General features: G+C 33.2%; 37 protein-coding genes (1 of these 37 running past the window's edge). 13 read left to right on the top strand and 24 right to left on the bottom strand.

Features of this window, described 5'->3' with window-relative positions; all coding sequences use genetic code 11:
• From ACVCXO_RS04745 to ACVCXO_RS04700, 10 genes are all read right to left on the bottom strand, one after another.
• On the bottom strand, positions 1 to 3,027 hold the 5' portion of the coding sequence (locus ACVCXO_RS04745; RefSeq protein WP_452228451.1) for a type I restriction endonuclease subunit R. Its footprint begins 186 nt before the window's first position; 3,027 of the gene's 3,213 nt are visible here — the first part of the coding sequence; its start codon is at positions 3,025 to 3,027; its stop codon lies off the left edge, out of view.
• On the bottom strand, positions 3,024 to 4,010 hold the full coding sequence (locus ACVCXO_RS04740; protein ID WP_452228450.1) for a type II toxin-antitoxin system HipA family toxin: 987 nt from the start codon (positions 4,008 to 4,010) through the stop codon (positions 3,024 to 3,026). Before ACVCXO_RS04740 ends, ACVCXO_RS04745 begins: the two co-directional genes overlap by 4 nt.
• Entirely contained in the window at positions 4,010 to 4,336 is a 327-nt protein-coding gene (locus tag ACVCXO_RS04735) for a HipA N-terminal domain-containing protein (protein ID WP_452228449.1), read from the bottom strand. Before ACVCXO_RS04735 ends, ACVCXO_RS04740 begins: the two co-directional genes overlap by 1 nt.
• The gene (locus ACVCXO_RS04730) at positions 4,336 to 4,545 is read right to left on the bottom strand and encodes a helix-turn-helix domain-containing protein (protein ID WP_452228448.1); all 210 of its coding nucleotides are present in this window, start codon (positions 4,543 to 4,545) and stop codon (positions 4,336 to 4,338) included. Before ACVCXO_RS04730 ends, ACVCXO_RS04735 begins: the two co-directional genes overlap by 1 nt.
• Before the next feature lie 212 nt (positions 4,546 to 4,757).
• The gene (locus ACVCXO_RS04725) at positions 4,758 to 5,978 is read right to left on the bottom strand and encodes a 5-methylcytosine restriction system specificity protein McrC (RefSeq protein WP_452228447.1); all 1,221 of its coding nucleotides are present in this window, start codon (positions 5,976 to 5,978) and stop codon (positions 4,758 to 4,760) included.
• A gap of 79 nt (positions 5,979 to 6,057) precedes the next feature.
• Complete coding sequence (locus tag ACVCXO_RS04720) at positions 6,058 to 8,109, bottom strand: McrB family protein (RefSeq protein ID WP_452228446.1); 2,052 nt, start codon at positions 8,107 to 8,109, stop codon at positions 6,058 to 6,060.
• 9 nt (positions 8,110 to 8,118) lie between these two features.
• Positions 8,119 to 8,982, bottom strand: a complete 864-nt coding sequence (locus ACVCXO_RS04715; protein ID WP_452228445.1) for an HNH endonuclease — start codon at positions 8,980 to 8,982, stop codon at positions 8,119 to 8,121.
• A gap of 22 nt (positions 8,983 to 9,004) precedes the next feature.
• On the bottom strand, positions 9,005 to 10,186 hold the full coding sequence (locus ACVCXO_RS04710) for a restriction endonuclease subunit S (RefSeq protein WP_452228444.1): 1,182 nt from the start codon (positions 10,184 to 10,186) through the stop codon (positions 9,005 to 9,007).
• Complete coding sequence (locus ACVCXO_RS04705; RefSeq protein WP_452228443.1) at positions 10,183 to 11,787, bottom strand: type I restriction-modification system subunit M; 1,605 nt, start codon at positions 11,785 to 11,787, stop codon at positions 10,183 to 10,185. The genes ACVCXO_RS04710 and ACVCXO_RS04705 overlap by 4 nt, the downstream gene beginning before the upstream one ends.
• Positions 11,788 to 11,943: 156 nt before the next feature.
• Entirely contained in the window at positions 11,944 to 12,303 is a 360-nt protein-coding gene (locus ACVCXO_RS04700) for a hypothetical protein (protein ID WP_452228442.1), read from the bottom strand.
• Positions 12,304 to 12,894: 591 nt separating this feature from the next.
• Between ACVCXO_RS04700 and ACVCXO_RS04695 the strand changes: the two genes are divergently transcribed.
• From ACVCXO_RS04695 to ACVCXO_RS04665, 7 genes are all read left to right on the top strand, one after another.
• Complete coding sequence (locus ACVCXO_RS04695; RefSeq protein WP_452228441.1) at positions 12,895 to 14,820, top strand: T9SS type A sorting domain-containing protein; 1,926 nt, start codon at positions 12,895 to 12,897, stop codon at positions 14,818 to 14,820.
• A gap of 358 nt (positions 14,821 to 15,178) precedes the next feature.
• The gene (locus ACVCXO_RS04690; RefSeq protein WP_452228440.1) at positions 15,179 to 19,147 is read left to right on the top strand and encodes a M14 family zinc carboxypeptidase; all 3,969 of its coding nucleotides are present in this window, start codon (positions 15,179 to 15,181) and stop codon (positions 19,145 to 19,147) included.
• Between the two features lie 220 nt (positions 19,148 to 19,367).
• On the top strand, positions 19,368 to 25,787 hold the full coding sequence (locus ACVCXO_RS04685) for a choice-of-anchor D domain-containing protein (protein WP_452228439.1): 6,420 nt from the start codon (positions 19,368 to 19,370) through the stop codon (positions 25,785 to 25,787).
• A gap of 229 nt (positions 25,788 to 26,016) precedes the next feature.
• Positions 26,017 to 27,675, top strand: a complete 1,659-nt coding sequence (locus ACVCXO_RS04680; protein ID WP_452228438.1) for a PQQ-dependent sugar dehydrogenase — start codon at positions 26,017 to 26,019, stop codon at positions 27,673 to 27,675.
• Positions 27,676 to 27,832: 157 nt separating this feature from the next.
• A complete protein-coding gene (locus ACVCXO_RS04675) occupies positions 27,833 to 32,815 on the top strand; it encodes a LamG-like jellyroll fold domain-containing protein (protein ID WP_452228437.1) in 4,983 nt (1,660 codons plus the stop codon).
• A gap of 358 nt (positions 32,816 to 33,173) precedes the next feature.
• Positions 33,174 to 34,016, top strand: a complete 843-nt coding sequence (locus tag ACVCXO_RS04670) for a T9SS type A sorting domain-containing protein (protein WP_452228436.1) — start codon at positions 33,174 to 33,176, stop codon at positions 34,014 to 34,016.
• Between the two features lie 291 nt (positions 34,017 to 34,307).
• Positions 34,308 to 35,126, top strand: coding sequence for a T9SS type A sorting domain-containing protein (locus tag ACVCXO_RS04665; RefSeq protein ID WP_452228435.1), 819 nt, complete (start codon positions 34,308 to 34,310; stop codon positions 35,124 to 35,126).
• Positions 35,127 to 35,209: 83 nt separating this feature from the next.
• Here ACVCXO_RS04665 and hisS read toward each other — a convergent pair whose 3' ends face one another.
• Positions 35,210 to 36,601, bottom strand: coding sequence for a histidine--tRNA ligase (hisS, locus tag ACVCXO_RS04660; protein ID WP_452228434.1), 1,392 nt, complete (start codon positions 36,599 to 36,601; stop codon positions 35,210 to 35,212).
• A gap of 310 nt (positions 36,602 to 36,911) precedes the next feature.
• Between hisS and ACVCXO_RS04655 the strand changes: the two genes are divergently transcribed.
• Positions 36,912 to 38,153 carry an ABC transporter permease gene (locus tag ACVCXO_RS04655; RefSeq protein ID WP_452228433.1) on the top strand — a complete coding sequence of 414 codons (1,242 nt, stop codon included), beginning with the start codon at positions 36,912 to 36,914 and terminating at the stop codon, positions 38,151 to 38,153.
• Between the two features lie 120 nt (positions 38,154 to 38,273).
• Here the strand turns inward: ACVCXO_RS04655 and ACVCXO_RS04650 are convergent, their stop codons facing one another.
• The 6 genes from ACVCXO_RS04650 to rpsF form a co-directional block, all read right to left on the bottom strand.
• Positions 38,274 to 38,741: a DUF6495 family protein gene (locus tag ACVCXO_RS04650; protein WP_452228432.1), complete on the bottom strand. Its 468-nt coding sequence runs from the start codon at positions 38,739 to 38,741 to the stop codon at positions 38,274 to 38,276.
• 121 nt (positions 38,742 to 38,862) lie between these two features.
• Complete coding sequence (locus ACVCXO_RS04645; RefSeq protein WP_452228431.1) at positions 38,863 to 39,804, bottom strand: glycerophosphodiester phosphodiesterase family protein; 942 nt, start codon at positions 39,802 to 39,804, stop codon at positions 38,863 to 38,865.
• Positions 39,805 to 39,888: 84 nt separating this feature from the next.
• Entirely contained in the window at positions 39,889 to 43,005 is a 3,117-nt protein-coding gene (locus tag ACVCXO_RS04640; RefSeq protein ID WP_452228430.1) for a TonB-dependent receptor, read from the bottom strand.
• A 134-nt stretch (positions 43,006 to 43,139) separates the two neighbouring features.
• Positions 43,140 to 43,583 (bottom strand): 50S ribosomal protein L9, encoded by a 444-nt coding sequence (gene rplI / locus ACVCXO_RS04635; RefSeq protein WP_452228429.1) that lies wholly within the window; start codon positions 43,581 to 43,583, stop codon positions 43,140 to 43,142.
• A gap of 13 nt (positions 43,584 to 43,596) precedes the next feature.
• Complete coding sequence (gene rpsR / locus ACVCXO_RS04630) at positions 43,597 to 43,896, bottom strand: 30S ribosomal protein S18 (RefSeq protein WP_055442298.1); 300 nt, start codon at positions 43,894 to 43,896, stop codon at positions 43,597 to 43,599.
• A gap of 2 nt (positions 43,897 to 43,898) precedes the next feature.
• A complete protein-coding gene (gene rpsF / locus ACVCXO_RS04625) occupies positions 43,899 to 44,237 on the bottom strand; it encodes a 30S ribosomal protein S6 (RefSeq protein ID WP_452228428.1) in 339 nt (112 codons plus the stop codon).
• A 208-nt stretch (positions 44,238 to 44,445) separates the two neighbouring features.
• Between rpsF and ACVCXO_RS04620 the strand changes: the two genes are divergently transcribed.
• Positions 44,446 to 45,141: a LytR/AlgR family response regulator transcription factor gene (locus ACVCXO_RS04620; RefSeq protein WP_055442300.1), complete on the top strand. Its 696-nt coding sequence runs from the start codon at positions 44,446 to 44,448 to the stop codon at positions 45,139 to 45,141.
• Positions 45,142 to 45,298: 157 nt separating this feature from the next.
• On the opposite strand, the gene priA is transcribed toward ACVCXO_RS04620, so the two are convergent.
• The 4 genes from priA to nadC form a co-directional block, all read right to left on the bottom strand.
• Positions 45,299 to 47,749: a replication restart helicase PriA gene (gene priA / locus ACVCXO_RS04615; RefSeq protein ID WP_452228427.1), complete on the bottom strand. Its 2,451-nt coding sequence runs from the start codon at positions 47,747 to 47,749 to the stop codon at positions 45,299 to 45,301.
• A 32-nt stretch (positions 47,750 to 47,781) separates the two neighbouring features.
• Positions 47,782 to 48,210, bottom strand: coding sequence for a DUF2147 domain-containing protein (locus ACVCXO_RS04610; RefSeq protein WP_452228426.1), 429 nt, complete (start codon positions 48,208 to 48,210; stop codon positions 47,782 to 47,784).
• A complete protein-coding gene (locus ACVCXO_RS04605; RefSeq protein WP_452228425.1) occupies positions 48,203 to 49,150 on the bottom strand; it encodes a YihY/virulence factor BrkB family protein in 948 nt (315 codons plus the stop codon). Before ACVCXO_RS04605 ends, ACVCXO_RS04610 begins: the two co-directional genes overlap by 8 nt.
• A 101-nt stretch (positions 49,151 to 49,251) precedes the next feature.
• Complete coding sequence (gene nadC, locus ACVCXO_RS04600; protein WP_452228424.1) at positions 49,252 to 50,112, bottom strand: carboxylating nicotinate-nucleotide diphosphorylase; 861 nt, start codon at positions 50,110 to 50,112, stop codon at positions 49,252 to 49,254.
• A gap of 91 nt (positions 50,113 to 50,203) precedes the next feature.
• Here nadC and rlmH point away from each other — a divergent pair, with 91 nt between their 5' ends.
• Positions 50,204 to 50,677, top strand: a complete 474-nt coding sequence (rlmH, locus tag ACVCXO_RS04595; protein WP_452228423.1) for a 23S rRNA (pseudouridine(1915)-N(3))-methyltransferase RlmH — start codon at positions 50,204 to 50,206, stop codon at positions 50,675 to 50,677.
• A gap of 19 nt (positions 50,678 to 50,696) precedes the next feature.
• Here the strand turns inward: rlmH and hpf are convergent, their stop codons facing one another.
• Positions 50,697 to 50,996 (bottom strand): ribosome hibernation-promoting factor, HPF/YfiA family, encoded by a 300-nt coding sequence (gene hpf, locus ACVCXO_RS04590; protein ID WP_452228422.1) that lies wholly within the window; start codon positions 50,994 to 50,996, stop codon positions 50,697 to 50,699.
• Between the two features lie 89 nt (positions 50,997 to 51,085).
• Positions 51,086 to 52,048 carry a DUF4421 family protein gene (locus tag ACVCXO_RS04585; protein ID WP_452228421.1) on the bottom strand — a complete coding sequence of 321 codons (963 nt, stop codon included), beginning with the start codon at positions 52,046 to 52,048 and terminating at the stop codon, positions 51,086 to 51,088.
• Positions 52,049 to 52,134: 86 nt separating this feature from the next.
• On the opposite strand from ACVCXO_RS04585, the gene ACVCXO_RS04580 reads away from it, so the two are divergent.
• Positions 52,135 to 52,713: a non-canonical purine NTP diphosphatase gene (locus ACVCXO_RS04580; protein WP_452228420.1), complete on the top strand. Its 579-nt coding sequence runs from the start codon at positions 52,135 to 52,137 to the stop codon at positions 52,711 to 52,713.
• Between the two features lie 3 nt (positions 52,714 to 52,716).
• Here the strand turns inward: ACVCXO_RS04580 and ACVCXO_RS04575 are convergent, their stop codons facing one another.
• Positions 52,717 to 53,760, bottom strand: coding sequence for a flavin-containing monooxygenase (locus tag ACVCXO_RS04575; protein ID WP_452228419.1), 1,044 nt, complete (start codon positions 53,758 to 53,760; stop codon positions 52,717 to 52,719).
• Between the two features lie 490 nt (positions 53,761 to 54,250).
• On the opposite strand from ACVCXO_RS04575, the gene ACVCXO_RS04570 reads away from it, so the two are divergent.
• Together ACVCXO_RS04570 and ACVCXO_RS04565 are read left to right on the top strand one after the other, a co-directional pair.
• A complete protein-coding gene (locus ACVCXO_RS04570) occupies positions 54,251 to 56,134 on the top strand; it encodes a DEAD/DEAH box helicase (protein WP_452228418.1) in 1,884 nt (627 codons plus the stop codon).
• 87 nt (positions 56,135 to 56,221) lie between these two features.
• Positions 56,222 to 57,004 carry a carboxypeptidase-like regulatory domain-containing protein gene (locus ACVCXO_RS04565; protein ID WP_452228417.1) on the top strand — a complete coding sequence of 261 codons (783 nt, stop codon included), beginning with the start codon at positions 56,222 to 56,224 and terminating at the stop codon, positions 57,002 to 57,004.
• Positions 57,005 to 57,671: the final 667 nt, after the last annotated feature.

Genomic DNA, 57,671 nt, shown 5'->3' with positions numbered 1-57,671 from the left:
TTCAACTTTAAGTTTTTCTGACTTTAAAATCTCTAAAGTTTTTGCAGCAACTTTTTTAACTTCTTTTAGCTCTTTAGTAGTTAATTCTTTTCCTTCTTTTAATAAATCAAAAATCGCTAGTGTTTCTTGATCTGGCAAGTTTTCACGAACGACTCGTTGCTCTTCAAAAGACAAATCTTTTATAAAATCATTTAAGTTATCAAAAGTTTTAATGGTGTCTTCTAAACTTTTTCCTTGGTTGTACTCGTCTATAATTTCTTTATAACGATCATAGAAATCTATCCGTAATGGGTTCTCTTTCATCATTTGCTCTAACTGCTGCTCAATGGCTTCTTGCAAATTAAAAACAATGGTATTTTTACGAGGCGCTTTTGCAAATGCTGCTCTCAATTTATCAAAATCTAAAGTCGATAAATCTACATAAACCTCTTCCTCTCCTTCATTTACGGCTGTATCTTTTATAACGATACTATCACTCACAATATCTTGCAGTTCCATGATAATTTGTGTTACATCTGCCGATTTTACATTTTGGTTTAAAGCAGTATAAATTGCTTCAATAGCATTGAAATCTTTAACGTGCTTTTTTAACACATCATTCGGGAATAAGGCTTTGTATTTTCTAAATACATTACGCGCCATCATTTCAAAAGTTGTTCTAGTAGTTTCGTTTAAACAAACAGAATCTGTGGCATCCTTAATCTTTGCAATTTTAGACATCGGTTTTGCATCCTTTAAGTCTTGTAAAGAAAAATTGAGTTCTTTCAAATAGGCTTTTACATCTTTAATGGCCTGCTTTAACTCTGGTTCTACATCTTCTAATGGCTCAACAGGACTTCCTCCTGGTTTACCTTTACCTCCAGACTTTCCTCCTTCTCCATAAATGGAATAGGCATGCTCTAATTGTTTATATACATTTCCATAATCTACAATTAAACCATTTTCCTTTTCATCATCATACACACGGTTGGCTCTTGCAATAGTTTGCATTAACGTATGCCCTTTTATAGGCTTGTCTAAATATACGGTTGACACACAAGGTGCATCAAAACCTGTAATCCACATGGCACAAACAATGGCTAAACGGAACGGATTTTCTTCATCCTTAAACTCCTTTTCTAGATTACGCTCCACCATTTTTCTACGATGCACTTCAATATCTAAATTCATTTTTTTGAATTTATCTACTTCATTCTGCTCACTACTAACAACTACACAAACTTCGGTCTCTTTTACCTTATTGTATTTTCGTTTTAGTTCTTGGGCTTCTTGTTCGTCTGCTGCATTTTTAATACGCTTTTCTAATTCTTTCAGGTATTCTGGCCAATAACCTTGAATGAGCTCATACATTCTTACCGCTGTAGGTTTGTCTAAAGCCACATACATAGCTTTACCTTGATAACCACGCTCATTAAAATGCCAAACTAAATCTTTTGCAATGGCTTCTAATCTTGGTTTTGCTGTTAGAATTGGATACGATCTATTAAATAAATATTCTAATTTTTTCTTTTGGTCATCGTCAAGGTCTTCGTTTTCAAATACCTCTGCCATTTTTTCATCAAGCTCAGGATTTGTTATATCTAATTTGTCACCTCTGTTTAAATAACGTAATGGCAAAGTGGCTTCATCTTCAATAGCACGTTTAAAATCGTATACCGAAACATATTCACCAAAAATATTTTTAGTTAACTCTTCTTCTTCTTTTATAATTGGTGTTCCCGTAAATCCTAGATACGATGCGTTGGGCAAACCATGAAAACGCATATTACGTGCGTAGGTTCCAGATTGTGTTCTGTGCGCTTCATCACTAATGACAATCACGTTTTTACGATCTGTAATTAATGGGTATTCGGTTTCTAGTTTTGGATCAATAGAAAACTTATGAATTAAGGTAAATACATAACGATGATTTTCGGATAGCAATTCTCGTAAATGCTCACGACCAGTAATCCCTTTCTTTTTTCCTGCAATACAGTTTTTATCACTTACTGCACCAACACCAGAAAAGGTATCGTACAACTGGTTTTCTAATTCTGTTCTATCTACAGCAATTAAAAAAGTGTAGGATCCTCCTAATTTTCTATGAATTTTCTCGCATAAAAACACCATAGAATAACTTTTCCCAGAACCTTGTGTATGCCAAAACACACCCAATTTTCCTTCTAAATCTTCTATGTTATTTACATTTTCTATTACTTTATTTACACCAATGTATTGGTGATTTTTTGCCATTAGCTTTACCACATCACCTTGCGAATCATCAAACAATAAATAATTTTCAAAAATATCCATTAAGCGATGCTTGTCACACGTACCACGTAACATGGTATCTAAACTCACTTCGCCTTCTTCATCTTCTTCGATACGTTTCCAATCTAAAAAATATTTATAAGGACTTGTAATGGTTCCTACTTTAGCATCTATACCATTACTTAAAATTATAAATGCGTTATTATGAAACACATGTGAAATCGTATCTTTATAATCCTTTAAATTATCATTATACGCATGACGCAAATCTTGATGATGTGCTTTCAACTCAAAAAACACTAACGGAATACCATTTACAAAACCAACCACATCTGGTCGTCTGTTGTAAAGCTCTCCAACAACTTCTAATTGCCGTACAGCAAGAAAATGATTGTCTTGATACTTACTAAAATTAAATACTTTTAGTTTTGTTTTTATAAGCTCTCCTTTATCATTGGTATAACTTACAGGAACCCCATTTTTAAGTAGATTACTTTTTTCTTTATTGATTACACCTAAGGTTTGATCTGCTATTTTTTGCGTAATTAATTCTACAGCTTGCGCATAGGCTAATTCTGGATGCTTAGGATTTAGTTTTTTAAGAGCTTGTAATAAATAACGCGTTAAAACCACCTCGCTTTTATCTTCTCTGCCTAATAAACCGTCTGCGCCAAAAGATTCTTTTTTCCATGCGGAAACGACGGTCCAACCTAATTCTTCTAAAACATCTTGTGTTGCTTGTTCTATTAACCCATCTTCTGAATATTCGTAGCTCATGGACGTACTAATTTATTTAATCGTGTTTGGTATGCTTGTGTGTAATTTCGTTTCAATTTTTCTTCTAAAAAAGAAGCTTCAATTAATTTTAATACGGTATCCTTTTTAGCTGTTAAAGACTTAAATACTTTATCTACTTGTTTTTTAGAAATGTTAGCTTGTTCTCCTAATACATAAAACTGTTCTGTAACTTTTCCTTGTGCTAAATTTGGCGGTAACAAACCCTCTTCTAAAGCAAAATCTTTATCGTCTATATGTAATCTACTGTTTAACAAATCGTAAGCAGGACTTAATTTAAAATCTCCTAAAGGTGTTTCTATCAGAGAGAAATTTTTAAAATGTGCATCGCCATTAGAAAACAAATAATTAAAAAGAATGAGCTTAAATAATTTTACAGATTCTACCGCATAGGCTGGCACGTACTTTTTTAAAATAGCAAACAGCTCTAAATAATTACCTACATACTTAAAATCTTCTCCATGTGTTTGTGGTGTGCGCTCTGCTAAAGACGCAAAATCTTCTTGTGCCCATTTACCTCCATCTGCTTTTACGTCAAAACGTTTTGTAATGTATGCAGGACTTCCGTTTTTAAAAAATATAAGCGCATTTTCGGCGGTTTCCATATCAAATACTTGTCTTGCAATTTGCATGGTTACATGCTCGTTTGCTGGCATTTGGTTGGCATTTTTACCAACGTTAGGTATTGGCTTTAAAATATATTGACCTTGCTCTCCTTCCTCTATTAAACGCAATTTGTTTTTTTCTAATAAGACCGAAAATTTTTCTTGCACTCCAGAAATAGACATACGTTTTCTATTTTCGGTAAACAAAGCATCTGCAATATCATTACTTGCTGGCGAATCGTAAGGCAAAAAAGGACTTACTTTTTTACCATTGAACACACGTCTTAAAGCGGTGTTGCTATAAGCATCATAACCTACTGCAAGTGTACTTGGACAAACTGTAATTTGTGGTACTGCCATTATCTGTCTACTTTTTTAATGGTTACAGCTCCAATAGTATCTTGTTTAGCTGTTGTTAATAAAATACCGAAATGATCTTTTGTATCTATACGATTCTGAAAACAAACCGTTTGTTTATTAGAGCCTTCTGGCAACATATTATAAAAAAAAGAGAATAGGTATTTAGACGTATATTCTTGCTGCGTCTTCGGCAAGGTTAAACTAATTGCGGGTTTATCGGCATCGTTAAACCAACTATCCTGATATGTAAATACAAAACTAGCATCGTCTAATTGTGTTAACACACCTGCCTTTTCCTTTTTATATAGAACGGCTGCTTGTCTCATTATTTAAGTTCTTTAACTGTAAATGTTAACTCCATACCTAATGCATTACCCAATTTTTGTAACGTTTCTAAAGTTGGATTCCCTTTACCGCTTTCAAAATGTTTAAGCGTACGCAAACCTACACCAGAAAGATCTGCAAGCATTTCTTGTGTTACATCTAAATTGTCTCTACGTGTTTTTATGGCTTCTATTAAATCTTTTGAGTGCATTATATGGCTCTTTTTATATAAATATATGCCTTTTTATAAATTAAACCTACAATAAGTGCTTTTTATTGCACTATTTATGTTTTTTTTGATTTTATTGTGATTAACTAGCATTAAAAGTGCTTTATATTGCACTAATTGAGTTGTGATTTTTTAAAATAGCATGTGTTACTTGTACTATTAAAGCGTGTTTTGAATATTTGTAGCTCATAATGTTAGGGTTTACTGATTATTGGGATTGCTACATCTAATGCGTAAATATTGAAATAATTTGTTAATTCTTGTTTTTTATTTAATGTTTCTTTATTCATATTTACATTTTTGCTATTAACTTTTGGATAAACAATAACTGCATCTAAAACATTTTTAGGTTTAAGTTTTAATTCTTTAAAGATAGGCTTCATCTTTGCGTAAGCGGCAACTTGTCTAATGTCTTCGATATCTATTGATTTTTCTGCATAAGGTTTATATTTTACATCAATTATGGCTTTGAAGTCAGCTCGATTGATAACGATATCTGGAATTCTGCCAGCATATTCTTTTTGAAAATAAACTCCCTCTTTAAATTCAGTACGAAGTAATCTTAAAACATGAATTTCAAATAGTTTACTCATATTTATCCAATATGGATAAGTAGCTACAGTTTTGTTTGTAGTATTAGTAATATTAAAAGAGTTTCTTTTTAATATCAAATTTGAAAGTTTTAAAGCATTTTCATATTGTGGGAAAAGTGGATTTTTTTTGATAACAATTTCGTTTCTCAATGTCAAATTTAATCTTACTTTTTGAAATGTACTTCTAATAAAACCCAATTTACTTTCTAAATTATTTATTAACTCTAATTTTTTAAATTGATTCAAATAATTTAAACAAAATTGAAATGTGTATTTTAGAAACTGATTTTCAGATGTGTTAATTCCAAATTCTTGATACCTACAATACGTTTTCGTATATTTTGCCTTTAGATGATTGTATTTGATGGTATTCTTTACTAAAATTTTTCCCTTTACTTTATTGTCTAGATTTTCTTCAATCCAGTAATATCCTTTTTGCAATCCAGCGTGACATATTTTATCCAAATAAGTAATAAATTGAATAATAAGAATTGGTGTAAGAAAATCATCTTGTTGATTAATTTCTATTGTTGGCTTTGAAAAGTCAACAAAATAGAGATCTGAAATATCTTCATTGCTTTTTACAAAAGGTAAACTTTTGAATAGAATATCATAAAAATTGACAGAGAAATCCTTTTTCTCATCCTCAAATTTTGGTTCAACAATAAAAGGAATATTATTTACCAAATAATCCATTCCTATTAAATATGAGGTTCTTAAATGTAATTCATTGCCATTTTTCCTTAATTCAATACAATTGATTTCTTCATTAATTTTATTGCACTTAATGTTAAATTCCGTTTTGCTTTCAACACAATTCATTAAATGAGTTTTCCACTTCGATTCATAATTAATGATCGAACCTAAACCATGTATGTTTGAAACAAAATTTTCTCTTATCCTAAGTATTGGCATCTTGATACTTTAATAAATCCTGAATTATTTTTTTTACATCTTCTGTATTATTAAGAATTCCATCTTTTACATATTCTTGCAAAATGGGAACAATCTCGTATTTTATCTGTAAACTAAAATCTACATTTTCTTTTCTAAAAAAATAACTGTGCCCTAACCAAATATCTTGAGGTCTGTCTTGGAATTCTAAACTCAAATGTTCCGAAGCTTCCAACTCATCGGTTGTTTCCTTTATTTCTTTTACAAACAATTGAGATACCTTTTTAAATTCTTCAGATTGAAAATTTTCTATGTCGAAGTTCTGAGGCAGAACATCATAAAAAGCAAACCTTCTTCGCAAAGCGTAATCTATATGCTCTACACTTCTGTCAGCTGTGTTCATTGTACCGATAATATACAAATTATTGGGAATAGTGATTTCATAAATCCCTTCTTTAGTTGCATACATCGACTTAAAAGGTTCGTTTCTGTATTCTAAACCATAAATCAACTCTCCTAAAACGGATGACAAATTAGCCCTATTAATTTCATCAATGATTAATATGTAAGGATTCTCGCTATCATTATTTGCTTTATTTACCATTTCTAAAAATAATTTATCTTTAGAAACATAATTTATTTTGTCTTCAATTGGCTCTGTAACAATTCCTCGTATAAAATCTTCGTAGGTATATGCAGGGTGAAACTGAATTAAATCAATCTGTTTAGAATCGGCAATGAGTTTTGCTTGTACTCTTTTATCATTACTTATGCTATCAAACACCATATATTCTGCAAGATTTTTAGAAGTGTAAGTTTTACCTGTTCCTGGTGCACCTTGAAGAATGATTTGTTTTTTATATTCTAATAATTCTTTTAAATCATTCATTTCTTTAAATTTAGTAATATCATCATTTTTTATTTCCTCAATAAACGTCCTATAAATATTAAGAATTTCATTATAATCAAAATTTTTAGAACCGGATAATTGATTCAGTTTTGGATTTTTAAGAGAAAGTAAACCATATCTAAAACTATTATTTTCGATAGAAAAAAATAATTGTTTGGCTGACTTTTGATTTTTGTGACTAGAATTATAGATTGCGAACCATATACGATTGAAGCCTTGGTTTTGTGCCCCATCAAAATGAACAATATTCTTTTTAGTAAAATCTTTTATTTTTAAATCCTTTCTGATTTTTTCAATAAAATCCTCAACGAATTTTACCACATTAGTTTTATATTTTTCATAATAAAATGGATATAAAACTCTAAAATAAGAACTCCAAGCATGGAATACATTCTTTTCAAACTTACTTCCAACTTCTACTTTTAATTCATCTACTTTCTGCTTTGTAAGCGGTTCTTTATTTTCAACAAGGTGTTTTATTATTATTTTTCTAAGTAAAACCACTGGTTGACTATCTACATTACCTTTGCTTCCATAATCATAAAACACTTTCAGCTTTTCAATTTGGCTTAACCCATTTACAACTTCGAATATTTTTAAATCATCGTTATACAATTCATCAAATTTTACTTGAAGATTTGTAATATCATCAATTTTCATTTCCAATTTTAACAGTTCATCGCTTCTTCTTGTTTTTAATTCTTCTATTTTTTTACCAAATACAGGCAATAAAATATATTCTTCAAGAATATTAAACTCATTAGATTTAACCTCATTACAAGTTGAATTATCACCTGGTAACCACCACTTTTCTCTCCCTTTGTGATGATTTTTATTTTGCTTTGCATTAAATAAAATAACAAATTCACGATCAACCCATTCTTGATCATAATGATTCTGAATTAAAGAGTATAAAGGTCTCTCGTCTTTGAACATTCCAATTAAGTCAACAGATTCGTTAGAACGACAAATAAAAATCAGATCACCTTTTTTAGCTGTTATAAAATTATCAAACTGAGATTGAGAAGATGTTCCTTTGGCAGCCGTATTAGGATGAACACTAGCCAAATTTTTATTAATCATTAATAAATGATCATCATAATTGAAAAAACCTGTTCCGTGCGATATTTTTAATATTTTAAAACTCATAATATTTAATCAAAATTCAGGATAATCACTTTCATTTTTTGGCAATTGTATTTCCTTACCATTATACTTCCAATATTCCGATTCTATTAAAGAAGAATGAACTTCAATCTTAAAGTCAGCAGAAATAGTAATCAATCTTTTTTCGTCTTTATACAGATCAAACAAATCGTGGATGTCTGAGCGTAATAATATCCCGTTTGTTACTATACTTGTGTGCGCTCCGTTATAAGGCTGAATATGCGCTGCTTCTAATATATCTAAAACTTCACATTCAGTTACAGCACAAGTATTATTGTAAGCCTTTAAAAGTTCTTTTCTAAACTTAGATTGGCCCAAACGTTTTTTTATTTTTTGATAAGTGTATTCTAGATCTTCTTCATTTTGATTATTGATGAGCTCTTGAACTACAATTTGATTCGTAGAAATATTTCCAAACAATTCATTCCAATCATTTTCATTTAAGTCTGAAGTGATAAGTATTTTTTTATGTATTGACCCATTTAAACTATTTGGATCTACTTTTCCTTTCTCTCTGATCTCGTCATTTGCATTAGACATAAATTTGGCTAAATCAATATTTCTAAAATTAAATTCAGTTTGATTTTCAAATTTTATCATTCGATAATTATTATCCGGATAATTGTTAGCCTTTGTTTTACTCGCTGCTATATAAATAGATACATTATGTGAATTATTTTTTTTAAGTTTACTTAAAATATCTCTGAATAATATTGTGTGATCAGGGTTTCTATTATTTCCTCCTCCAGATTCTATTAATAATCCCACCAGACCAGTAACTTTATCAAAACCATAATTTAAAGCTGCATCAAATTCTGTTTTAATTTCTTTCATTTTTTCTTTATTCTTTTTCATTTTCATTTTCATTTATTCTTTTTTACAAACTATCAACATCCACCAAACCACTCATTAAACGTGGTAACAAAATATCTCGCGCTTCTTTTAAATATTGGTTTTGGTTAAATAAACTTCTTTTGGCATTAAAGTTATTAGAAGCCAAATTTTCAAATTTTTGTAAAATATTACTTGAAGGAACTATTATTTCAACCTTTTTTAAGTCTTTGGGATAAACGTGTGGTTGTGCAGCTCCTTTTTGTAAATGATAAATTAATTGTTGTTGATTTATTAGTGTACAATAGACAAAGAATAAATGATCGGTCATTTTCGAATCAATAAACGAGCAATCTGAAGCCCAAACATCTTCTAAATACATATTTACAAAACCTGCATTTGCACCTGATGCACTAACCGTTATAACTGGATTAACCGTATTAGGTTTGTTATGATAATAAGCTGGACTTAAACCTCCTGCTACAACAGGAACATTACCTTTCACTATTGTAGCTTTCGTTATGTTTTTTCCTTTTAAAACATTTGTGAATTCATCTAATTTATTCTTCTCCCACCCAAAAGGCAAACCACTAACCGCATCAATCTCCACACTCTCATAACCAGGAAACTTAAAACGTACAAACCACTCTTCATAGGTTTGTTGTGCTTGTTCTTCTAATAATTTAATGCGTTTTAGGTTGTTTTCTATTAAATCATCATACCCAGATAAAATAGATGCTATTTTGCGTTGGGTTTTTAGTGGTGGAAGATTGATTTTAATTTTTTTAATCTTATAAATCCCTAACTTATCTTGAGCTGCTCCTGAAGCTACAGTCTGAAAATAATACTTCATATAATCAGGCACTAAAGCATATTTCAAAAACAATGAATCAACTTTATCACTCTTTGAAATTAATTTAACCGCATTTTCAGTCAGATTAGCTAAATCAAACTCATCCGTTACAAAAGCTGTATCACCAATATTAGCACCAACTATTGTAATAATAACATCTCCTTTATTGACTATATATCTAGATATTATATTAAATGTTTCTTCATTAATATAAACAGGTTGATCAAAATTGATTTTACCATTTTTTATATCTCTTGCTCTAATGTATTTGTGATTAGTTTCTTCTTCTAATAATTCATGTCCTTTGGGAAGTCTTTTACCTCCTTTGATTGCACATATATCACCCAATTCTACTTTATCCCAACCTTCCATCATAACTTAACCGATTGAATTTGTTCCATTAAACTATTGGCTTCGGTGTTTAGTTGTGCTAATTCGGTATGGATTTCTTGCATTCTACTTTTGTAGTCAAAATCCATGTCAATATCAATCTTAACACCAACGTAGCGTCCTGGTGTTAGGCTGTAGTCTTGCTCTGCAATTTCTTCTAGAGAAGCTATTTTACATAAGCCTTCTATGTCTTGGTATTTTCCGTCTGGGAAGTGTTGGGTTAGCCATTGGTTTTCGTTGGCTTCGTGAGATTGCTTCGTTCCTCGCAATGACGGTTCGTTAGTTCTAAAAGCATCCATAATAGCAGTTAAACCTTCTAATTGGTCGTCACTAAACTCATTAATAGTTGTGCTTACTTTTTTAAAGGTGTTACGCGCATCTATCATTAAAACTTTGTCTTTGTTTTCGGCTTTTTTTCCTTTGTTAAAAAACCAAACATGACAAGGTAAACTACGTGTGTAAAAGAAATTATTACTTATAGCTACTATACATTCTACATCTCCAGACTCAATTAGTTTTTGTCTTATTAGTTTTTCAGCATTTCCAGCATCAGTCGCAGAACTTGCCATAACAAAACCTGCGCGTCCTGTTTCGTTTAAATAAGAATGAAAATATTGCATCCATAAATAGTTACCATTACTAATGGTTCCTTTTCCTGTAAGTGGCGCGCCAAATGGCAAACGTTCGTCGTCTGCTAAAAACTTATTTTTGGCATCAATTTTATCAACATTAAACGGCGGATTTGCCATGACAAAATCGCACTTTCCTGTTAAGTGATGTGGATTGTTATAAAAACTATTGGCTTCTATAATTTTTCCTTCTATACCATGAATGGCAAGGTTCATTTTTGCCAAACGGGTGTTGTTACTTTTTAATTCTGTACCATAAACGGTAATCGCCTCGTTAACGCTTTTGTTTTCATGGTCTTTTATAAAATGTGCGGTTTGCACAAACATACCACCAGAACCACAAGCAGGATCGTGAATAATTCCGTGATTGGGTTGTATAAAGTTTACAATAAGGTTTACTAAAGATGGTGGTGTAAAAAACTCACCACCTTCTTGTGCACCTGCGCCTTGCATAGAGAATTTCATTAAGAAAAACTCGTAAATACGTCCAAATACATCGCCTTTGGCATGTTTTACAGCGTCTTTATTAAAAACACGTACCAAATCGCGCAATAGTTTATCATCAAACTCTTGGTAGCTTTTTGGTAAAATACCCGCTAAATCTGGATATTCGGCTTCAATAAGCTTCATGGCATTGTTAATGGCTTCGGCTATGTTTTCGCCTTCAGGCAAACCTGCTAAATAATCATACTTTGCTTTTTCGGGAATAAACATAGCGCCTTGTCCTGCAAAATCGTCTTTATTGGCTGCTCGTTTTTTTCCTGTACGCGGATTTATTGGTAAGCTGTTTTGTACTTCAACCTTAGCATCTTCGTATCTGTTTTGTGCAAAACGTAAGAGTACTAAACCTAATAATGGGTCTTTGTATTCGCCTGCTGTTAATTTAGAGTTTGCTCTAAGATCATCGGCTGCGTCCCAAAGTTCGGTTTCTAATTGTTTTATATTATGTTGGGTCATGTGTTTTATTTCAGTAAAAGCTTAATTAGCAATAACAATCTTAATAAGACTGGCTATTAAATAGTTCTATTTTCTTCATTTAAAAGGAGATTCCAATATATAACCTTTTTAAAAACTAAAAAGGTAATACATCGAAAAAACGGTTGTTTTACCAAATTAATTAGATGCACAGTTTAGGTTTTCATTATAGGGCTGAATGTATTTCCAAAATGCTTTCCCTGCACTATCTAAATAATACATGGAGTAGTTTGATTTGGTATTGGATGCTACCTGATAAATATATTCACTGCAACCATAACTATACTCTTTTTTAAAACACACAATAGCAAAGTAATAGGTTTGATACTCTATAAAAACATTATAAAAGGTTACTTTAGAGATCACTTCGCTGGTATAACTATTATATGTGGTACCATAACTTTCCGCTTTTACAAAATCTATCATTTCTTGACAGGATTGTGCGTATGTAGTTAAAGTAGATATTAGAAATACTAGGCTGAGTAAAAGGTTTTTCATTGTATATAATTAAAATAGAGGAATAGCACCTCAAACCTAACGCCATTCCTACACATATCCTTACGGAAACCCGTAAACACCTAAAATATAATACCTACTAAAAGAAACCCTACAAACCACTGGTACTAGAATATCAAATCAAATCCCCAGCATTCCAAAGAACAAGATATAGATAGTCCATGGATACTCCGTAGATACTCCGTAGATAGTCCATGCATACTTCGTGTAGATACATCCTTTTTACAACCGACTTTTATACCCTATAAAACACTAAAAAAAGACTTTCCTGCATCTCCTTTTCTAGACCTAAACGACGCTAATATTTAGTAGGTAATTCCTAAGAATACACAGAATCTAACCTTTTTAAAATTTCTTATTAATAGCATAAATCAGAACGCAGGAACACAAATCTCATTCGCCATTCTTATAAAAACACTTCCATTAACAAACACTGTTTTCATATCTTAACAGATATATTAATGCTTTTTATCGGTTTTTATTGCGTTTTACAGATGTTATGATAAAAATTAGTATATATTAGTCAGCGAGATAAAATATAATATTTTTACTTAAAATATAAAACTCCAAATCATGAAAAGAAGCCTACTACTCTTTAGCCTATTCTTTTGCACAATAACATGTATTCAAGCACAAACATCCAATGTTACTATAACAGTAGATTGGCCACAATGGTCTACAGAAAACAAAGTAGAACTCTACAATTCCAATGGCACCATAGCTACCGGAGACGATACGCTTATTGCACCAGTAATCGATAATGGCTATGATGGCACAGGAGTTGCTGCAAATCCTTATAACACTTCGCAACTATATGTTAGTTTAACCAATAACGCAAATAGCCCAGCCGGAACGGGATATTATGTAAAGGTATATGACTTTTATGGAGATGGCTGGAATGGTAGCGGAAACATGACCATTACAGTAGATGGTATTTCCATATTAACTTTTGATGGTGTTTTTAGTACTAGCGGAACCAATGTAGAAGTAACAGAAACATTAAACTTTGCGGTGGAAGATCCTGCACCTCCTACTCCGCTTGCTCCTGGAATTTCAGAGTTTGACGGAAGCGGAAATAATTACATTGAATATATACATGGTAACTTACCTATAATTATATCTGCACCGCATGGCGGAACCATTACTTCTGGATCTTTACCAAACAGAACTTGCGGTACTACAGAGCCAGATGATAATACGGCAATTTTAATTCGCGCCATTCAAGATGAAATTTTTGCACAAACAGGTGGCTATGCGCATGTGGTTATTAATAATTTAAATAGAATTAAACTAGATCCTAATCGTGAAGTTTCTGAAGCTACATGTAGTAGTAACACCAATGCTTCCGACACCAATCAAGCGTTATATTATTGGAATGCTTTTCATAGTTTTCTAGATACTGCTAGTGCTTCGGTAGAGGCTAATTATGGTAAAGGTTTGTATATTGATTTACACGGACAAAGTCATACCACACCAAGAATAGAAATCGGATATAGAATCTCGCGTACCGATTTAACCAATAGCACAACCAACCATTTAAACACCATTTCTGGTACTTCTATTACCAGTTTGGTTGCCGATAATCTAAATAATTATACCCAAGAGGAATTGGTAAGAGGCACAAATAGCTTAGGGGCTTTATTTCATAATGCACCAGGCACCTTTTATGCAAGTCAGAATTATCCTGGCTGCGGAAGAGATGGAACTAACGGCTACCGAGCAACACCAAGTAATTTTAGTGGAAGCGGAAGTTGTAACGATGCAGCACCAAATAATAGTAATTACTTTAGTGGATTTTATTACAATAACGAACGTCATGGTTCTGGACCTGCAACAAGCGATGGTCTTGGTGGTGGCGGTACCGTGGATGGTATTATGACCGAGGTAAATAGACGGGTACGCGATGTTGGTAGCACTTTAGAACCTTTTGCTATAGATTATGCGCATGTGGTATTAGAATATATAGACACCCATTATAATGACTTTACCATTTACAATTATAGTGCTGCTACCTATGATGTAACCGATAGCGATCCCATACCAAGTATAGAAGGTGTTTCTGACGGACAATTTACAAGCACAGCAGGATTAACTATAAATGAGAATACCGGAGAAATAGATACTTCCAACTCCTTAGTAGGTACTTATGTGGTTACCTATTCTTTTGGACCAACTTCTGCCACCTATCCGAATGGATACTATAGCACCACAAGAAACATTGAAATTACAGACAATACATTAAGCACAAATGCTATAGAAAGCGAACACCTTTTATTTGTATATCCAAATCCAACAGCAGATTTTATACACTTTAAAGCTTCAAAAAACATATCGGAAGTACTAATATCTAATGCAATCGGACAACACGTTGGAAAGTACCTTTTTAATAAAAACATAGGTAAAATAGACCTTTCTAGTTTTCCTACGGGATTATATATCCTTCAGTTTTTAGACTATAATAAAAGTAAAGTACTAACAAAACAAATCCTGAAGAGGTAAAATCGCTTATACCATGAATTGCAATATCTGTAAAAATAAGCATATCCTTAAAAAGCATCTCTAATGTTTATTTTCTAATTCTGTGAATTTTCGCAAAGCATAAGATTATAACGCTTTGCAAGAAGGTAACAATGAATTAAAAAAACCATAAAAAACTGTAAACAAGTCGTATAACCTCTTTTTTATATCCAAGAAAAGCCAGTATAAACATACTGGCTTTTCCATTTTTAAGAAACAATAAAATGTTAAATATTACATTTTGTCGGGTTTTTTTGCATTTCAAGGATGTTTTATTAAAAAATTATATATATTAGCGCCATAATTAATGAAACATTCAATTTCTCAAACCCAAATCCTGATGAAAAAAATTACGTTTGTAGCTTTATTGCTACTGTTGGTTACACAGCTAACCTACGCTCAAGAAACTTATAAAAAAGTTAGTATTACTGCTACGCCAAATGCAATACAACAATTAGACGATGAAGGTATTGATCTTACCTGTGGTGTTATTATAAGAAACAACACTATGGATATTGAGTTAACGCAATATCAATTAGATAAATTAACCGCTAGAGGTATTCCATATACGGTATTGATAGAAGATATGGTTGCTTTTTACAGCCAAAGAGCTATAGCAGATTTACCAAGAGCTACTCGAGAATTACAACAAATGAAAGCTACTGCAGCTTCCTATCGCTCTTACAGTGTAGATGAAGTTTTAAATAATGTAGGACAATATAGCGAATGCGAAGAAATAGATTGGGCGGTACCTGCAAATTGGCATTTAAATAATGCGGCAAATTATCCTTCCGAAACCAATCACTTTGGTGGTTGTTTAACGTACCAAATGGTTTTAGATGAATTAGATGCTATGCGAGCACAATATCCGGGACTTATTTCGGTAAAATCGGATGCATCTTTAGTTTCTGGTGAATCCAATATCGCCGCTAATAAACAAACTACTTTTGAAGGAAGAAAAGTTTATTATGTTCGAATTTCTAATGACCCAAATGTAGATAATCCTAACAGACCGGAAACTTTATACCAATCGCTTATTCACTCTAGAGAGGCAGCGACAGTAATGAATCAGTTATATTTTATGTGGTATCTTTTAGAAAACTATGCTACAGATCCTGCAATTCAGAATTTAATAAACAACCAAGAGTTATATTTTATACCAGTATTAAATCCAGATGGTTTTGTATACAACCAAACCGTAGCTCCAGATGGTGGTGGTGGTCAACGTAAAAATAGAAATACAACGGGATCTAATTCTTGTAGTACCTATTTAAATGGTATTGATTTAAATAGAAACTCTGCTTATTATTGGGGTAATGGCGGTTCTTCCGCGTCAGCGTGTAATGATACCTATATGGGAACTGGACCATTTTCTGAAAACGAAACACAAATTATGCGTGATTTCTTTTTAGACCATGATTTTAAACTAGCTTTAAACCATCACTCGTATAAAAACGCAATGCTTCACGCCTATGCTGGTGTGAACCAAACAAACCCAAGACCAGACGAATACGCTAAGTATAACCATGACATGTCTTATTATAATAGATATATGCATGGCCCAAGTACCAATGTGACTTCTCTTAATAGTGGTAACATGAATGACTGGATGCTTGGAGGCCCTGCCGGAACAAGCGCAAATGGTACAGCTACAGGAACAGGTTCTGGAAAAAACACCTTGTCTTGGACTCCAGAAAATGGATTATCGTCTGAAGGTACAGGTGGTTCATATGGAGGCTTTTGGCCACAACCATCCAACTTTGTGCACATAGCAAAACGTGCTATGCGAATGAATTTTTTAGCCGCTTACTATAGTGGTAAATATGCGAAATTACATGACTTTAATCAAAGTGATATTATTTCTTTAAATGGGGATTTAAAATTTGCTGTTGAAAATTTAGGACAAACGGCTAGTGATTTTACAGTAACGGTTACGCCTATTTCTGCAAATATATTAACGGTTGGCGCACCAAGCACGCAAACAGGAATGCCTGTATTACAACAAAATAATGTGAATATAAGCTATACATTAGATCCTGCAATTCAATTAAATGACAAAATTGAATTCAAAGTAACGCTTACTAATGATAATGCTTCCGATAATGTTTTATATGAAGCAAACATTGTAAAACACTACTCTCCTACTGTTTTATTTGATGGAAATGCTTTATCTAATTGGTCACAAACTACAGGTACTTGGTATACTACATCCGATGCATACTCTAGCACAGCTATTACCTCAACAAATGGCGGTACTTATGCAAGTAATGATACTAAACATATTCAAATGAATGGTTCTCTAGATGTAACTGGAAACGCTAAAACAGTTATTCAGTTCTATGCTAAATGGGATTTAGAGCGTAGTTTTGATTATGTACAATTAGAAGGTTCTACAAACGGAACAACATGGACACCACTTTGTGGAAAACTAACAAAACCAGGAGCTCCAGATGATAATAATAACTATTCTAATAAATCTGGTACAAATAATAATTTTCAACCAGACTATGAACCGCTTTATGATGGAGATACGCAAGAAAGATGGAACATGGAAGAAATTGTAATCGATGCCACAGATAATTCCTTTTTAAACAATCAAAGTACGGTTTATTTAAGATTTGAATTTAAAACAGATAGCAATAATAGAAATGATACCTATTATAATATGGATTTTGAAGGTTTTACCTTTGATGACTTTAAAGTAATTGGTATTCAAATTCCTTGTGAAACAACGGTACCTACTAGCTTAGCAGTATCTAACTTAACAACAAGTACTGCAACAGTTACTTGGGATGCTATTCCATCGGCTACCTACGATGTAAGATACCGCGTAGTTGGAGATCCAAACTGGACAGAGGCTACAGATATAAATGATATTACATATACTATTACAGGATTAACTTTTAATGATTATGAAGTGCAGGTACGTACTAGATGTGCGGTTAGTACTTCGGCATATAGTGATTCGGAAAACTTTACCATCTCACAATGTATTGGAGATGTAGTTTCTGTATTTCCGTACAACGAAAGTTTTGAAAGTGGTTTAGGCTTGTGGAGTCAAGGTGCTTCAAACGAAATAGATTGGACACGTTTCTCAGGTTTAACACCATCAAACACGGGCTCAAATCCAATTAACACTACTGGACCAAGCGCAGCTTCAGATGGATCATTTTATATGTATACAGAATCTTCTAGTGCAAATAATGAAAAAGAGGCTTATCTTGTTAGTCCATGCATACAATTAAATGGAATGGAAAACTCGGAATTAACTTTCGATTATCACATGTTTGGCGCAAATATGGGTACACTTACTCTTGAAGTAAGTATAGATAATGGTGTGACGTACACAACTGAATTTACAAGAACTGGTAACCATCCCAATCAAAATGCTAATAGTGATCCATGGATAACAGAAACTGTAGATTTATCTGATTACAATGATCAAACCATAAAGCTACGTTTCTACGGTCTTACAGGATCAAATTACACCAGTGATATTTCTATTGATAATATTAGTATTACTGCAGACGAACCTGCAGTGTTAGTAGCGCCAACAGCTGTTTGTCAAAACATTACCGTACAATTAGATGCTACTGGAAATGCAACAATTGTTGCTGCAGATGTGGATGGCGGTTCTACAGATGACGTAGCCATTACAAATTACAGTATCGATATTAGTACTTTTGATTGTAGTAATGTGGGTACTCCAGTAAATGTGACACTTACAGTTACCGATGCAGATAACCAAACAGATACTTGTACTGCCACAGTAACTGTAGCAGATTCTATCGATCCTTTATGTGTAACAAAAGATATCACGATAGAATTAGATGCCAGCGGAAATGCAAGTATTACTGCAAGTCAAATAGACAATGGTTCTTCAGATAATTGCGGACTAACTGGTTTCTCAGTAACACCATCTTCTTTTAATTCAGGAAACACTGGTGATAATACGGTAACATTTACAGTAGTAGACGTAAACGGAAACAGTTCTAATTGCACGGCAATAGTAACCGTAAATGATAATGCTTTATCTATTGCTAATTTCAATTCCGATAATGTAATTATAAAACCAAACCCATTCAACACGAATGTAACCATTAACCTATCCTCTAATTTAAATAATAGCGAATTTGAAATAAATATCTATGACTTAAATGGTCGTGTTGTTTTAACACAAAGAAAATCTTGTTTGCAAGGAACTATTAAAGTAAACAATTTAGAACAATTAGAACAAGCGCCATATTTCATAAAAATACGCAATACTGAAAATGGAACAACAGTTACCAAAAGATTAATTAAAAACTAATCCATCACTATAAAGTATAAAAAAAAGCTGAATCTAAGGATTCAGCTTTTTTTTATAAAATTAGAAACTTATTCTAACAAAATCCAATCCCATAAATTAACATTTCAGTAATTAAATACATCATAATTATGCATTTCGTCGAATAAATTTGCGCTTTAAAGATGTTTCGTCTATATTTGTAACCTTAATTATTTAGTCCCAAACTAAAATTAATCTACTTATGAAAAATATTACTTTACTAGGTAAGCTATATCTGCTTTTATCCTTACTTGCTACTACTTTAACGTTCGCTCAAGTTACTATTGCTGACCACACTTTTGGTGGTGGCTTGGAAGGTTGGACAGATGGAGGTTCCCGCGCTGGTAGAAACTATAATGCTAGTAGCTGTACCAATTATGGTGCTATTTATACCTTTTATGATTATTATTCTGACACTAGCTCAAAAATGACTTCTCCTAATTATGACTTCTCACCATATACAGATATTACTATTTCTTTTTGTAATGTGAATAGTGGTAATCAAGAAAATGGAGATGGTTATGATTTACAATATTATGATGGTTCTTCTTGGACAACATTAAGACAGTTTAGAAAAGGGACAGATTATAATAATACGAGCACTTCTTTTAGTGTTAGTATAGATAGCGGTAGCTACACTTTTTCCAACAATTCTGCCATTCGATTTATTGGTAGATGTAATCAAACAAATGAATGGGCTGTGTGGGATGATATACGTATTGAAGGAACTACAGGAACACCTAATTATTGTACTTCCAATGGAAATGAATCAGATAATTTCAATACAGGAACACGATTAGTTGTTTTTAATACAATCAATAATGCTACTCCTAATGAAGACAACGATTATTCCGATTATACAAGTATATCTACTACTGTTAATCAAGGAAACACCTATAACTTAACGGTTAATGCAAATACAGATGGAAATTATACTACATATACCAATGTTTGGATAGATTGGAATCAAGATTTAGATTTTGATGATACTGGAGAAGCATATTTTTTAGGTACTAGATCTAATTCTAATAACGGAGCTACTTCACAATCCCCCTTAGCTATAACAGTTCCATTAGGTGCTACATTAGGCAATACGAGAATGCGAGTTTCTACAAGATATGGTGGTTCTGCTGATAGTTGTGATACAGGATTTGATGGCGAAGTAGAAGATTATACCATAAATGTAACATCCTCTTCTCCACAACCAGAAATCAATATTACTGGTAATGGTAACAGCATAAATGATGGAGATATCACACCTGTAGCTACAGATGACACAGAATTTGGTACTGTAGGAACAGGTGCTACTTCAGATCATACATTTACGATACATAATACTGGAACGTTACCTCTAAACTTAACAGGAGGTACGCCTTTAGTAGACATAACAGGTAATGCTGCATTTACCATCGTAACGCAACCTGGAGGAAATACGATTGCTGCTGGTAGTAGTAGAACTTTTGTAGTACGCTTTGCTCCTACTGTTGGAGGTACGGTTACGGCAAACATTTCTATAGCTAATAATGACAGTAACGAAAACCCTTATAATTTTAGAGTACAAGGTACTGGAAATGCGCCACAACCAGAAATAAATATTACAGGTAATGGTAACACCATCAATGATGGAGATACTACGCCTTCCACCACAGATAACACAGAATTTGGAGATACCTTTGTAGGAAATACAAGAGTACGTACCTATACTATTGAAAATTTAGGAACGGCTACTTTAAACATCAGCTCCGTAACGAGTAGTAATGGTATTTTTACCATTATAACAGCACCAGCAACTACAGTAGCAGCTGGTTCATCTACCACATTTACAGTACAATTTGCTCCAACAGCAGCTGGAACAACTACTTCGGTAATAACCGTAAATAATAATGACAGTAATGAAAATCCGTACACATTTACAGTAGAAGGAGCAGCAAACAGTGTTCCGCCATTATATACTGCCTATTATGAGAATTTTGATGCTAATAATGGGGCTTGGACAAATGTAACGACAACCAATGATTCTTGGGTTTGGACAGATAGTTTTACCACTACAGATGAAATGGCTGAAGGTTCTTTCTGGAGAAATTCAAGCTATGCGAATTATAACAACAATACCGATATTGAAATACAAAGTCCGATTATTAATTTATCGGGATTAAAAGATTTAAAATTTAGTATAGATCTTAAATACAACACCCAGAACAATACCGATGGTATGCGTATTCTATACTCTATTAATAATGGTGCTTTTACCACTTTAGGTTCTAGTGGTGATGGTACAAAATGGTACCAAGATAATGTTAGCGCATTAGGTTCTGATGGTTGGAATGATGATGGCCATACAGCTACTCCTGCGTTTGATCCACATAGTCAATTTGAAAGAGCATCTATAGAGTTATCTAACGCTACGTTTTCAAACATAGCTAATGTTAGATTTAGAGTCCAATTTAGATCCGATGCTAGTAGTACTAAAGAAGGTGTTGCATTTGACAATGTTTTAATTGAAGCAAACCCGATTTCGGCATTATCTGATGCTTCTATTGCTCCTGCCAATATTACGAATAACTTAAGGTTATGGTTAAAATCTAATGTTGGTATTACAGCAACCGATGGAAACAAATTAACAAACTGGGAAGATCAAGCTTATGATACCACTTTAGATAAAGAGGATGCCTATGCTTCTACTACTTTAGCTCCTACTTTTAGAGATAATGGTAGTCGCAATATGAATTACAACCCTGTTGCCGATTTTAATCATAACAACTTAGAATACATGCAAGGGAAAGGTGGTTATTTTGCTCAAGATTACTATGCTGTTTTTAGAAGTGATGATGAGATAGCTACAGATACTGGTGATTTATCACCAGGAAGAGAATTTGTTATTGGAGGTCGTTTCTCTGACGAAGCATATCACGAAGATGCTACAGGTTTAGGAATGGGAAGTACTTCTGCAAGATATGATAATGAAATCCTATCCCATACCATTAGTTCCTTTCCACAATCAGGTTCACCAAATGAAACCTCTTACGGACGATCGTATTCTACAACTTCTGACACGTATAGCAATCACCCGTTAATTGTAAATGTGAAAACAAATGCAGCTGGTACTTCTACCGAAATTTATAAAAACGGAAAACGTATTGATAATACCACTGGAAAAGCGGGTAACAACGCCGATTTAAATTTTAATGAATTCAATAACTTACAATATTTATTAGGAGTAGGAAGAAGTAGCCTTGCAGGAAGAACATCTTCACAAATGAACGGAATGATTAGCGAAATCATATCGTATACCTCGCCTAATTCTGCTATTAATCAACAAAAAATACAAAGTTATTTAGCGGTAAAATACGGAGTAACATTACAAGACGACACAAGTACCTTATCAGATCATCGCTTAAACGATGCAAATTACATAGACTCTCAAGGTAATGTGATTTGGAATACAAGTACTAATTCTGGTCATAATTATGATATCGCAGGAATTGGTCGTGATGACGCTTCACTATTAGATCAAAGACAATCCAGAAGTCAAAATGATGAAGCAGATGGTACCGGACCAACAAGTGGTTTCCTTACCATGGCACTTACAAGTACCCATGAAACCAATAAAGAAAACATTGCAAACACTACTGCTTTAGCAAATAGACAATTTTTAATGTGGGGTAATAACAATGCAGATATTCTTGGAGCTCCAATGAACATTACCGTAGACATGAGTGCTGCTATTGCTGATGCTTCTTTAACAACCGAAGTGAGCTTTACTGCTATTCCTCGTATTTGGAAAGTAGTGGAAGTTAATGGCGATATTCCTAAAGTGGAAGTTTCCATACCTGTAAGTACTGTTCGAACGGCTACGCCACCAGATGGAAATTATTTAATGTTTATATCGCAATCAGGTGTTTTCGACCCTACGGCAGATTATAGAGTAATGAAAGAAGTAGGCGGTAAATTATATGCTGAATATGATTTTGATGGTACCGAATATATCACCTTTGGATGGGCACCAGAACGTACTTTTCAACGTTCTATATACTTCGACTCTGCAGATCAAAACTATATAGATATAGATGATAATTTAGATTTAAGTGCATCCGGATTTACCGTATCTGCTTGGGTTAATAAAAAATCTGGATCGAATAATACCTCTATACTTTCAAAAAGAAACGAAGAAGGCTTTTTATTAGGATATACAGAAGGCTATGATTTTAGAATAAATAATACAGGAAGATTTAATGTTTCCTGGTTTAATTCCTCAGGCGCTAAGCAATCCTTAACTTCGTCTGTTGCAATCCCGAATAACGAATGGCATCAATTAGCTGTCATTTACAATGGCACAAGAGCAACCTTATACATTGATGGTGTTGCAGATACTTCAGCAAATAGAAGCGCTCCTGCTAATACAGACCATTCGTTCTTTATAGGTGCCGCTGCCAAAGAGAATCCTGAGCGTTTCTTTAATGGTAATATTGATGAAGTTCGTGTTTGGAATACCGCTTTAACAGCAAACCAATTGCGATTTATTATGAATCAAGAAATTGAAGACAATGCTAGTTTTTCTTCTGGAAAATACTTTTTAGATAATGGGATACTTCCTACTAAAGATGATATTGCCGTAATTCCTTGGAATGATTTAGAAGGATACTACCCAATGTCAACATATACCTATACAAATACAAAAGATAATTCTGGAAAAGGACATCAAGGTGCTCTTAAAAATTTAAGAACTGTAGATCACCAAACTGCGCCACTTCCTTATATATCAAATGCAAATGGGGATTGGAATACCAATGCAACTTGGTTAAATGGAAATCTACAAACCATTCCAGGAACTGCTTCTATTGTAGATAACACAAAAACAATAGACTGGAATATTGTAGTAACAAATCATAACGTTACTATGAATAATACTAGTTTGCCTAGTGCAAATAATGAAAACAGATCGGTATTAGGTTTATTTGTAGATGCAAACAAACTTACTGTTAATGGAGATAATGCTTCTAGTACAGGTAACGGTTTAACGGTTTCGCATTACTTAAATTTAGATGGAAAAATAGATTTACAAGGAGAATCACAACTTATTCAAACAGAAGATAGTGATCTAAATGTTACTAGTGCTGGTACTCTTGAAAAAGACCAACAAGGTACCGAAGATTATTTCACGTATAACTATTGGTCTTCTCCTGTTGGAGTTAGTAACACCACATCGAATAATAACAGCTATACCTTAAATGATAACATATTTAAAGATGGTTCTAATCCGCTTGCTCCGGTTAATATGAATTTTGTATCGGGCTATAATGGTTCTAATGGTACTCCGATTGGTATTGCTAATTACTGGATTTGGAAATTTAATAATAGAACTTCTGAAGATTATGCCTCTTGGCAACATATTAGAAATACCGGAACCTTATTTCCTGGTGAAGGATTTACCATGAAAGGTGTTGCAAATACTAGCGGAAATCTAAGTTTACAACAAAACTATACCGTAGAAGGAAAACCTAATAATGGAAATATAACACTTCCTATTAATGCCGGTAATGATTACTTAATTGGTAATCCATATGCTTCTTCCGTAGATGCAGACACCTTTATTTTAGCGAATACCAATACCACTGGTGCCATATACTACTGGGAACATTTTGGTGGTGGTACGCACAACACCATAGAATATCAAGGTGGATACGCAGTGTATAATCTATCTGGTGGTACTCCAGCACTTCAATATGACTACGTTACTGGTGGTACAGATGCTTCTGGAGGTACAGGTGTGAAAGAACCTGGTAGATATATTCCTGTTGCTCAAGGATTCTTCGTTATTGGTAATACAACAGGTACTATTAATTTTGATAACAACCAACGCGTTTTCACAAAAGAAGGTACTTCTTCTGTTTTCATAAGAAGCAGCGCAACAGCATCTAACAGAGAAAATGTGACTACGGAAGTCGATAATAGATTAAAAATGAGATTAAGCTTTAACGCTTCCAATACCTATAAAAGACAATTATTAGTTACTAGAGATGCTTCTGCTACAGATTTAGTGGACTTTGGTTTTGATGCGATAAATAAAGATGATCAAGCGAATGATATGTTCTGGATGATAGAAGATGAAAAATTTATTATTCAAGGTACTAATGCTATTGACGAATCTGTTGTTCTTCCGTTAGGAATAAAAATTAGTAACACTGGTATCCATACTTTTAAAATTGATGCATTACTTAACTTTCCTGAAGATTTACAAGTATACCTTCATGATAAAACATTAGATCTATACCATAACTTGCGTAATACAGAGTATTCTTTAACGGTAGCTGCTGGTGAATATTTAGATCGTTTTGAAGTTACTTTTACCGATCAAGAATTAAGTATCGAAGAAGTGGAAACAAATAATGTGGATGTGTATTTTGCAAACGATATAGAGAGCATGGTTATAAACAACCCTAGAAACATTCAAATAGACCAAGCTTCTATTATTAATATAGTAGGACAAGAAGTATATAGTTATGACGATATTATCGATACAAACTATATAGCACTTAAAGCTAAAGACCTAAGTGCTGGTACGTATATTATCCGCTTAAAAACAGAAATTGGTGAAATTTCTAAAAAGGTTTTAGTTAAATAATAGATCCCTAATCTACCATATAAGTAACTAACTTTGTAAAAGCCTAAAACTTTATGTTTTAGGCTTTTTTATGCATTAAAAGCGCAAATCTTGCAGCTTTCCATTAAAGGTTTTTCACTGCTTATTTTGTTAAAAAATGCATTTCATCGTATTTTTTATGCGTTTCATAGAGCTGTTAGGGATATTTTCTTATATTTGGAACAGAATAAACCTATAAAAGAATCTATTCATGAAAACAACATTACTATTTATCAGTGCTTTTTTATACATACAACTACTTGCCGCACAAAACCCAATAACCAATAATGCCGAATGGACAGTTAGTAACATAACTCCAGATCATGAATTAGAGTATCCAAATACAATCGTCTATGGTCCCGATGGTAATTTATGGATTACAGAAAGAACAGGAAAAAAAGTAGTAAAAGTGAGTCCGAATAATGGAATGAATACTAAATCTACCATGTTAGATTTAACTTCGGTAGTATCGCAAAATTTTGGACAAGACGGATTAATGGGAATGGCAGTGCATCCAGAATTATACACCAATATTAATACCTCCAATAACTATGTGTATTTAGCGTATACGTATAACAATGGAAGTCTAAAATTAAGAATTGAACGCTATACCTATAATACGACTAATGGAAAATTAGATAGTGGAAGTGCTACTACCCTTTTTGAAGACTTAGACGCAGGAAATGATCATAACTCTGGGAAACTTAAAATTGGTCCCGATTTAAAATTGTACTATACCGCTGGAGATAATGGGGCAAATCAATTTAATAATAGATGTAACCCAATTAGATCTCAATTTTTACCAACGCAAACAGAAGTAAACAACGAGAATTACTACAGCTATCAAGGAAAAATTTTAAGGTTTAATCTAGATGGAACTATTCCTTCTGACAATCCATTCCTTAATGGTGTACAAAGTCATATCTATTCTCTAGGCCATAGAAATCCGCAAGGAATCGTTTTTGGATCTAACGGTAAACTATATTCTTCAGAACATGGACCAAATACAGATGATGAATTAAATATCATTGCATCTGGTAAAAATTATGGTTGGCCAGAAATTGCTGGATACTATGATGATATGGCGTATCGATATTGCAATACCTCTGCAATATCAGGATGTACTACAAGTACTTCTTGTGATAACCAATCAGGAATACCAGAATCAACATCAGGTATGCCAGCAAACTTTCAAGCACCTATTGGAACGTATAACAGTACTGCAGCTATACAACCTACAGGAAGCTGGTTAACATGGCCAACTATTGGTCCGGCAAGTATAGATATTTATGAAGGCGGATTAATTCCTAATTGGGGAACTTCTCTTTTAATTCCTGCGTTAAAAAAAGGAACTATTTATAGGGCCAAATTAAATGCTGCTGGTGATGCTTTGGTTCCAATAGATGGAGGATCGCAATATTATGAAGAATTTCATTCCGATGATACTAGATTTAGAGATGTTATAGCTGCGCCAGATGGCATTACATTCTTTGCCATTACAGATAATAGTGGAGGTACTTCTGGGCCTTCAGGTAACCAATCGGTAACCACTTATGAAACTCCTGGAGTTATTGTCAAAATTAGATATACAGGACAAACCCTTGGAACAGAAACAATAAGTCTACAAAATAGTTTTTCCTTATTCCCTAACCCTACTACCAATAGCTTTAAGTTAAAATTTACAACTACTAAGCTTAGTAAAGTATCCATAAAAGTTATAGACATTCAAGGACGAATAGTGCATCAAGTCAGTAATATTTCCAGTAATGATACGGTGAACACAAGTTCATTATCTAGTGGTTTATACTTTATTAAAATATATAACTCCCAATGCAATGAAATAGCTTCCAAAAAGCTAATCAAAAAATAATACAGCATTACAATCGCTTATAAATGAAATATTCAAAGTATTTACTTGAAAAAAGCAATAACTAATGCATTTCATCGATTTTATTTGCATTTCATAGAATTAAAAATTACATTTGATTAGCTATTAAAATTTAGTCCCAAACTAAACTTAACCAATCATGAAAAATATCACTTTTTCACTAAAACTTTGTGTCTTAGTATTTTGTATACATTTCACATCTGAAACTGCTGCGCAAGTAACAATTTCAAATGATAACTTCAACACCAACAACTATGGAATATGGAATGATGGTGGTGACCATTGTCGAATACTATATAATGCACCAATAAATGGAACCAGAGCTGTTGAGCTAAGAAATGTTAGCACAGATCCAACAGACACCAATACTTCCATGACTACAAATAATATCAATCTAATACCTTATGGATCTGCAACTATCTCTTTCGATTTCAGAACTAAAGATTTTTGGTGGGGATTAGACTTTTGGGTACAATATTCAGAAGATGGAGGAAGCACATGGACAACGATTAAAAAATATGCTAAAAATGTGGACTTTGCTAGTGACAATGTAAATTACCCAGTATCTTTAGACTTAAGTTATAACGACTATACCTTTTCCGCAAATTCTAAATTTAGAATTCGTTGTGATGCCGCTAATGATAATAATAGAGTAGTATATATTGATAATGTTAAAATTGTTGGACATCCAAAAGCTCCAGATATCGATGTTAGAGGAAACACCTACTCTATTCCTGATGGGGATACTACACCACGAATTACAGATAACACCAACTATGGAAGTGCAAACTCTGGCATAACCATTACAAGATCTTTTTCTATACATAATATTGGATCTGCAAATTTAAATATTTCGGGGATTTCTATTTCTAACACCACTGACTTTGCCATTGTGGGCTCCCCTTATGCTACATCCATAGCTATAAATGATTTCACAACATTTTCTATTAAATATAATGCTATAAGTGCAGGAAGTAAATCTACTACTTTGACTATAAACAATAACGACAATGATGCATCTTCTTATCAGTTTTTGATCATCGCTAAATCGGAAGAAAATTTTTATGATAGCGATGGCGATGGTATTTATGATAGTATAGATATCGATGACGATAATGATGGAATTACAGATGCTGAAGAACAGGCTGCTTGTCAAAATTCGGCTATTTCAATTACTGCTAATTATAAATTTTTACATGAAACTTTTGGTTCTGGAAACACTAGAACCACCATTAATACAACCTATGATGCAGAAACCACCTATTGTTATGAACCAGGCACAGTAGGAACAAATACTATAGATTGCCCAGATGCTAATAAAGTAGATTTAAATGATGGTAAATATGTAGTGTATCACAAAGCTACCAATGGCGATGGTACAGACCAAACTCCGGTAAATGAAGTAGCAAGTTGGTCCGATGATTTTTGGTACACCGGAGAAGATCATACTCCTGGAGATAGCAATGGAAGAATGGCAATGTTCAACGCTTCCTTTGATCCGGGATTATTTTACACCGCTTCTATTAAAGGTTCCTTACCAAACACACCAGTAACTTATAGTTTTTGGGTACTAAATTTAGATCGATCAGATGCGCCAAATATAGGATCCAGGCTAAGACCTAATATTTTAGTAGAATTTAGAGATGTAAATAATAATGTTTTACAATCTATTACTACTGGAGATATCCCTCCTTCTATAGTTGGAAATCCAGCAGCAAGTTGGCACCAATTTACTGCCGATTTAACTTTTGCGGTTAGTGAATTTAATGTGTTTTTTATTAATAATGAACTTGGTGGTTTAGGTAATGACCTTGCTATTGATGATATTACAATTAGCCAAACTTTATGCGATACCGATAGTGATGGTGTTGCTGATGTTTTCGATTTAGATTCAGACAATGACGGTATCCCTGATGTTGTAGAGGCTGGGTTAGGTAACTTTAGCGGTGCAAGTGCGACCTTAACAGGTGCAGCGACTTGGCTGGATCTTAATGGTAACGGAATGCATGATTTGGTAGAAGGCAATATTACTTTAGATTCCGACAATGATGGTACTCCTAACTTTTTGGATTTAGATTCCGATAATGACTCTATTTTTGATGTCGATGAATCTGGTGCTGGAAATTCAGGTAAACCAAACTACCAAAATGGGGATGGTGATATTGATGGTGATGGTGTTGGTGATGGATTAGATACAGATGAAGTTAGACCTACAGACTTAGATTCCGATGGAACACTAGAGTATTACACAGATGGTATTTTAGATATTTATGACGCTTATAATGGTGGTACTTTTAATTCCGCTTACGGAAACACCAATCAAGGAAATGGTAATTTCTACTACGTTTTGGATACAGATAATGACGGTATTCCAGATTATATGGATACGACTTCCGATGGTGCTACTTATGATATTTCACATACCTTATACGCAGATTTAGATGCAGATAACGATGGAGTTATTGATGATACAAATGATGCGGAAGGTGACGGACTTGTAGATCTTTTTGATACAGACGATAGTGCTTTTGGCTCTCCAAGAGATATACATAAAAAACTATTACTTTTCTTTGATGGAAGAAATGATTACATAGAAGATGCCGAAATGTTAAGCGGTAAACAAAATGTATCTATCATGGGATGGGTGAAAATAGATCCTTCATTTACTGGAGGCGCAATAATTTTTGGACAATCTAATATAGAAATTGAAATTCAAGATTATTCCGAACCAAGAGTATATGCCATAGTTAACGGAACAACTATTTCTAATAACCCAATAACAAATCCTATAGTAAAAAACCAATGGTGTCATCTTGCTGCTGTTTTTGACGGCACAAGCAATAGTTTAAAATTATATTTAAACGGATTAGAAATTGCAAACACTACAAGTGCCGATAGCTCATTAGACAATAATACCTACAAATTCACAATGGGTAGGGCTGCAAATTTCTATGATGTAGATACGTATTTTAAAGGATCACTAGATGAAGTACGAATTTTTGATAAATCCCTTTCCGAAAACGAATTACAAAAAATAGTATATCAAGAAATTGAAAATAATACCTCTACTATTAGAGGAAGTGTGATTCCTAAAGACATTACTAATTTTATGGATGAAAGTACTATTCATCCATTGCCATGGAACTCTTTATTACGCTATTATAGATTAGATCAGTTTAAAGGAGACATTACAGACAATTTAACAACACCTGCTATAGATACTGGGACTGGAGCAAAATTATATAATATTAAAATTATTGATTACCAAACTGCTCCTATGCCTTTTATCACACAACGAAGTGGTGATTTAGCTACCGCTGTAGATATTCCAGAAGATGGTGTTAATGGAAATGATGCCATCATGTACGACTGGTCCATTGTTAAAATAAGACATAATAATGTTACCACAGCCGATGAAAACAAACACCTAGGAATCTTTATTGATGAATTAGATGCTAGCGCAAACCCTGTTATATTAAAAATCAATAACAACTCTGGTTTATCTATAAATTGGTATTTAAAATTAGACGGTATCATTGACTTAGTTGGAGAATCACAATTAATTCAAGGACCCGAAAGTGAATTAGACATTACCAGTAAAGGTGCCATAGAAAAGGATCAACAAGGTACTCAAGATTATTATACCTATAATTATTGGTCTTCTCCTGTCGGAATTAGAAATACCACTTCCAATAATAATAGTTATACTTTAAATGACAACCTATTTAAAGATGGAACAAATCCGCTATTACCTTCCAATATAAATTTTGTATCTGGTTATAACGGTTCCAATGGTTCTCCTATTAGTATTGCTGATTATTGGATTTGGAAATTTAGTAACCGAGCGTCCGACGATTACGCATCATGGCAACATGTAAGAAATACAGGAACCTTATTTGCTGGTGAAGGATTTACAATGAAAGGAGTTACAAACACTAGTAATAACGTAGCTTTAAAACAAAACTATACCATTCTTGGAAAACCAAACAATGGGGATATTTCACTTCCTATAAACGCTGGTAATGATTATCTTGTTGGTAACCCATATCCATCTGCCATAGATGCCGAAAAATTTATTCTAGACAACGGACCTACTATTTCGGGTACTGGTAATACTACTGGAACACTATATTTTTGGGAACATTGGGGTGGCGGATCTCACATTCTTGCAGAATACCAAGGTGGATATGCAACCTATAATCTTTCTGGCGGAACACCATCTGCGTCCCTAGGAACTAGTGATCCAGATGTAAGTACTGGTGGCACTCCAACCAAAATACCAGGTAAATATATTCCGGTTGCGCAAGGATTCTTTGTCACTGGAGAAGCTACAGGTACAGTTAAATTTAAAAATAGCCAACGTGTTTTCCAAAAAGAAGGTGCTAGTTCTGTATTTGTTCGTACCGAAGAAAACTCCCCAGCGATTACAAATGCCGACAACGGCGATGACAGAATAAAACTACGTCTTGGTTTTAATTCTGTAAATACCATTCACAGACAATTACTAATTACAGCAGATGAAAGAGCTTCTGTAGATTATGATTGGGGTTTTGATGCTAAAAGTTTAGATGATCAAATGGATGATATGTTTTGGATGATTGCTACAGATAAGTATTTAATTCAAGGTATTGACCAAATACATGAAGCTACAGTATTACCTATTGGTATACATACTAAAAATGCAGGAATTAATACAATAACCATAGACCATTTAGTAAACTTCCCAGAAGATTTACAAATTTATGTTCATGATATAGATTTAAACCTATACCACAATTTAAGAACTAGTGATTATGCAATTAGTTTACCCGCAGGAGAGCATTTAAACCGTTTTGAAATTACTTTTACCAATCAAACTTTAAGTATAGAAGAAGTGGAAACAAATAATGTAGCCGTGTATTTTGCTAACGATATAGAGAGCATGGTTATAAACAACCCTACAAACATTCAAATAGACCAAGCTTCTATTATTAATATAGTAGGACAAGAAGTATATAGTTATGATGATATTATCGATACAAACTATATAGCACTTAAAGCTAAAGATCTAAGTGCTGGTACATATATTATCCGCTTAAAAACAGAAATTGGTGAAATTTCTAAAAAGGTTTTAGTTAAATAATAGATCCCTAATCTACTATTAGCTTTCACTAAACGTTGTTAAAACCCAAAATGTATTGTTTTGGGTTTTTTTATGCATGATACTTTCCCTAATCTATTGAAATACGACAAACATCCAAGCTTTAGCACTTTTTAAAACTGATTATAGCCGATACAAAAAACGAGCTTAATAAACGTAAAACACTATATTTCAAGATACTTCTCTCTAAAACGATGCGGTTAATCCTAAAAACGTGCACCTTTTATCGGTATATCGGGTTTATAAGTTAGTTATGGTCTTTATTTTTTATCCCTTTCCATACGTCCTAAATTCACATGCCAATTATAGGCAACCTAAACACGAATTAAAAATGATACCGATGAAGACGTACTCCATTAAAGCATCTATGCTCCTATTTTTATTTCTTTTTTTATCGCAAAGCGGAACTTGTCAAAATAACACGGATGCCGACGATAGAATGAAAATTCGTTTGGGGTTTACTTCTTCCAATAGTCTACACAGACAAATATTAGTAACGGTAGATAGCAATGCAACACCAGGCGTTGATTTTGGCTATGATGCTGAAAATTTTGAAAATCATGTGGACGATATGTACTGGATGATTGAAAATAGAAGATTTCTAATTCAAGGTATAAATACAATTGATGCTACTACTTCCCTACCTATAGGATTACATACAGGTGCAACTGGAATGAATATTATCTCTATAGAAGGTTTGGTTAATGTTCCTGAAGATTTAGAAATTGGGCTTTTAGACACAGAAACAAATACGTATTACGATATGAAACAAACTTCTAGCGTTTCTATTCATTTAACAGCTGGTGCATATGTAAACCGCTTTACATTAAAATTTGCGAATGAAACTATTAATGACTCTTTAAACGAAGAAGAAGAAGAAGAAGAAATTAGTGCTCTGGATGAAAACATTACCGATACGGAAAATGAAGCGGAAGTAAAAAATACAGGAATACAACTACGTTACATCAATAGCATTAAAAGTATTTCCATAAAAAATATAAGAGAACAAAACATAAAACATGTTAATGTATATAACATGAACGGAAAACTAATAACCGCATTTCATAATATAAATGCCATAGACCAAACGCTTATTCAAACCTATAATATAAACCCCGGTAATTATATATTATTACTTACTTCCGATGTAGGAAGTACGTCTAAAAAAATATCCGTCCAATAATTTCGTCTTTATTAAGCATTAAAAACGTCATTAAGCATAGCATTTTTAATTTTTCTATCCATTAATCTAATACTAACAATGGCATGAATAATTAACAAATACATGCTAGCTATTAATATTAGTTACCTCCCACTTAAACCATGTCGTTAATCCAAGAAATTTGCACCTTTTTTCAGTATATCGAGTTTTTGAGTTAGTTACAGTATTTTTTTCACTAACACGTTATTCCGTCCTAAATTTGACCCAAGATTAACACTCAAGTCCCTCCATGAGTTCTAACAAACCCTACTTATGAAGAACTTTACTATTAAAACATCCCTACTAGCATTCTCCTTACTTTTTTTATCCAATACTCTATTTTCTCAAAATAATTCGGATGAAGACAACAGAATGAAAATTCGTTTAGGGTATACCACAGAAAACATATATAGACAAATATTAGTAACTGTAGATGATAATACTACAGCAGGAATTGATTTAGGTTACGATTCTGGAAACTACCAACATCTAGCAGATGATATGTACTGGATGATTGAAGATAGACAATTTTTAATTCAAGGTATCAATGTCATTGATGCGACTACTACATTGCCTCTAGGATTACACACAGCCACTGGTGGTAACAACACCATATCTATTGAGGGATTAGAAAATGTTCCTGAAGATTTAGAAATTGGTGTTTTAGACACAGAAACAGACATATTTTATAATATAAAAGAAACGTTAAGCTTTTCTATAGATCTGCCAGCTGGTGAATACTTAACTCGTTTTGAGCTAAAGTTTTCAAATAGCAATACCGAGGAAGCTAATTCAGGAAATAGTGAAAGCATAAACGATCAAGAATTAGGGATCCATGAGGTTACAGATAATTCGGTAATGGAATTACATTATTATAACAACATAAAAAGTATTTCCATTAAAAACATAGGGAATCAAAATATTAAAGCGGTAAAAATATATAGTCTTTCTGGACAACAAATAACCGTGTTTAATAACATAAACGCAGTAGATCAAGCCGTAATTCAAACAAACAACTTAAGTGCTGGAAATTACATTTTAATGGTAACTACAGATTTAGGAAGCATGTCTAAAAAAGTATCTGTAAGATAATTTAGATATTTCATAAGTATTAAAAAACCCGAAGCATAAATATGTTTCGGGTTTTTTATTTTATTTATGTTCTAATGCAGCAATTAGGAAGCAGTCTTTATATACGCTATTAAATCTTCTAACGAAACTTTTACCTGATCTCCAGAAACCATGTTTTTTATGGTATACGTATTCGCATGCATTTCTTCGGTACCAACTAAACACACAAAAGGAATACTACGCTTATTGGCATGATTCATTTGCTTTTTCATGTGTTTTCCGTTTGTGATTTTATCTGGATACAATTCGGCATTTACACCTTGATTTCTTAATTCTTTTATTGCTTTTAAGCAGAATAAAGCTTCATCATCCCCAAAATTAATAAAGAGGATATCTACCGATTTACTTACCGTTTCCGGAAACAATTCAAGTTCCTCTATAACTAGATAGATTCTATCTAATCCAAAACTAATACCAACACCACTCACATCTTTAAGTCCGAAAATCCCGGTAAGATCATCATAACGACCTCCGCCACCAATAGAACCCATTTTTACGTTTTCTGGTGCCGAAACTTCAAAAATGGCTCCGGTATAATAATTTAAACCACGTGCTAAAGTAACGTCCAGTTGTAATTTAGCCGTTTCCAGTCCTAAAGCTTGAATCCCATTATTTATAAACTCTAATTCTTCAATACCTTTTGTTCCTTCTTCGGAAGTATTAAGAATTCCTTTTAAACTTTCTATCTGACTTTCAAAATCACCAGTCAAACTAAACAAAGGCTGCAATTTATCTATGCCGCTTTGTGCAATACCTTTACCTAGCATTTCTTCTTTTACCTTCTCCTCTCCTATTTTATCTAGCTTATCTAAAGCAACCGTAAAGTCGATAAGTTTATCGCTAGCGCCAATAACTTCGGCAATACCAGAAAGTATTTTTCGGTTATTAATTTTAATGGTAACACCTTCTAATTTCAAAGCAGAAAAAACAGCGTCGTATAATTGAATAAATTCTATTTCCTGAAATAAAGAGGTAGAACCAACTACATCTGCATCACATTGAAAAAACTCTCTAAATCTTCCTTTTTGAGGTCTGTCTGCACGCCAAACCGGTTGTATTTGATAGCGTTTAAACGGAAACTCTATCTCGTTTTGGTGTTGCACCACGTATCTTGCAAAAGGTACGGTAAGATCATATCGAAGTGCTTTTTCAGAGATTTTAGAAGTTGTTTTAGTAGAATCCTTTGTTACATAAAGTGCATCATCGACTTTCGATAAATAATCCCCAGAATTCAAAATCTTAAAAATAAGTCGATCGCCTTCTTCGCCATACTTTCCCATTAAAGTATCACTATTTTCAAAGCTTGGTGTTTCAATAGGTTGAAAACCAAATCGCTGAAAATTCGTTTTAATTACATCAAAAATATAATTACGTTTTGCTACTTGTTCTGGATTAAAATCTCTGGTACCCTTAGGAATGCTTGGTTTTTGTGCCATGTGTAACTTCCTGCGAAGGCAGGAATCTTTTTTATTAAGTTAATTAAAATCAAACATTATAAAGAAACAACGTGTTGTGTTTTATACAATATCTATTTTTATAAAAATTCTTAAATTTATGATGGATTCCTGCTTTCGCAGGAATGACAAATTAATTCTACTCCCGCAAAAATATCATAATTTTTAAAGAGAGTCATAATTATACCAAATCAATTTTAATATAAAGCATATTTATTTTGAAGATTATTTAGTATTTATAGTAACTTTATCCTGTTTTAGTAGTCTTATAAAAAAACAACCACCACAAACCATGTTTGGATTAGTTAGAGAAAATATAAATATTGCTTTCGATTCTATTAAAAGCCAATTACTACGTACTATTTTAACCGTTTTAATTATCGCCATTGGTATTACTGCGCTTGTTGGTATTTTAAGTGCTGTTTCTGCGCTTGAGAACACCATCTCCAGTGATTTTTCATCCATGGGTTCTAATACTTTTAATTTACAACGCTATGAGTTTACTACCCAACGTAGAGGTCGTGGTGAAGAACGAAAAGTCAACCCAATAATTAGCTATAGAAACGTAAAGGAGTTTGAAGAGAATTATGAATTTCCTGGTACAAAAACGTCCCTTTCTTTTACAGGAACGCGTGGTGCTGAGGTAAAATATGAAAATAATAAAACCGATCCAGAAGTTACTATAATTGGTGCTAACGAGCATTTTATACAAAATTCTGGTTTAAAATTAGATGCAGGAAGAGAGCTCAATTTCTTTGATGTAAAAAACAATAGCAACCATTGTATTATTGGAAGCGATTTAAATAAAGCCTTATTTGAAAACGTGAATCCAATTGGTAAAACCATTAGCGTTAGAGGTGTAAAATTCACAGTAATTGGTACGCTAGAATCTAAAGGTGCCACTTTTGGAAACAACCAAGATTTGCGCGTTATTATACCTATTCAAAACGCTCGTTCTATTTTTACCTTACCAAATATCAATTATGATATTAGTATTATGGTAGAAAACAAAGAAATGATGGAAGGCGCACAAGACCAAGCGATACTTACCTTTAGAAACATTCGTGGTTTGAATCCTGTGGAAGAAAATAATTTCGGATTAGAACGTAGTGACGATTTAATCAATAAAATTGGATCGATAACAGTCTATTTAGAATATGCCGCTTGGATTATTAGTATTATAACCATTCTAGGATCATCGATTGCACTTATGAATATTCTTTTTGTTTCGGTAACCGAAAGAACTAGAGAAATTGGTGTCCGTAAAGCATTAGGTGCAAAACGAAAAACAATTGCCTTTCAGTTTTTTATGGAAGCGTTAATCATTGGACAATTAGGCGGTATCTTAGGAATTATCTTTGGTGTACTCATTGGTTTATTAGTCGCCACCCTTGCCGATTTTCAATTTACAACGCCTTGGTTTGCTATGTTTAGTGCCTTTGCCATCGCCTTTTTAGTTGCGGTAGTTTCAGGGTTAATGCCAGCGCTTAAGGCTGCAAAACTAGATCCTATTGAATCTTTACGATATGAGTAAATAAGCAAACAAAAAGCTACACTATGATAGACCTTTGCCATCTGCAGGGAGTAGCGGTGGAATAAAACAAAGTTGGCAACTGTTCGGGTTCCTATATCTATAAAAAGCGTTTATACGCTTTTAATTAATCAGTTTATTAAAAAACGCATACAACTCCCCTTTTGTAATAACACCACCTTGTTTAATAAGTGTAAACTTGTCTTTATTTCTATCTTCGGAGTATTCTTTTTTAGCTTGTAAAAAATGCACATTTTCATCCATTAAGTTTTCACGTAACCAGTTAAAACCATCTTTAGAAGTTAAATCTAATCCGTTTTTAAGCTGTACAGCAATCACATGCATATTATCTTCATTTAAAGAAAATAAATGCATTTGTTGTGGTGATATATGCTCAATATATTGGGCTTTGTTTAAAACACCTTCCCAAACCAAATCACTAAACACATCTAATTCTTGTTCTGCAACTTCTGGTTTGCTGGTTTTAATTTCATCCCACTCTGCAGCTGTTATGGTTTGTGTTGCTAAAAAGTTTATAAATTCTGGGTGCAATTCTTCAAATTGCTCTTTCGTAAGTCTAGAATACTTCATTGAAAAAAAGTTTTTTTGCTTCCGTGAAAACGGAAGTCTAATTATCATTCCCTTAAAAAGAGAATATTTATTATTATTTAAAATACCTACAAGGTTTTAAAAACCTCGCAGGGTAACTATATTATTGTTTATGCACTCCTAATGCTTTGGCTGCTGCAAAAGGTCTATCGGTTGCAAAAACATCTACGCCCATTTCTTGCCAAACGCTATAAGGTGCGTCGGCTTTAGATGCTGCTTGTTTATCTAGATTTCCTAAAGTACCCAAAATGGTTTTGATACCATGCGATTGTACTTTTTTATAGAATGCGGCTGGCGATAATCGTGTTCCTGTAAATGCCAACATATTTTCGGTAGGTATATTAGAATGTAATAACCAATCTAATTCTTTTTCATTTCTAGCCGAAACAGATAGTAACAACTCCGGAGCGGCTTTGTAAGCTTTTTGTGCTTGTTCCATATCATAAGTGATAATTAGACAAACATCTTCTGCCTTTTCAGCTCTAATCGCTTCTATAACTGTTTCTACGGAAACACTACGTTTGATATCTACCGTTAATACTACCTTATTCTTTTTTGCCCATTTTAAAACTTCTGTAAATAATGGAATTTTAAAAGTTGTTACATTTCCAAAATCGTCTTCCAAATAAAAAGCTTCTAATTGCGAATAGGTATAGTCGGTTAATTTTCCTGTTCCTGTCGACGTTCTATCTAGCGTATTATCATGTAATAATACCAATTGGTTGTCTTTCGTTTTTGCTACATCTATTTCAAAAATAGCCGTCGGAATACTTTGATACACATGTGCTATGGTTTCTATGGCGTTTTCAGGGTAGAAGGCAATACTTTTTCCACCACGATGCACACTTATTATTGGATCTGCATTGGGTTGGTATTTAAAAGCTTCCATTAAAGCGGACTTATTAATGGTTTCTTTTTCTGCTTCCGTTGGAATAGAAACATTAGCATTTTGGTTCTTGCAAGACACAAAGGCTATGAAAAGGAATACGAAACATAGATGTTTTATAGATCGATTTCCGCGAAAGCGTTTAAATAAAAAAGTCATTAAAAATAATTTTAAATAGTTGTGTTAAAAAAAATGCGCCCCTTAAAAGGAGCGCAAATTTAAAAAATATATGTGACGTATGGACTAGAAAATGTATCTAACTCCAAATTGTGCTTGCCATCTGGATAATAAGCTACTGTCATAAGAAAAAGTTTCTTGTACGCCAGTAAATGTATAGGTTGGAACGCCTGAACCATCTACATCTACACCTATTGGTTGTACCGATGTTGGTTGTTGTACAAGTCCCCAATCGCTACTAATTAAGTTTCCTACGTTTAATACATCGATACTTAATTGGATACTATTGGTTTTTTCGCCAGCTACTTTAAATTTATAATCTTGTAATATTTTAAGATCCCAACGACCTCTCCAAGGCGCTAATGCACCGTAACGCTCTACGTAATCTCCACGACGATCACTTAAATAATCATCTTGTTGAATGAAAGCTTCGTAAGCTTCTGCTTGTCCGGCACCCGAGAATTGCATTTGTTGTAATTCGGAACTTGTTGGTACATATAGTAAATCATTTAAATTGGATCCATCTCCATTTAAATCACCACCATAGGTGTAATTGAAACGTCCGCCTTGCGCATACTCAAAGAATGTAGAAATGGTAGTGGACCATTTATCTTTTCCGTAGGTAAACTTTTTGCTAGCAACACCAATAAAACGATGCGTATCTCCGTATTTAGAATACGATAATACATCGTCATTTGCATTACCAACCACCGGATTAAAAGCAAAAGCATCCCCAGTAATTTCTGCTTCAATAGAGTTTACATCTTTCGCATTTAAATAATTATATGCTAAACTAGTATATAAACCATTACCGAATGTTTTTTGTCCTTTAGCTGTGAAATTCCAAATACGTCCTTTGTCTGAATTTGTAAATACATACGCGTTATTAATAACATCGCTAGAAGTATAGATTGGTCTAGTATCTCCTGGTGCATTTAAGGTTCCAGAAGGATCACGAATTCCCCAGTTTTGTACGTGTGCGCCATGAATATCTTTAGTATAAGAAATATCTCCTGTTGCTACAATACCATTTTCGAATCTGTAATCGGTTCCAATATTTGTTCGCCATACTTGTGGAAATTTAAAATCTGGATCTACTACTTGATAAAAGAATACTTCTGGATTTGCTATTTGATTTCCTAGCCAAACAAAAGGTAATCTACCTGTAAATATTCCTGTTCCTCCACGTACTTGAAAACTATTATCTCCTTTAACATCATAATTAAATCCTACTCTTGGAGAGAATAAAAGTTTGCTAGAAGGCATTTCGGTATTATCTAAAAACACCGATTCGCCGGTATTCGGATTTAGATATTCAATACCTGGTGCATAACAACACGCTCTATCAATAACCTCTTGCGCTTTCTCAGCAGAATCGAAAAATAATGGTTTATCCATTCGTAAACCGTAGGTAAGTTTAAAGTTGTCGGTTACATTCCATTCGTCTTGTACATAAAAAGCAAGTTGACCAACGTTCGTTTCGGCTAAAGTCCATCCGCCAGCAACACCATCTCCATTCGCTTCTAAGCTATTATGTGCTGCGTTTGCTTGGTTGAATAAAGCTTGTAATTGTCCGGAATCTGCAAAGTTTTGAAAGTCTGCCATGGTTGTTGTTGGAAAGAAAACACCTTGCGCTCCGTATGCTCCTAAGTTAAAGGAATTATCAAACTGAAATTTCTCGAAAGAGAATCCAACCGTATAGGTATGATCTCCTTTAAAAAAGTTTAAGTTATTAGAAAATTGAAAAACTTTTTGATCTAATTTATTGTTAATAGAGAATGGCTCATGTCCTGCAATAATATAGTTAGAACCATCTTTTGTAATGGTTACTGTTGGTGCTGGCGTGGAAAGCGGATTTCTAAAATCGTCAAAATGCGTGAAACCCATTTGGAATTTATTAGTTACATCTCCAGGTAAAGTGGAATTTAATTCTAATTGAACAGATCTTATTTTATTATTAATTTCATATCCTGTGTTTTCAAATTGTAGGGTATTGGTACTCGGACCTCTAAAACCTAACGCAGAGGGATGTGCAGGTTTTTCTTTCGAAGCATCTAAAAAATTATAAATAATCGCTAAACGGTTATTATCATTAATATTCCAATCGAATTTAACAATTCCTTTCGTCGAGTTAGAATTATAATTGAAACCTTCATAGCTACCTGGATTATATCCTATATCTAATAACGCATTTTGAACAATTAGTAAATCAGATTCTAAAACACGTGTTTCATTAATAGCACCACTTCCTGTATTAGGAGCAAAACCAGCGGTACCTAAATCGGAACGTTCATCTTTTTCAAAGTTTGCAAAGAAGAATAATTTATTCTTTACAATTGGTCCGCCAATACTAATACCATATTGTTGTTGCTCTAAATCTGCTTGAATAACATCTTCTCCTTTAATTTTTCCACCAGTCATATCTTCATTTCTAGTAAAACCATATACGGTTCCGTGAAATTCATTCGATCCACTTTTGGTTACTGCATTCACTGCAGCACCAGTAAATCCGGATAAAGTAACATCATAAGGGGCTAATGAAACCTGTATTTGATCGATGGCATCTAAAGATATTGGTTGCGAATCTGTTTGTCCGCCAGGCGTTGCTGCATCTAATCCAAACGGATTATTAAAAACGGCGCCATCTAATGTGAAGTTATTAAATTGGTCATTTCTACCACCAAAAGAGTTACCAGAAGCTGAAGGCTCTAATCTTGTAAAATCGGATGCAGATCTAGAAATCGTTGGTAGCGATGTTAATTCTCGTCTTCCAACACTTGTTTCTGCTCCTGTTCTATCACTACTAAAAGTTCCAGAAGTGGAAGTGGTAATAATTACTTCGTCTAATGAGGCTGTATCTGTAGCCATTACCGTGTCAATATTGGTTGTTTTACCTAAGGTTAAATAAACCTCATTAAATACTTGATCTTTAAATCCTACATAGGTTATGGTTACTTGATATGGTCCACCTACTCTTAGGTTTAGCAAATTGTAACGGCCATCTAAATTGGTTATGGCTCCGTACTTGGTACCAGTTGGTTGATGTACAGCAATAACATTTGCGCCAAATAAGGTTTGGCCTGTGTCTTCTAAAATAAGACCTTTAATGTTAGATGTAGTAACTTGAGCGAAACTCAGTACCGTAAATAACAAAAAGGCCATGGTTACATGTAGTTTTTTCATGGTTATTTTGGTTTTGATTAATTAATATGCATGCATAATATATCAAAAATACCACAAAAAAAACCACTCTAGATAGAGTGGTTTTAAATTTACTTATAATTTATTAACGTTTTGTTAACAAGAATTATAATATTTTAAGCTTGTGCAATAACTTCGAATTCTAAATCCACAGTTACTTCTCTGTGTAAACGGATAGAAGCATTATACTTTCCTAAACGTTTTACAGTAGTAACCGTAATGAATTTTTTATCAATTGCTTGACCTTCTTTTGTTAAAGCTTCTGCTACGTTAATGTTGTTAATAGATCCAAATAATTTGTCTCCAGAACCAACTTTAGCAGCTATTTTAATTTCTAATGCTTTAAGTGCATCTGCAACTTGGTTAGCATCATCAATAACTTTCTTTTCTTTAAATGCTCTTTGCTTTACATTTTCTGCTAATACTTTTTTTGCAGAAGATGTAGCTATAACAGCATTACCTGTAGGGATTAAAAAATTTCTACCATAACCGTTCTTAACCGTTACAATATCGTCTTTAAATCCTAAATTATCAACGTCTTGTTTTAATATAAGTTCCATTGTTATGAGTATTTTATTTTAATAAATCTGCCACATAAGGCATTAATGCTAAGTGACGTGCTCTTTTTACAGCAACAGACACTTTTCTTTGGTATTTTAATGAAGTTCCTGTTAAACGTCTTGGTAAAATTTTACCTTGCTCGTTTACAAAACCTAATAACCAGTCTGGATTCTTATAATCAACATATTTGATTCCAGATTTTTGAAAACGACAGTACTTTTTATTCTTGTTCGTTTCTATATTAAGAGGAGTTAAATATCTAATTTCTCCGTCTTTTTTTCCTTTAGATTGTTGTTCTATAGTACTTGCCATAATTATGCTTTTTGTTTTAGTTTAACTCTTCTTCTTTCTGCCCACGAAATCGCGTGCTTGTCTAAAGATACAGTTAAGTAACGCATAAAACGCTCATCACGTCTAAACTCTACTTCTAAAGGGTTAATTACTTCTCCATCTACTTGGAATTCGAATAAGTGGTAAAATCCACTTTTTTTGTTTTGAATTGGGTAAGCTAATTTCTTTAAGCCCCAATCTTCTTTGGATACCATCTTTGCTCCTTTAGAAACAAGAAAATCTTCGTATTTCTTTACTGTCTCCTTTATCTGTGTATCAGATAAAACGGGATTTAAGATGAAAACAGTTTCATAGTGATTCATAAAAATCTAATTTATTTGTTAAAATTGGGTGCAAAAGTAAGCCTTTTATTTAAATAGTACAACTAATTAGAAAACAAATTACAAGCAATTTGGAAATATTTTCAATTGTTAAAATTCTGTTAAAAGAATCATTTAGTCGGCGTTTTTTGGTTTTTAACCGAATTATTCGTACTATTGTCGATATCTTAACCGAATAAATAATAATGTTATGACTTTAAACTGTGTAGTAGTTGATGATTCAGCAATACAACGGCTGTCTATTGTAAAGTTAATAGAAAATCACTCTTCTCTTAATTTAATAGCAGAATATAGTAGTGCTCTTGAAACTAAAAATGGTTTAAATACGCACAAAGTAGATTTAATTTTCTTAGACATAGAAATGCCTGTGCTTAACGGATTTGAATTATTGGATGTATTAAATAATAAACCTCAGATTATTTTTGTGACTGGTAAAACAGAATATGCTTTTAAAGCATTTAATTATGATGCAACAGATTATTTGCAAAAACCAATTACAAAAGAAAGATTTAGTACTGCTGTCGATAAAGCTCTTGAACAGCATAAATTAAAATTAGACTTTAACGAAGCAGAAGGAGAACACATTTTTGTGAAAAGTAACCTTAAAAAACGTAAAGTATATATTAAGGACATTAAATGGATTGAAGCTCTTGGTGACTACGTAAAATTAGTAACCGAAGAAACAAGCCTTGTTGTTCTTTCTACAATGAAAGCTTTTGAACACGAATTACCAGAAGGTAAGTTTTTAAGAATTCATAAATCATATATTGTTAATCTAGATAAAGTAGATCGATTTAATAGCAAAAACGTTGAAGTTGGCGCTTATGAGATTCCTTTAAGTAGAAATAAGAAAACCCAACTTGTAGAAGCATTAAATAATAACTAACCAAAAATTATTTAGTATTAAAAAGTTCAGCATTTGCTGGGCTTTTTTTGTTTTACTTATTTATGGATAGAAAGGTTCTCCATACTACTTGCATGCCTCAAAAAGCATAAAATACTCTGGAAAAGACAAATCGTATTTCAAATGTAAATGGGTTATTTTAATAATTATCCACATTCAAAATCACGCGAACCGATCTAAAATCTTTCACCGCATTAAAACTGGCATCTATTCGTAATATGGTTTCTTTTGTTTTTCCTAAAGCTTGCTTTTGCGGAATTTTCACTAAAATATTCTTGTGAAACTGATTTCTAATTCTAGATACTGGCGGAAACTCCGGCCCTAAAACAAAATCCCCAAAAACTTGTCGCAAGGATTTCGCATACCAATCTGCAGCCATATTTACGCGATTATAATCCTTATGCTTTAAAGTGATTTTTATTTGTCTAAAAATAGGAGGATACTTAAAAGTATACCTTTCATCCATTTGCTCTTTGTACATTCCAGCATAATCATTGGTAGATACTTGCTGTAAAATTTTATGATACGGATTATAGGTTTGTATTAATACTTTTCCTCGTTTTTCGGTACGTCCTGCTCTACCAGAAACCTGTAGCATCAATTGAAAACTACGTTCATGCGCTCTAAAATCTGGAAAATTCAGCATATTATCGGCATTCATAATTCCTACAAGCCGCACATTTCTAAAATCCAATCCTTTGGTAAGCATTTGTGTACCCACCAAAATATCGACTTCCTGTTGCTCAAAAGACGTAATAATCTTTTCATACCCATATTTCCCTCGCGTGGTATCTAAATCCATTCTCCCCACTTTATAATCCGGAAACAACTCCTTCACCTCTACTTCTATCTGCTCGGTACCAAAACCTTTACTATCTAATGACGGACTCCCACAAGCCATACATTTTAGTAGCATGGCAGAATTATAACCACAATAATGACAACGCAACTGATTTCTATATTGATGATAGGTCAAACTCACATCACAATTAGGACATTGCGGCGCATTACCGCAGGTATTACATTCTACAATTGGCGAATATCCTCTTCTATTTTGAAACAGTATAATTTGCTGTCCGTCTTTTAAAGTTTCGTCCATTTCCTCTAGCAACCTATCGCTAAAATGGCCTTTCATTTTTTTACGTTTCTGCTTGTCTTTAATATCTACCAACTCAATTTCTGGCATCATGACATTATTATAACGCGTGGTTAATTCCACAAAACCATACTTATTTTGTTGTGCATTAAAAGAACTTTCCAAACTTGGCGTAGCAGAACCTAATAAGGTTTTTGCTTTAAAAATATTTGCTAAAACAACTGCTGCATCTCTTGCGTGATATCTTGGCGCAGGATCAAACTGTTTAAAAGATTGCTCGTGCTCTTCATCTACGATAATTAGCCCGAGATTACTGAATGGTAAAAATATAGAAGAACGTGCTCCTAATATGATTTGCGCTTTCGCGGAATTGTTCAGCAAATTTTGATAGACTTCTACGCGTTCATGAATCGAATACTTAGAATGAAACACAGAAACTTGCTCTCCAAAGTAATTCTGAAGCCTAGAAACTAACTGCGTAGTTAATGCTATCTCCGGAAGCAAATACAATACTTGCTCCCCTTTTGCCAAAGCTTCTTCAATAAGCTTGACATATATTTCCGTTTTCCCAGAAGAAGTTACACCGTGTAATAAAGTAACGCTATGTTTTTCAAAAGAAGTTTTCACTTCTTCTAAAGCTGTAATTTGATATTCGTTTAGTGCTTTGGAAGCTTCATTTTCTTCACCAGAATAATTAATTCTATCGGTTTGAATATGATATTCTTCTAGAATACCTTTATCTACTAATGTTTTTATAATGGATGAAGAAGCGCCACTTGCTTCCGTTAATTCGGTAACTTTTATTGGTTTCTTCGTTTTAGCGGTTAACATAAACAAAGTCATAATCACTTGTTTTTGTTTTGGCGCTCTACTTAATTCTTCTAATAAATTATGAAGTGCAGCTTCCGAAGTAAACGCTGTATGCAACTTTACATACCGCACATATTTAGGCTTATACTTTTCATAAATCTCTTCTTGTAAATGAATCGCTTCTTTTTCTAAAAGCCTTTTGATTACTGGAAGTACATTCTTTTTATCTAAAATACTTATGAGATCTTGAATCTTTAAGGAAGACTGATGGTGCAAAGCTTCGTAAACCAAAAACTCATCATCTTTTAATTCGTCCTCTGCAATTACCTTATCGTTATTTTTACTAATAATCGTTTCGCTTTCTAGCAAAAATGCACTTGGTAAAGCGGCACGCATGACATCCCCTAAAGTACACATGTAGTATTTAGAAATCCACTGCCAAAACGTTAATTGTTGCGGATTAATTATTGGGGTCTCGTCTAAAATTTGATGAATTTCTTTGGCTTCATATCCCAACGGTTTGTTGTTATGAATACTATGCACAAGCGCGGTGTACATTTTTGTTTTACCAAAAGGAACAGCCACACGCATTCCTACTTGTAGAAAAGATGCTTCTGCCTCTGTAATACTATAGGTAAATAGTTTTTCTAGAGGAACGGGAAGAATGACGTCTATATAATGCAATTGTTGTTGATATTAAATATTAAGAATTAAAATTATTCCAGAACACGAACCCAATATTGCGTAGCGTATAAAAAGGAAATATAACCACGTACTTCTAAAATATCAGGATCTTCGCTATCTAAAGCTAATCTACAGGTATACATTTTGCCTTTTTCTGGATCGAAAATGCTTCCGTTTTTATAATGTTTTCCTTCTTTAGTTAGATTTTTCATGACTTCAAGTCCTAGAACTGGCTTGTTATACTCTTCGCCTTCACAGGTGGTACAACGTGCATCTTTATCTTTATCTCTAAGCAGTTCTATAATTTTACCGAAGACCTTTCCATCCTTTTTATAAATTTCGACAATAGATTTTGCTTCCCCGGTTTCGTCGTCTATTGTTTTCCATTTCCCGAAGATATCTTGTGCAGCAACAGAAAACGACAAGTAAAAGAAAAAAACAAATAAGATGCTTTTAGTCATTTCCGTTAATTTTTCGCAATCCGTTTAAAGAGGCATTTAACTCATAGCCTAACAATAAAATATTTGCATTTAACCACAAATAAAACATTAAGATTAATATGGCACCAATAGAACCATACAACTCATTATACTGTGCAAAATTATTGATATAAATACCAAAAAGATACGAGGTTAAAACAAATAATAAGGTAGTTAATATCGCTCCTACAGAAAAGAATTTAGAATCTTTTCCTTCTCTAGTTCCAAAATAATATAAGGTTGCCGTTGCTAAATAGGTCATTATTAAAAAGAATAAATATTTGGCGGCAACAATCCAAAACACATTAGAGTCTGCTTTAGTAAGTCCTTCTTCATTTAATTTATCAAAAAATGGTTGTAGCAAGTAAATCTCTACATAACCAAAGATAACTACGGTTAAAATCACCATAATTGCTAAAATTAAAGCGACACCTAAAGCATACAAATATTGCTTTATCACATTACGAGTAAGCTGCACATGATAGGAATTTTCAAATCCAGAAAACAGCGCATTTACGCCATTAGCCATTAAAAATATAGAAAGTAAAAATACAGAAGAAAGCAAACCTCCACGGCCTGTATTTATATTTTCGTAAATATTATCATCAAAAAACTCGGAGGTATTTGGAGGCAAAAAAGAGTTTAGAAAAGATATAAATTCTATTCTAAAATCGTCTATTGGTATATACGGAATCACAATAAGGACAAATAACAAAAACGGAAAAATGGCCATAAAAAAGCTAAATGCAATAGCACTTGCACGAGTTGCCAAAGTGCCTCTAGCAATACCAATTACATACAATTCTAACAAATCATAAATAGATAAACCCTCAAAACCCGGAAGTTTTATTTGCTTAAAAAGCTTTACCAATATATTTATTACTGGTAGTTTATCTAGTTTATCTTCTATTTTTTTGGTCATTAATTAGATCGGTTCGATTGTTGGATGATTGGGTTGTTGAATATAATATTTTGCATTCTTTAATACTTTTTACTTTTCCATATTAAACTTCTGCCTTCTGCCTAATTCACAGCCTTTAAGCTTAAATCCATATTATAAACAGAATGCGTTAATGCTCCAGAAGATATATAGTCTACGCCACATTCGGCATATTTTCTAACTGTTTTTTCATTGATTCCACCAGAACTTTCTGTTAGGCATTTGTCTCCAATCAATTTGACTGCTTTTTTAGTGTCTTCATAATTAAAGTTATCAATCAAAATTCGATATACACCATCTGTTTTCAAGATTTCTTCAATTTCTTTTAAATCTCTAGCTTCCACTATAATTTTTAAATCTCTATTGGTTTCTTTTAGATAATTTTTTGTTTTTTCAATTGCTTTGGTTAGTCCGCCAGCAAAATCGATATGATTATCTTTAAGCATAATCATATCGTATAAAGCGAATCTGTGATTCTCTCCTCCTCCAATTTTTACCGCCCATTTTTCTAAAGCACGAATTCCTGGAGTTGTTTTTCTGGTATCTAAAATTTTAGTTCCTGTACCATCCAATAGGTCTACAAACTGCTTGGTTTTTGTGGCAATTGCACTCATACGCTGCATGGCATTTAACACCAAACGCTCTGCTTTTAAGATCGATTGCGAAGCACCTTCCACATAAAAAACAATATCCCCATATTTTACTTTACTGCCATCTTCAATAAGTGTTTCTACTTTCAAGTCCTTATCCACATAAGCAAAAACTTGTTTTGCGAATGCTACGCCTGCAATAATACCTTCATCTTTAACTAAAAGTTTTGCTTTTCCTTGTGCTGTTGCAGGAATACACGCAAGTGAGCTATGATCACCATCTCCAACATCTTCTCTAATGGCATTGGCAATTATTAATTCTATTTCTGTATCCAATTGAGCTTTGCTTATCATAAAAAATTTCTTTGTGCTAAAATAACGATTGAAAATGGAAATATTCAAATTTATAAATTCCAAATTCTAAAAAACTTTATCTTTGCGACCTATGATGATTAAACTACTAGCCATTGGCAAAACAGACAACAAGCAATTACAAAGCTTAATAGATGATTACACAAAACGTCTAGGCTTTTATATTAAGTTTGAATTAGAGGTTATTCCGGATTTAAAAAAAGTTAAAAATCTAAGCGAGGAGCAGCAAAAACAAAAAGAAGGCGAGCTTATTTTAGGAAAGTTAAATGCAACCGATGTGTTGATTTTATTGGATGAAAACGGGAAACAATTAGACTCTGTTGGTTTTTCAAACTACTTACAAAAACACATGAATTCTGGTATCAAGCAATTGGTTTTTGTAATTGGCGGACCTTATGGTTTTAGTCCTGATGTATATCATAAAGCACAAGGAAAACTATCTTTATCAAAAATGACCTTTTCCCATCAAATGGTGCGTTTATTTGTAATCGAGCAATTATATAGAGGATTTACCATTTTAAAGAATGAGCCTTATCATCACAGGTAAATCCTCTATAGAATAAAATTTAATGGGTAGAAAAAGTTTCTTTGCGTTTTTTAAGTTGTTTTTCTAAATCTTTAATGGTTTCACGTACGGCAACTTCATATTTCTTTTCATCGGAAGTAGCAAATACTCTTGGTCCTGGAAGGCTTAGTTCTATATCACAGATTTCTCCTTTGTTAGGATCTTTTTCGTTCTTTTTAAAACGAACGGTAGCACTAATTAAAAAGTCATATCTGTTAAATAATTTATCTAGTTTTTCTGTCGTAAAAGCGTTTAGCATCTCACTAACATCTACATCCACGTATTCAAAGTTTATAGTCATAATCTTAAGTATTTTATTTTTCGATTATTTAAAAATAAGACTTTTATAGATCATTAAAAATGATTTATATCATATTCTTTTAAAACCTCTTATTTTTTCTTCCCTTTTAACTTATAACCGATTGCTAATTTGGCGTTAGACAGATTAAAAAGGTATTTGTTATCATTATCAAAATCTGTGGCATAAAAACCGTTTCCATACGTTAAACTAGCATAGTATCGTTTATAACTATAGCCCAATCCCACATGAAAATCGATTTTATAAAGCATTGGATTTGATGGTCTGTAACTATCTTCTTCTAAGGTAATTTTCTTGTTTATTAATGCTATTCCAGGCATAAAATTAAAAGTAGCTGTAATATTTTCGGGAAGTTTAAAATACGAAACAAATCCGGCTAAAAGACCTAAAGCGCGACCATTATATCTTTTAATATTTGCTTCTTCATTATAGTATGCACTAGTATCTTCGGATAAAATAGTAGCATCTGCTGAAAAATAATCATACACCCCAAAAACACCAACTCCTCCGGTGATATACACATCTTTATTTCTCTTTTGTGGCAAGCCTGCTTTCAATTGCGAATATGAAAATGCCACATCATCAAAAGTGTACAAATAATTAATTCCGAAGGTTACCGAACGAATATCACTTCTAAAAACCGTTGGTACATCAAAATCATTTTTAACATTAAATCCTTTATAGGTTTGTATATATAAATTTACATAATGCTGCTGCTTTAAAATGGTAGTCCCTTGTAAATCAAACCGCTTTGTTTCTGCTTTATTAGGGTTTTTAATATTGAAAGCGATATCCAATATAAACTTTTCACTAGCCACTCCAAAACCTAAACCATATCTATTATTAGGCACAAACTTGGACTTGGAATCGCCATCTTTTATGCTGAATTTTTTTACTTTAAAATTAGAAAATAGTCGTATCGAATAATTTTCCAAATTACGATCTACTAGCATAGAATCTACATCTTCCAACGTTTGTGAACGCGCAGAAAAAAAAGAAAAACAAAAAAGAATGAGGAAAAATAACTTAGACATGAAAGTCTTTTTAAAAATATGTTGTTCTAACAAAGGAATATTAATTTACTTTTACAGAAGCTAAAATACATTAATTACCACGAACTATGCAACTTGTTTTCGCAACCAACAATTTAAATAAATTAAAAGAAGTACAATCTTTAATTCCGGAGCACATTAAACTTTTGGGTTTAAAAGATATTGGCTGTTTTGAAGAGGTACCAGAAACGCAAAATACGATAGAAGGTAATGCGGTTCAAAAAGCAGCTTACATTAAAAAACACTATGGTTACGATTGTTTTGCAGATGACACCGGATTAGAAGTGGAAGCTTTAAATAACGAGCCTGGCGTTTATTCTGCTAGATATGCGGGAGAACAGCGTAAGGATAACGATAATATGGATTTACTTTTATCAAATCTAAAAGACAAAACCAACAGACAAGCGCGATTTAAAACCGTTGTTGCTTTGCATCTAAACGGAAAACTAGAAACCTTTACAGGAATTTGTAAGGGTGCAATAACGCCTGAAAAACATGGCCAAAATGGTTTTGGTTATGACCCTATTTTTAAAGCGGAAGGATTTGATAAAACCTTTGCTGAAATTTCTATAGCAGAAAAAAACAAGGTTGGACACAGAGGAAAAGCCGTTAAGCAGCTTGTGGATTTTCTACAAAGCTTCCGTTAACTACTAATCTTGCTTACTTATAATATCTGCCAAGTAACTAGCATCTTTTGAAACACCTCCTAAAGTTGCCGATCCGCGTGTGTACATCCAAGGCAAACCAATAAAATATAAACCGTCAATATTACTGACGCCCCTAAAATTTTTAGGATAGCTGTTTTCATCTAATTCTAAACCTTCAATCCATGTAAAGTTTGGACGATACCCTGTTGCCCAAATCACATTTTTAATGGTAGAAACTTTCGACTTTTCAAAAATAACATCTTCTTGTAATGCATCTTTAGTTCTTCCTTTGGTAATTACATTTTCTCTAGAAAGAATTTCTTTCACATCGGTACCAATAACGGGTTGTGAAAAATTACTGATCTTCTTCCCTATCCAACTATACTTATTATAACTTAAAAAACCAACAAGTGTAAACCACCACCATAAGGTTTTACCTAAAATTTGCTGTGGCAAGGATCGCACCGTAGTATCTCCAGAAAAATAAACAGTTCTGTTAGCATCTTTAGAAATTTCATTTAATATTTGATATCCAGAATCTCCTCCTCCAACTACCAAAGCATCTCCATCTTGTAATTGGTGTACTCCTTTATAATAATTGCTATGTAATTGTAATATACTTTTAGCTATTTTAGTATTACAAGGCGGTGTGTATGGAATATGAAATGGTCCTGTAGCAACAATAACATTTTTGGCTTGCAATTCGCCGTCTGTATACGTCACAAAAAAACCTTTATCCGTTTTTCTTACGGAAGTCGCCAAGGTATTCAGCTGTACCGGGATTTGGAAAGTTTCTACATATTTTTTAAAATATTCACTCACCTCTACTTTTGTAGGATAATGTCCTTTTGGAGCATCAAATTTCAAACCAGGCAAATGGTTGTATTCGGTTGGTGTAAATAATTTTAAAGAATCCCATCTATTTAACCAAGAAGCACCAATTTCGTTTTCACCATCTAGTACTACAAACTCCTTTTCTGATTTTTTTAAATGATACGCCATCGATAATCCTGCTTGCGCGCCACCAATTATAATATAATCTAACATGTATCTTCTTTAATATTTATACCTGTCAAAGGTAGAAACTTTTACACGGATTACTATAAAGGAAGGAATAAGATTGCATTCCCCTTTTCATTCCACGCATAAACACAAGGTAAGACCACTTAGATTAGTACGCTAAGAAATACGATTACTGCATGTTCCTTATTTTTTTCAAGGCGGAGTGGCTTTTCTTTTAATAAAAATAAAAAACGAAGTGGTTTGCGTTAACGATAGCAGTGGCATCCTTTTTTTGCTGCCGTATATGGCAAAAAAAGATAGAACGAATAGCGTGTTAAAACGCCCAAATAATTAATAAACAACATATCTAGTGTTTATATTAAATAAAAGAGTACCTTTGCAACTTGAAAAAACCATGTGGTTTGATTACTCCTCAGAGAGAGGATGTGTTACTAGAAGTTTTAGGTTAAGTATGTTCAATGCACTTCTATTCGTAACACCAAAATAGATTGACATTGAAATACATAAAACAAGAATGAGCACATTCCAAGATTTAGGTCTTAACGAAGAACTATTAAAAGGTATTACAGATTTAGGATTTGAAACACCATCTGAAGTACAAGAAAAAGCAATCCCAATTTTATTAAACGAAGAGACAGATTTAGTTGCCTTAGCGCAAACTGGAACTGGTAAAACTGCAGCATTTGGTTTTCCAATGTTACAAAAAATAGACGTGGATAGTCGTACTACTCAAGGTTTAATACTTTCTCCTACTCGTGAACTTTGTTTGCAAATTGCAAATGAAATGAAAGCATACGGTAAATACTGTAAAGGCTTAAACGTTGTCGCTATTTATGGTGGATCTAGTATTACAGATCAAGCACGTGAAGTAAAGCGTGGCGCACAAGTTATTGTGGCTACTCCTGGTAGAATGAAAGACATGATAAAAAGGCGTTTGGTAGATATTACCAAAATACAATATGCCGTTTTAGATGAAGCAGATGAAATGCTTAACATGGGTTTCAAGGAAGATATTACAGATATTCTTTCTGGAACTCCTGATGATAAAAACACTTGGTTGTTCTCTGCAACTATGCCAAGAGAGGTAGCTACGATTGCAAAGAAATTTATGAACGACCCACAAGAAATTACGGTTGGTCATAAAAATCAAAGTACAGATACGGTTTCTCACGAATACTATTTAGTAAACGCTAGAGATCGTTACCAAGCATTAAAACGTTTAGCAGATGCTAATCCAGATATATTTTCAGTAATCTTTTGTAGAACGAAACGGGATACGCAAAAAGTTGCAGAAAACTTAATTGAAGATGGATATAGCGCTGGTGCATTACACGGTGATTTAAGTCAGAATCAACGTGATATTGTGATGAAACAATTTAGATCTCGTCAAATACAAATGCTTGTTGCAACAGATGTTGCTGCTCGTGGTATTGATGTAGATGATATTACACACGTAATTAACTACCAATTAAGTGATGAAATAGAAACGTATACGCACCGTTCTGGTAGAACTGGTCGTGCTGGTAAAACTGGTGTTTCTATGGTTATTGTTTCTAAAAGTGAAGTAAGACGTTTAAAAAGTATTGAACGTATTATTAACCAAAAATTTGAATTAAAAGAAATTCCTAACGGAATGGCTATTTGCGAAGTACAACTAATGTCTTTAGCAAATAAGATTCATAATACAGAAATCAATCACGAAATTGATAAGTATTTAGAAGATATTAATGGCTTATTTGAAGAAACAACTAAAGAAGAACTGATTAAAAAATTCTTCTCTGTAGAATTTACAAGATTCTTTAATTACTACCAAAAATCTAAAAACTTAAATGTTTCTGGACCAGCAGCAGGTAGTGATCGCGAAGGCGGAAGAAGTCAAGGTGGCGGAAGCGATTCTCGTTACTTTATTAATGTCGGTGAAAAAGATGGTTTTGACTGGATGAAGTTAAAAGACTTCTTAAAAGAAATATTAGAACTTGGTAGAGATGATGTATTTAAAGTAGATGTAAAAGAAAGCTTCTCCTTTTTTAATACGGAAAAAGAACACCAAGAAAAAATTATTGCATTCTTTACAGATTACAAACATGAAGGACGTTTTGTTAATGTAGAAGTTAGCGAAAACCGCGGAGGCGGTGGCGGAAGAAATCGTGGTGGCGGAAGACGTGACGGCGGTGGAGGCGACAGAAGACGTGGTGGATCTGACAGACCAAGAGGTGGCGGAGACAGACGTAGTTCTGGAAGAAGAAGTGAATCTGGAAGCGATTCTAGAAGAAGTGATTCTAATCGAGGAGATAGACGTAGTTCGGAAGGTTCTTCTTCTTCAAGAGGATCAGAATCTAGTAGAGATAAATCAGAATTTAAGACAACACATGCTAGACCAAAACGCTCTAGACGTTAAACCTTTTTGTTAATTTTAAGTCAAAATGTAAAGGTACTGCCATATTTATAAATATGTTTGTACCTTTATAAAACGACAAACACCATTATGAAGAATTGGTTTACCTTATTTATTTTATTATTCACCATAACATTTAGTCAGGCACAAGAAACGCCAACTAAAGTAATAGGTGTAGTAATTAATGCTGCCGATGATAACACTCTAGAAAGCGTAAATATTGTAAATCTTACTCAGGTAATTGGTACTACAACAAACGAAAAAGGAGAATTTGAACTTACCGCAAAAGTAAGTGATACGTTACACTTTTCGTATTTAGGTTTTAAATCTATAAAAGTAAAAGTTACCAATGACTGGTTAAAATACGGAAGCTCTAATATTGCTTTAACAGAACTTGCTTTAGCTTTAGAAGAAGTAGTAGTAAATCAATTTAAGCTTACTGGTTTCTTGGAAGTAGATATTAAAAACATCCCGAAAAACAACAATTACAGATACGCTATTTCTGGTTTACCTAGCACAGGTTACGAAGCAGGAAACAGCTCACCAAGTGCTGTAACCAAAGTATTAGGTGCTATTTTTAATCCTGCAGACTTTTTATTCCGCATGTTTGGTAGACAACCTAACGAGATGCGTAAGTTGAAAAAGATGAAGCAAGATGACGAAATACGAAGTTTACTTGCTACGCGTTTTGACAGAGAAATGCTGATGGCTTTACTGCAAGTAAACAAAGTAGATTTAGATGAAATTGTAAGTCAGTGTAATTATTCTAAGGAATTTATTAACTCTGCTAACGATCTTCAAGTACTAGATGCTATTAGCGAATGTTATGAAGAATATAAAGTTTTAAGCAGAAGTAGATCTGGAAAGTTTTAGAACGATTTAATTATATATATAAAGCGTAATCATTTATTTGGTTACGCTTTTTTTGTGTTCTAAATGTGCTGATAAATATCCTAAACCCCATTTTATTAACTCCTCTTTCTTCAAATGCAAAAAAGCATTTAAATTCATTCTCCTCTTAAAATTAGAGGAGAGCTGCTTCATTAGTATAATTATACTAAAGAACCTGCTCCTCTCTTTAGCTAAAGAGAGGTGGATTTATTGCAAATAAATTCGGAGAGTTTGACCTAAAATGCGAAGCTGTTTTAATATCCAAAACACTATTTTATTAACTCCTCTTTCTTCAAATGCAAAAAGCATTTAAATTCATTCTCCTCTTAAAATTAGAGGAGAGCTGCTTCATTAGTATAATTATACTAAAGAACCTGCTCCTCTCTTTAGCTAAAGAGAGGTGGATTTATTGAAAATAAATTCGGAGAGTTTGACCTAAAATGCAAAGCTATTTTGATATCCACAACACTACTCTTTTAACTCCTCTTTCTTCAAATGCGAAAAGCATTTAAATTTATTTCTCCCCTTAAAATAAGAGGAGAGCTACTTTGTTAGTATAATCACAATACAAAACCTGCTCCTCTCTTTAGCTAAAGAGAGGTGGATTTATTGAAAATAAATTCGGAGAGTTTGACCTAAAATGCGAAGC

Source organism: Lacinutrix sp. MEBiC02404 (genome assembly GCF_053601575.1).
Note: the sequence above shows the minus strand (reverse complement) of the source record. Positions and strands in the feature narration are given on the sequence as shown.

What these genes read in the sequence shown, in the direction of transcription:
- ACVCXO_RS04575 (WP_452228419.1), bottom strand. Translation starts at nt 53,760, where the DNA reads ATGTTAGATTATATTATAATTGGTGGCGCGCAAGCAGGATTATCGATG.
- ACVCXO_RS04670 (WP_452228436.1), top strand. Translation starts at nt 33,174, where the DNA reads ATGAAGACGTACTCCATTAAAGCATCTATGCTCCTATTTTTATTTCTT.
- ACVCXO_RS04675 (WP_452228437.1), top strand. Translation starts at nt 27,833, where the DNA reads ATGAAAAATATCACTTTTTCACTAAAACTTTGTGTCTTAGTATTTTGT.
- ACVCXO_RS04610 (WP_452228426.1), bottom strand. Translation starts at nt 48,210, where the DNA reads ATGACTAAAAGCATCTTATTTGTTTTTTTCTTTTACTTGTCGTTTTCT.
- ACVCXO_RS04730 (WP_452228448.1), bottom strand. Translation starts at nt 4,545, where the DNA reads ATGCACTCAAAAGATTTAATAGAAGCCATAAAAACACGTAGAGACAAT.
- ACVCXO_RS04620 (WP_055442300.1), top strand. Translation starts at nt 44,446, where the DNA reads ATGACTTTAAACTGTGTAGTAGTTGATGATTCAGCAATACAACGGCTG.
- ACVCXO_RS04710 (WP_452228444.1), bottom strand. Translation starts at nt 10,186, where the DNA reads ATGATGGAAGGTTGGGATAAAGTAGAATTGGGTGATATATGTGCAATC.
- ACVCXO_RS04725 (WP_452228447.1), bottom strand. Translation starts at nt 5,978, where the DNA reads ATGAATTGTGTTGAAAGCAAAACGGAATTTAACATTAAGTGCAATAAA.
- ACVCXO_RS04740 (WP_452228450.1), bottom strand. Translation starts at nt 4,010, where the DNA reads ATGGCAGTACCACAAATTACAGTTTGTCCAAGTACACTTGCAGTAGGT.
- nadC (WP_452228424.1), bottom strand. Translation starts at nt 50,112, where the DNA reads ATGATAAGCAAAGCTCAATTGGATACAGAAATAGAATTAATAATTGCC.
- ACVCXO_RS04715 (WP_452228445.1), bottom strand. Translation starts at nt 8,982, where the DNA reads ATGAAAAAGAATAAAGAAAAAATGAAAGAAATTAAAACAGAATTTGAT.
- ACVCXO_RS04690 (WP_452228440.1), top strand. Translation starts at nt 15,179, where the DNA reads ATGAAAAAAATTACGTTTGTAGCTTTATTGCTACTGTTGGTTACACAG.
- ACVCXO_RS04605 (WP_452228425.1), bottom strand. Translation starts at nt 49,150, where the DNA reads ATGACCAAAAAAATAGAAGATAAACTAGATAAACTACCAGTAATAAAT.
- ACVCXO_RS04735 (WP_452228449.1), bottom strand. Translation starts at nt 4,336, where the DNA reads ATGAGACAAGCAGCCGTTCTATATAAAAAGGAAAAGGCAGGTGTGTTA.
- hpf (WP_452228422.1), bottom strand. Translation starts at nt 50,996, where the DNA reads ATGACTATAAACTTTGAATACGTGGATGTAGATGTTAGTGAGATGCTA.
- rpsR (WP_055442298.1), bottom strand. Translation starts at nt 43,896, where the DNA reads ATGGCAAGTACTATAGAACAACAATCTAAAGGAAAAAAAGACGGAGAA.
- ACVCXO_RS04700 (WP_452228442.1), bottom strand. Translation starts at nt 12,303, where the DNA reads ATGAAAAACCTTTTACTCAGCCTAGTATTTCTAATATCTACTTTAACT.
- hisS (WP_452228434.1), bottom strand. Translation starts at nt 36,601, where the DNA reads ATGGCACAAAAACCAAGCATTCCTAAGGGTACCAGAGATTTTAATCCA.
- rlmH (WP_452228423.1), top strand. Translation starts at nt 50,204, where the DNA reads ATGATGATTAAACTACTAGCCATTGGCAAAACAGACAACAAGCAATTA.
- ACVCXO_RS04665 (WP_452228435.1), top strand. Translation starts at nt 34,308, where the DNA reads ATGAAGAACTTTACTATTAAAACATCCCTACTAGCATTCTCCTTACTT.
- ACVCXO_RS04650 (WP_452228432.1), bottom strand. Translation starts at nt 38,741, where the DNA reads ATGAAGTATTCTAGACTTACGAAAGAGCAATTTGAAGAATTGCACCCA.
- rplI (WP_452228429.1), bottom strand. Translation starts at nt 43,583, where the DNA reads ATGGAACTTATATTAAAACAAGACGTTGATAATTTAGGATTTAAAGAC.
- ACVCXO_RS04685 (WP_452228439.1), top strand. Translation starts at nt 19,368, where the DNA reads ATGAAAAATATTACTTTACTAGGTAAGCTATATCTGCTTTTATCCTTA.
- rpsF (WP_452228428.1), bottom strand. Translation starts at nt 44,237, where the DNA reads ATGAATCACTATGAAACTGTTTTCATCTTAAATCCCGTTTTATCTGAT.
- ACVCXO_RS04655 (WP_452228433.1), top strand. Translation starts at nt 36,912, where the DNA reads ATGTTTGGATTAGTTAGAGAAAATATAAATATTGCTTTCGATTCTATT.
- ACVCXO_RS04640 (WP_452228430.1), bottom strand. Translation starts at nt 43,005, where the DNA reads ATGAAAAAACTACATGTAACCATGGCCTTTTTGTTATTTACGGTACTG.
- ACVCXO_RS04585 (WP_452228421.1), bottom strand. Translation starts at nt 52,048, where the DNA reads ATGTCTAAGTTATTTTTCCTCATTCTTTTTTGTTTTTCTTTTTTTTCT.
- ACVCXO_RS04645 (WP_452228431.1), bottom strand. Translation starts at nt 39,804, where the DNA reads ATGACTTTTTTATTTAAACGCTTTCGCGGAAATCGATCTATAAAACAT.
- ACVCXO_RS04565 (WP_452228417.1), top strand. Translation starts at nt 56,222, where the DNA reads ATGAAGAATTGGTTTACCTTATTTATTTTATTATTCACCATAACATTT.
- ACVCXO_RS04680 (WP_452228438.1), top strand. Translation starts at nt 26,017, where the DNA reads ATGAAAACAACATTACTATTTATCAGTGCTTTTTTATACATACAACTA.
- ACVCXO_RS04580 (WP_452228420.1), top strand. Translation starts at nt 52,135, where the DNA reads ATGCAACTTGTTTTCGCAACCAACAATTTAAATAAATTAAAAGAAGTA.
- ACVCXO_RS04695 (WP_452228441.1), top strand. Translation starts at nt 12,895, where the DNA reads ATGAAAAGAAGCCTACTACTCTTTAGCCTATTCTTTTGCACAATAACA.
- ACVCXO_RS04570 (WP_452228418.1), top strand. Translation starts at nt 54,251, where the DNA reads ATGAGCACATTCCAAGATTTAGGTCTTAACGAAGAACTATTAAAAGGT.
- ACVCXO_RS04720 (WP_452228446.1), bottom strand. Translation starts at nt 8,109, where the DNA reads ATGAGTTTTAAAATATTAAAAATATCGCACGGAACAGGTTTTTTCAAT.
- ACVCXO_RS04705 (WP_452228443.1), bottom strand. Translation starts at nt 11,787, where the DNA reads ATGACCCAACATAATATAAAACAATTAGAAACCGAACTTTGGGACGCA.